This window comes from Legionella sp. 16cNR16C, from assembly GCF_021297775.1.
Classification (GTDB): Bacteria; Pseudomonadota; Gammaproteobacteria; order Legionellales; family Legionellaceae; genus Legionella_C; species Legionella_C quinlivanii_A.
Genome location: NZ_JAJTMX010000003.1, coordinates 1,036,978 through 1,094,231, shown reverse-complemented (window position 1 = coordinate 1,094,231; position 57,254 = coordinate 1,036,978). Strand labels below are relative to the sequence as shown.

The window sequence follows — 57,254 nt, the reverse complement described above, 5'->3', positions numbered from 1 at the left end:
TCCTCAAGCAGAATGGCCAGCAGTTGGGTATCGTCTGTCGTTTTCTCTTGCCAAAGGGGCGGAAATAAAAGTACAAATTCGCCTTTGCTGCGTCCAGACTCGCTCTGTAGCCAGGCAATAATCTGTTGTGCAGAACCCTGCTCAAAATGCTCATAGGTTTTAGTGAGTTCTTTTGCTAAAACCAGACGGTAATCAGAACCATAAACTTCAGCGATATCATGCAGACTATCGATTATACGATGAGTCGACTCATACACAACCAGCGTTTCAGAACGCATTTTCATCTCTTCCAGCCTGTCTTTCCTGGCTTTGCTTTTAGCGGGCAAAAAACCCAGAAAACTGAAGGTGTCGCAGGGTAATCCCGAAGCAGAAAGGGCAGTAATCAAGGCACAACAACCGGGAACGGGAACGACCGGAATCAGTTGTTCACGCAGCAGGCGTACCAGAACAAAACCGGGATCACTAATAAGAGGTGTTCCCGCATCGCTGATTAAGGCATAGGACTTGCCCGACTGAAGCCAGGCAAGCACCTGCTCTGCTTTTGAGCTTTCATTATGTTCATGCAGGGAAATCAGTGGTTTTTCAATGCCCAATGCATGACAGAGCTGGCCCGAATGCCGCGTATCTTCCGCCAGAATGCCATCGACTTGTTTAAGTGTTTCCACAGCGCGCAAACTAATATCCTGTAAATTGCCAATGGGTGTAGCGACAATATAAAGGGTACCGGGAACAGTTGCCGAAGAATTTGTCATGGTTTATCCTATGTGGTTCCAGCGTTGTGGACTCATTTTCATGCTCGTTAAATCTCGTTTAGCCAAATTATCGATATTGACTGCTTCAGTATTATTATTAAGCCACTGTACCAAGGCAGCGATCGAAAACCGCCCAATGGTTCACCAGTCCGAAGCTCCCTCTCCTTTCAGTATGCCTGCCGAAGCCTATCTGGCCATGGCAAATAATCAGTCAGGGGATGAGCGAAATGGTCTGCTCATTCTGGCCGCCGGCCGATATTTGAATGATGGCCAGTGGCGCGATGCTAATGACATCTTAACACAGTTAGAGGGGCTTAATGCAGCACAAACCAGTGAAAAGAATATCCTGCTGGCAAAAATTGATCTAATGCGTGATCAGCCCAAATCGGCTATTTCACGATTGGCTTCGATTCAAAAGTCGGATGAAATTCCCGCCTATTTTTTCAGCCAGTACCATGAGGTGTTAGCCAGTGCCTATGAAGCAGGCAATAATTCCGTTTACGCAATTAATGAACGAATTAAACTGGATAAACTTCTTGTTAATGGCAGCGCTGCCGACAATAATCGAAAATTACTCTGGCTGGATTTAACCCGGTTGCCGATTGCCGAATTAAATACTCTGGATATGGAGGCCAAAGAAGGTTCTGAACTGAAAGGCTGGCTAAACCTCGCTTTAATTTCAAGACAGCCCGACGGCGGATCAAATCTGGTCTACAGACTGGAAAAATGGCAGGAAGACTACAGTAATCATCCTGCTAACAACCTGCTTCCACCATCACTGGCGGCGATAAAATCCAACTTGCATGATGGACCCCGACAGGTCGCGTTGTTATTACCCCTGTCCGGAGCACTGGCAGGACCAGGAGGTGCCATAAAAGACGGGTTTATGTCTGCTCACAATTCAGATACCTCCGGAAAACAAATCAATGTTCAGCTTTATGACACAGCGTCCGCAGATGCGGTCAGTCTCTATCAGCAGGCGATAGAAAATGGTGCTGATTATGTGGTAGGCCCTTTAACTAAAGCGGATGTGGCGCGTGTAGCTGCCATAGAGCATCCTGTACCCACTGTTTTTCTGAATGATACTGATGTTGAGAGTAATCAGAATGCTTATCAATTCGGGCTTTCGCCTGGCAATGAGGCCCGTCAGGTCGCCGTTAAGGCCAGCAAGAAAGGCTTGCGGCGTGCGCTCATCATTGCTCCCGATGGCGCCTGGGGCAAAGAGATTGTCACGGCCTTTGATGCGCAATGGAAGAGCGCTGGGGGTATCGTTGTTGATCAATTGGTTTACGATAATCAGTCTGACCTGAATAAGGGCATTCGCGAGCTGTTGCAGGTTTCTGAAAAGAAAGCCAGCGAGAAGCAATTTAAACCAGGAACGGAAGAAGCCAGGCTTGCCGGGCCAATTCGCCGCCAGGACTTCGATATGATCTTTTTGCTTGCCTACCCTTCCAAGGCTCGCCAGATCATGCCATTACTTAAATATTATTTTGCCGGCGATGTTCCGGTATTCGCCACCTCTTCTGTATATGCCGGCACCCCGAATACGATGCGTGACCGGGATCTCGACGGGATTATTTTCTGCGACATGCCTTGGGTATTTAATCATCAGCTCGCCAGCAAGAACTGGCCGGAACAATATAACAGTTATAACCGCCTGTATGCTATTGGTGCAGATAGTTACACCCTGGGAACACGTTTGAACCAGCTGCAACTGTTTCCGGCAATGGGAATTAATGATAAAGACGGCGTTTTATACCTGAATCGGGCACAGCAGGTGGCCAGAGTGATGGCCTGGGGCCGTTTTAGCGGCGGTGTTGCCCGTTTGACCAGTGAAACCACCTAGATAACACTATGTCAATAGAATTTGGGAAGAAAACTGAAAGTCAGGCTATTCAGTTTCTAAAAAAGCAGGGATTGCAATTCATTGAATCGAATTTCAGATGTCGATGGGGTGAAGTGGATGTGATTATGCGTGATGCGTCCACGCTGGTTTTTGTGGAGGTTCGTGCGAGAAGTTCTTCCGACTACGGCGGTGCCATAGCCAGTATCACAGTTGCCAAGCAACGCAAGTTGATAAAAACAGCGAATTATTATTTATTAACCAAAAAACTGCATGACAAATGTGCAGCGCGCTTTGATGTAGTGCTTTTTGAAGGTAAACCTTTACAGATAGAGTGGATAAAAAATGCATTTGATAGTTATTACTAAACTCAAACAAGGAACGTTGTAGTTATGACGCAAATGGAAGAACGAGTAAGACAATTATTTGGTATCAGCATCGAAGCCAAATTGGCTGTGGCCGACAGTCTGTCCTCACTGATTGCAAAAGCCGGCCTGCGTTTGGTGAATTGCCTGTTAAGCGACAATAAGGTACTGATTTGCGGTAATGGCGGTTCAGCTGCTAATGGTCTGCATCTTTCAGCCGCCATGTTAAATCATTTTGATGTCGAGCGCCCCTCGCTGCCTTTTGTCTCCTTAAGCAGTGATGTGGCGGCTGTGACATCGATTGCAAACTACAGTCATTTCGATCAGGTTTTTGCACGGCAAATCTATGCTCTGGGCCAGGAGGGTGATGTATTGCTGGTTTTAACCACATCGGGGAATTCCAATAGTATTTTACAGGCTGTCAATGCTGCTAATGATCGAGGCATGGACACTATCGCCTTAAATGGCCGTGATGGAGGTCTCCTGGCTAATCATCTGGGGCCTGAAGATATTGAGATCCGGGTTGCCTCAGACAGTGCTGCACGAATAAGAGAAACACACTTGTTTATCCTGCACTGTTTTTGTGATTTAATTGACCAGTCGTTGTTTGGGCAGATGTTGAGGTAAACCATGAAGTTTCGTGCCTTGTGCTTTTTACTGATTAGCGCTTTATTAAGCGGCTGTGTCGCAGCGGTTGTTGCAGGAGCGGCTGCCGGGGCTATTGTCTATGATCGGCGCAGCCTGTCAATGCTTGAGAGTGATGCCCGGATATATCATCTGGTTCATAAGGAAATAGTAACCGATCCGCAGTTTGCTGATTCCCGGATTTCAGTGGTCAGTTTTAACCAGATAGTGTTGCTGGTGGGACAAACGCCAACTGCTTCACTGCGGGTGATGGCAGAAAAGATTGCTCAGAGAACCCCTCATGTGCGGCGGGTTTATGATGAAATCACGCTGGGACACCCATTATCCATGTCACAGCAAACCCGCGATAGCTGGATGACTAGCCAGGTACGAAGTCGTATGCTTACGCGAAAAAATCTTGAGTCTGGTTCAATTCGGGTTGTTACCGAGAATGCAGTAGTCTATCTGATGGGAATTGTTACTCAGGAGCAGGGTGATTTGGCAGTGGAAGTGGCCAGACAGGTTCCTGGAGTTCAAAAGGTAGTCAAAGTTTTTCAGTACATAACCTAGTATGAGACCAGGGATGGGGCACATAGTAATCATCTTGATGTCATTGCTGCTCGGCGGTTGCCTGGGCAGCGTATGGACTGGCGCTAACCTGATTTATGACCGGCATGATGTATATAAAAAGCTGGATGATTATCAGCTGGCCGCTAACGCCCACCATATCCTGTTTGATGACAGAATCCTGAAGCAACCCGGCTGTTCCCTGGACTTGGCTGTATTAAATGGCGACGTACTGTTAGCAGGTCATGTACCCAGCCAGCATCTGCGCGATGTTGCGGTTCGTCGTTTAAATAGTCTCAGTGGTTATCGCGAATTATTTGATCAGGTCGATGTAAGTCAGGATGCAGGCAGTGGCTTGCAGGATAGCTGGATAACCACAAAAATACGAAGTCAGATTTTTGCAGATGCCTCAATTGATCCCAATGCCTTTAAAATTATTACCTCTGATAGAATCGTATACATTATGGGGGATGTGCGGCCAAGACAGGCTGAGCGGGTTATTGAGATCGCCCGTAATACAAGTGATGTCATTCGCGTGGTGAAACTGATGCGCTACTATAATTTGAGCGAAACCCCCGCTCCAAATGGCTAGAAATCTGTGGTCTGCGCAAACACAGACCACAGTGTACCGACCCAAACCAGGAAGTGGCTAACCTGGAGGTTAGCATTAACTTTATCAATGGAATCGACCTTTATCCAGTCGTTTGCGAATTTTTCTTAATTTAAATGCACGCAACAATCCGGTTGACTCATTGTCATCGCTTTCGTCAAGTCCATTAAGAGCCTGCACAGGATGGGATTTGCAGTGTTTTCGATAGGTGAAGTGATTTTTGTTGTGCTTATGATGATGACCATCGTCATAGCGATGGAGCATTTTTTCCCGCATAGTGGCTGCGGTGCCTTGTTGCTTTTCAGACATAAGTAATTCCTTAACTTGTCAAATCAGTTCAGACAGGAATAAATGCTCCCCCAAAAGAAGGGCAGCACTCCTAATTAAAATATAGGCAAAGTGATTGAAATAAGCCATTTGGTGCGAGGGTGTTCATCAAACTGTGTCATTCCAGGTCGTCTTGAGCGCAGTGAGAGATCTCCGAAGGCTGGTACAAACCAGGATTTGGAGATCTCTCACTGCGTTCGAGATGACGGGTACCTGTGAATAATGACATATTTTATTTTAATGAATACACTCTTTAACACATAAAGACGGATCCTCGATACCGGGCTGGTAGATTTTACAACTCTCTCTCTAACTCTCTCGCCTGAGGGGCGAGAGGATTTATAAGGAAATGAATGATTGCGTTGCTTATCCAGGTTGATTCCATTATAATCCGCGCCTGGAAAGGTAGGTTATTTTGTGAAACTTGATAATAATGTAAACGGGGTAAAAAAACTTCAGGAAATTCAATTGTTATTGATCCTGATAATTGTTTTCACTACCTTGTTAATAAAAGGCAGAGAAGCGGGTATATCTGCTTTTCTGGGTGGAGTGATTGCATTACTTCCTTCATTATTATTTGCAAAACTGCTTTTTAAATATCGAGGGGCGAGAGCCGCGCGGCAAATAGTGAAAAATTTTTATCTAGGGGAATTTATAAAAATAGGCTCCTCTATATTCCTGTTTGTGCTGGTTTTTAGTACTTATAAAGTGCAACCCCTGGCGTTTTTTTTAACCTATATAGTAGTGGTAATATCGCACTGGTTTTCACCACTGCTTATTGATAATCAACGAAATAGGCCAGAAAGTGACTGAAATGGTATCAAGTACAGATTACATTAAACATCATTTAACATATTTGACCTTCAATGTTAAAGAGATGCAGTTCGGTTCGGGTGGTTTCTGGACCTTGAATTTAGACACACTGTTTTTTTCAATTACACTAGGCAGTCTGGTGCTTCTGATGATGTATTTCGGAGCTCGCCGCGTTACTACTGCTGTGCCTGGAAAACTGCAAAACTTTGCCGAACTGATGCTGGACTTTGCAGATAGTCAGGTGAAGGATTGTTTCCATGGCAAAAATAAATTGATCGGGCCTTTAGCTCTGACCATATTTGTCTGGGTATTTCTGATGAACTTCATGGATATCGTTCCAGTGGATGTTCTTCCTGAAGCAGCCAAGCTTATGGGGGTACACTATCTGAAAGTCGTACCGACCAATGATTTAAATCTGACCTTTGGCATGTCGCTGTCAGTATTTATTTTGATACTGTTTTACAGCATCAAAATTAAGGGAATAAAAGGTTTTACCAAAGAATTGGCATTACAGCCATTCAATAAATGGTACTTCATTCCTGTTAACCTGGTCCTTGAATTGGTTGGCTTAATTGCCAAACCTATTTCTCTGGCATTGCGGTTGTTTGGAAATCTGTATGCTGGCGAATTAATTTTTATTCTAATCGCCTTGCTTACATTAAACTCCATGTCATCTGTCGCCGGAACGGTAACGCTTGGCGCTGCCCAGTTCCTGTTATCATTGGGATGGTCTATTTTTCATATTTTGGTTATTACGTTACAGGCATTTATTTTCATGGTACTGACTATTGTTTATTTAAGTCTTGCCCATGAGGATCACTAGGTTTAACTTTAATCATCGTCCATAAAGGGGATTTTTATGCAAGCAGCAAATTTAATAGCACAAGTTCAGGGTATGACTGTTATTGCAGTAGCCTTGTTAATTGGTTTAGGTGCTCTGGGTACAGCAATTGGTTTCGGATTGCTGGGTGGCAAGTTCCTGGAAGGCTCTGCTCGTCAGCCAGAAATGGTTCCTATGCTTCAGGTTAAAATGTTTATCGTAGCTGGTCTGTTAGATGCGGTAACCATGATTGGTGTTGGTATTGCCCTGTTCTTCACTTTCGCTAATCCATTCTTAAGCAATCTGGGTTCTTGATAACACCGTCTAGGGGCGTGAATGCGCCCTGAACTGTTACAGGGGAGAAACTGCGTTGGAAATTAACTTAACACTGATAGTACAAATGCTCGTATTTGCTGCATTTGTATGGTTTACCATGAAATTCGTATGGCCGCCATTAGCGAAAGCAATGGAAGAGCGTCAGGAAAAAATTGCTGATGGTCTTGCAGCAGCCGAGCGTGGGCGCAAAGAGCTTGAATTGGCTCAGCACCGTGTCAAAGATGAGCTCAAGCAGGCTAAAGCGCATTCTGCTGAAATAATCGAAAAAGCGACCAAAAGAGCCAGTCAACTTATTGAAGAGGCTAAAGAAGAAGCCAAGCTTGAAGCGCAAAAGCAGGTTAAGTTGGCTCACGAACAGTTACAGCAGGAAATCAATCGCGCCAAAGATGACTTGCGCAAGCAAGTGGCTCAACTGGCTGTTGCCAGTGCGGAAAAAATTCTGCGGAAGACGATTGATGTTCAAGCAAACAGTGCCTTGTTAGATAACCTGATTGAAGAGATTTAACATGCCAGATACTGTAACCCTTGCAAGACCTTATGCCAAAGCCATTTTCGAGCATGCTCTGAATGAAAAGAAGCTGGCGGTGTGGTCTGAATATTTAAATCTATTGGCTTTGCTGGTTATGAATGAGCAAAGCGAACGCTTTATCAATAATCCAGCGACGACTTCTGCTCAGCATAGTCAGTTCCTATCGTCATTGCTTCCTTCCAATGCCGGAGCGGATGCCGATGCACTGAATAATCTTATCGCGCTTCTGTCAGAGAACAGACGATTAATGCTGTTACCAGATATTATGGTTCTGTTTGAAGCTGAGCGCGCCGAGCATGAGAAGACACTCGAAGTTGAAGTTTTCAGCTATTCCGAGTTATCGGATACTCAGCAGGATAAACTGATTAAGGCTTTGAGTGAGCGTCTGCAGCGTAAAGTCAAGTTGAATATTGTAATTGATAAGTCGCTGATTGGCGGCGCAATTATCAATGCCGGGGATTTGGTAATCGATGGTTCGGTTAGTGGTAGATTGACCACGCTTCGTACCAGCCTTGCCGCATAACAAGAGGAACTATTCATGTCACAAGTTGCACTAAACCCTTCTGAAATTAGTGAATTAATCAGAAAAAAAATTGAACATTTTAATGTGGCGTCCGAAGCCAGAAATGAAGGTACTATCGTTAGTCTGAAAGATGGTATTGTCCGCTTGCATGGCCTTGCTGATGTAATGCAGGGTGAAATGATTGAGTTTCCTGGCGGTGTCTATGGTCTGGCGCTTAACCTTGAGCGCGACTCAGTGGGTGCGGTAATCCTTGGTGATTACTCAAGCCTGTCAGAAGGCCAGAAAGGAAAATGTACTGGTCGAATTCTTGAAGTGCCTGTTGGCAGAAAGCTTTTGGGACGTGTTGTTGACGCCCTGGGTAATCCTATTGACGGCAAAGGTCCAATTGAAGCCGACAAAATGTCTCCTATCGAAAAAGTGGCTCCAGGCGTTATTGCTCGTCAGTCAGTTGATCAGCCTGTACAGACTGGTCTTAAAGCGATTGACGCGATGATCCCTGTTGGACGTGGTCAGCGTGAATTGATCATCGGTGACCGACAAACTGGAAAGTCAGCGATTGCCATTGATGCCATTATTAATCAGAAAGGCACTGGCGTTAAATGTATTTATGTCGCAATCGGTCAGAAGGCTTCTTCTGTGTCCGCTATTGTTCGCAAACTTGAAGAGCACGGTGCGCTGGAACACACTATTGTGGTTGTCGCCGGAGCCTCAGATTCTGCAGCGCTGCAGTTTATTGCGCCCTACTCTGGTTGTTCTATGGGTGAATACTTCATGGAGCGTGGCGAAGATGCACTGATTGTCTATGATGATTTAACCAAACAAGCCTGGGCATATCGTCAGATTTCTCTGCTGCTGCGTCGTCCACCTGGACGTGAAGCCTATCCTGGGGATATTTTCTATCTGCATTCACGTTTGCTGGAAAGAGCTGCGAGAATTAACGCCGCTGAAGTAGAAAAGTTAACGAACGGCGAAGTGAAAGGCAAAACCGGATCACTCACTGCACTGCCAATTATCGAAACGCAGGCAGGCGACGTATCCGCCTTCGTACCAACCAACGTTATTTCTATTACCGATGGTCAGATCTTCCTGGATGTTGATTTGTTTAACTCCGGCGTACGCCCTGCTATCAACTCCGGTCTGTCGGTTTCTCGGGTGGGTGGTGCTGCTCAAACCAAGATTATGAAGAAACTTGGCGGTGGTACGCGACTGGCTCTTGCCCAGTTCCGGGAGCTGGAAGCATTCTCGCAATTTGCTTCTGACCTGGATGATGCTACACGTAAACAGTTAGAGCGTGGCCAGCGGATCACTGAACTGATGAAGCAGAAACAATATGCGCCATTATCAGTAGCCGAAATGGGACTGTCTCTGTTTATCGTAGAGAAAGGTTATCTCGATGATGTGCCTGTTGTGGAAGTGAATGCCTTTGAAACGGCATTACGCAGCTTCATGCACGGCTCCTATGCCAGCCTGATGAGCAAAATTAATGAATCAGGTGCATACGATAATGACATTGAATCTCAACTGAAACATGCAGTAGAGGAATTCAAGCGTACAGGCAGCTGGTAACAGCATACTAGGAATAATTGATTACGCAGGATGGTTAAACCATCCTGATAATTAAAGGCGAAGCAAGATATGGCTGGAGCAAAAGAGATCCGCACAAAAATTGCGAGTGTGAAGAATACACAAAAGATCACTCGTGCTATGGAAATGGTGGCTGCAAGCAAAATGCGTAAAACCCAGGATGCAATGCGAGCCTCAAAACCCTATGCAAGCAAAATTTATAATGTCGTCAAACATATCGCCCGCGCAAACTCTGAGTATCGACATCCTTTTATGACGGTTCGCGACATCAAACGCATCGGCCTTATCGTGATAACTTCCGATCGTGGATTATGCGGTGGTTTGAATGCCAATCTGTTGCGTGAGACGATCAAAAACATGCGCCAATGGCAGCAGGAAGGTAAAGAGATCAGTCTCTGCGTGATAGGTCGTAAAGGTCAGGCATTTTTCCGACGCGTCGGCGGGCATGTTATAGCAAGTGCCGATCATTTGGGTGATAAACCCGGTGTCAGAGATATCATCGGTGTTGTAAAGATCATGCTGGATGCCTTTTACCAGGGTGAAATTGACGCTTTGCACGTGGTTTATAACGAGTTCGTTAATACCATGACCCAAAAGCCGGTTACCAGACAAATGCTGCCCCTGCCAACTGATGAAAAAGATAGCAGCCAACTGGCACACCATTGGGATTATATCTACGAACCGGATTCCAAAGAATTGCTGGATGCTTTATTAGAGCGCTACAGTGAACTTCAGGTTTATCAGGCAGTGGTAGAAAATATTGCCTGCGAACAGGCGGCTAAAATGATAGCAATGAAAAGTGCCACTGATAATGCTGGTGCTTTGATTAAAGAATTTCAATTGGCATATAACAAAGCTCGACAGGCGGCTATTACGCAGGAATTAGCCGAAATTGTCGGTGGCGCAAGCGCATTATAAGAGGGTTTGAATATGAGTTTAGGAAAGGTAGTTGAAGTAATCGGAGCGGTAGTCGATGTGGAGTTCCCACGTGACAGCGTTCCAAAAGTAAACGATGCACTGCACCTGGTTGAAGGTGATCTGGTGTTTGAAGTGCAGCAGCAGCTGGGCGACGGTGTTGTCCGTACTATCGCTATGGGTAGCACCGATGGCTTAAAGCGCGGCCTTGAAGCGAAAAATACTGGCGAGCCGATTCAGGTTCCTGTCGGTAAAAAAACATTGGGCCGAATTATGGACGTTCTGGGACGTCCTGTGGATGAAGCAGGTCCGATTGGTGCTGATGAGCACTGGGCGATTCATCGTAAAGCCCCTTCCTATGAAGAGCAGGCAGGCAGCCAGGAGCTGCTCGAAACCGGTATTAAAGTTATCGATCTGCTTTGTCCTTTCGCGAAGGGAGGAAAGGTTGGACTCTTCGGTGGTGCCGGTGTAGGTAAAACAGTAAATATGATGGAGTTAATCCGTAATATCGCGATTGAGCATAGCGGATACTCGGTATTCGCCGGGGTCGGTGAGCGTACCCGGGAAGGAAACGACTTCTATCATGAAATGAAAGACTCCAACGTACTGGATAAAGTGTCGCTGGTTTACGGACAGATGAATGAGCCGCCAGGAAACCGTCTGCGTGTTGCTCTGACAGGCCTGACAATGGCAGAGAAGTTCCGTGATGAAGGAAGAGACGTTCTTCTGTTTATCGATAACATTTATCGTTATACCTTGGCCGGGGTAGAAGTATCAGCCTTGCTGGGTCGTATGCCCTCTGCGGTAGGTTATCAGCCTACACTGGCAGAAGAAATGGGTATGCTGCAAGAGCGTATTACCTCAACCAAAACAGGTTCTATTACCTCTATTCAGGCAGTCTATGTTCCTGCGGACGACCTGACTGACCCATCACCAGCAACTACCTTTGCTCACCTTGATGCGACAGTTGTATTGTCCCGTCAGATTGCCGAGCTGGGAATTTACCCTGCGGTAGATCCTCTCGACTCTACCTCACGTCAGCTGGATCCATTAATTGTTGGACAAGAGCATTATGATACCGCTCGACGCGTACAACAAACGCTGCAGCGTTACAAAGAGCTGAAAGATATTATCGCGATTCTGGGGATGGATGAGTTATCTGAAGAAGATAAGCGCGTTGTATCCAGAGCCCGTAAGATTCAGCGTTTTCTGTCCCAGCCCTTCTTCGTAGCCGAGGTATTCACTGGTTCGCCCGGAAAATACGTGTCTCTCAAAGACACCATCAAAGGCTTCCAGGGTATTTTGGCTGGTGAGTATGATGATCTACCTGAGCAGGCGTTCTATATGGTGGGAAGCATTGAAGAGGCTGTCGCTAAAGCCAAGACACTATGAGGCAAGAAAAAATGGCTATTACAACCCATTTGGATATTGTCAGCGCTGAACGAGAAATTTTCTCGGGCGTTGTGGAGATGGTGGTCGCCACCGGCGAGCTGGGAGAAATCGGTATTACTCCCGGCCATGCTCCACTACTTACAGTGCTGAAACCAGGCGAAATTCGGATTACCCATATGGGCGGTACACAGGAAGTGTATTACGTATCGGGTGGCATGCTGGAGGTTCAGCCTTTCTATGTGACCGTACTCGCTGATGAAGTTGAGCGTGCTGAAAGCCTGGACGAAGCGGCGGCTCTTGCTGCTAAAACCAGAGCTGAAGAAGCGATTGCCAATAAAAATGCTGACATTGATTATTCTATGGCAGCTACTGAATTGGCGCGCGCGGTTGCGCAGATTCGTGCTATTCAAAAAGTCAGAAAGAACCTGAAGTAAATTTGAGATCCTCTTTGTATTAAATTGTCCTCCCCGCGTAGGCGGGGATCTATCTCTGAGCTAGCTATAATACCAATAGAGAAATGGATTCCCGTCTTCGCGGGAAGGACAAAACTCCTTCACTTATGGCAGTACCCCTCAATACCTCCCCACCATCTTCTACTTGAAGTGGAGTCAGCTATCAAGCGCAAGTTAAACCGGCTATAATAGGGGTCAATCATCATTTGTTCAAACAGTAACCAGAAACTTTAATTATGCTAGCAATTGATAACATCGAGCAAAAGCCGCTTACTGAGTTCACCGAGAAAGCTTATCTCGATTACTCAATGTATGTGATTCTTGATAGAGCACTGCCTCATCTGGCGGATGGGCTGAAGCCTGTTCAGCGTCGTATCGTCTATGCGATGTCTGAACTAGGCCTGAAAGCGACTGCCAAACATAAAAAATCAGCGCGGACGGTAGGGGATGTATTAGGTAAGTTCCATCCTCATGGCGACTCGGCCTGTTATGAAGCCATGGTGCTGATGGCGCAACCTTTTTCATATCGCTATCCTTTTGTTGACGGACAGGGAAACTGGGGTTCTCCTGATGATCCCAAGTCATTTGCTGCGATGCGTTATACCGAGGCCAGGCTTTCCAATTATGCGGAATTATTACTCTCGGAATTACAGCAGGGCACCGTAGATTGGGTCGATAATTTTGACGGCAGTTTGCAGGAGCCCGCTTTATTGCCGGCGCGCCTGCCCAATGTGCTGTTAAATGGAGCCACCGGGATTGCCGTGGGCATGTCTTCTGATGTTCTGCCGCATAATCTGATTGAAGTAGCCAATGCCTGTATTCATCTGCTGGAACACCCGCATGCAGAACTTTATGATGTTTTGCAGCATATCAAAGGCCCCGATTTCCCAACCCAGGCTGAAATTATTACCCCGCCTCAGCAAATAAGGTCTATGTATGAGTCGGGCCAGGGCTCAGTGAAAATGCGGGCTATTTACCATGTGGAAGCACATCAGATTGTTATTCATGCCTTACCTTATCAGGTATCAGGAGCGCGCGTCATTGAGCAGATAGCGGCTCAAATGCAGCAAAAGAAATTACCCATGGTTGAGGATTTGCGCGATGAGTCAGATCATGAGCATCCCACTCGCCTGGTTATTATACCCAAGTCGAATCGGGTGGACGTTGAGGGCCTGATGTCTCATTTATTTGCCACCACCGATTTGGAGCGCAGTTATCGGGTCAATTTCAATATGATTGGCCTGGATGGCAAACCCCGGGTTAAAGATCTCTTAAGTTTATTGAAGGAATGGCTGGTATTTCGTCTGGCAACAGTAACCCGGCGTTTGCAATATCGTCTGAATAAAATTCTTGAGCGCATTCATGTTCTTGAGGGTTTGATTATTGCCTATCTGAACCTTGATGAGGTTATTCGCATTATCCGCGAGGAAGATCAGCCTAAACTGGCGTTGATGAAGCGGTTTTCTTTAAGCGACAGGCAGGCTGAGGCGATATTGGAAATGAAGCTGCGCCATCTGGCCAAGCTTGAGGAAATCCGCTTGCAGGCTGAGCTCAAAGACTTATGTAAAGAGCGCGATCATATCCAGGCTTTATTAGCCGACGAAGGGAAATTGCGAAATCTGGTTAAAACTGAAATAGCAGCCGATCGCGACAGCTATGGCGACTTAAGACGTTCTCCTTTAATGGAGCGTCAGGATTCACAGGCTTTAAAAGAAGAAGATATCCTTCCGAATGAGCCAATCACCGTCATTTTATCGCAAAAAGGTTGGGTGCGAGCAGCCAAGGGCTATGATGTGAATGGCCAGGATTTGAGCTACAAGGCAGGTGATGGATTCAAGACGCAAACCAATGCGCGCAGTAATCAGCAGGTGGTGTTTTTTGATAGTGAAGGGAAGGTGTATACCTTGCCTGGACATGTGCTGCCTTCTGCCAGAGGTCAGGGTGAGCCGCTGACTGGCAAACTAAATCCCGCAGACGGTATGCTGTTCGAGGCAGTGACTTCCGGGGAAGCAGAAAACTACATCCTGCTCGCCAGCGATGCCGGTTATGGCTTTATCACTCAGCTTGGTGAACTGTATGTTAAAAACCGCAATGGTAAGGCTTGTCTCAAATTGCCTGAGAATAGCCGCATTTTATCGCCAAGACCAGTCAATAATATAGAGAATGATCTGATTGCCTGTGCAACCAATATTGGCCGTCTGCTTATTTTTTCAGCAAAAGAGTTGCCGCTTTTAACTAAGGGTAAAGGCAATAAAATGATTAGTATCCCCAGTGCAAAAGCCAGTGCGCGAGAAGAGTTCATCGTTGATTTTCAAGTGCTTTGTGAAGCAGATCAGTTAACTGTTCATGCAGGAAAAAGACATTTTACCCTTAAGCCGGTTGATCTGAACCATTATCGTGCTGAGCGCGGACGCCGCGGTAACCGCTTGCCGCGTGGATTGCAGGCAGTCACTTCTCTCGAAGTGATTCGGTCGAACGAGACCGCAGTATGAAACTTACTGCCCGAAAATTACGCTGGATTATGAATCTCTGGCCCCCCTTCTGGGGCGCTGGAATTCACGTTGATGAGATAAAATCCGATTATAGTTACATTCGGGTATCGCTTAAATTACGCTGGTATAATCAAAACTATGTAGGGGTTCATTTTGGCGGCAGCCTGTTTTCAATGACCGATCCCTTTTTTATGCTCATGCTCTTACAACGGCTGGGCAAAGATTTTATTGTCTGGGATCAGCAAGGTGAAATTCAGTATCTCAGCCCAGGAAAAGGCAGGGTATTTGCCGAGTTCAGACTTAGCGATGAAGAGATTGAGCAAATTCGCCAGGAAGCGCTGGCCAAAGGAAAAATAAACCCGGTTTTTACAGTCACGATTTATGATGAAGCTCAGCAGATGGTTGCTGCGGTAAAAAAAGTCCTATATGTGAAGAGCAAACAGTTTGCTAAATAAAACCATATACCTAGTTCTTCAATATTGCCCGCAAGTTTTTTTTCTTTTCTTCTGACAATGGCGCAAATGCCAGAGTAGCCAGGCCAGCCTGACGATATAATGATTCAATCACCGGATCGAGTATAGATTGCAGGTGCTGGCGTATCGTTTCTTCGTCGCCACGAGCGATTGGGCCAGTTAATGCATGAGGCAAATCCTTGGCACTGTGGACATTAGACAGGCTGTTTTGCATTAGAGAAACAATAATTTCCTTTGCCAGCTCGTTTTCAACCCCAGACTCACGCATACATTGGGTAGCCACATGGGCAAGTGTCACCAGATAATTCGAGGCAATTGCAGCAGCGCTGTGGTAAAGCATTTTTTGACTTGCCTCAATGCTGAATAATTTAGCGCCAAGATTTACAAACATAGGAGAAATAATCTCTACCGCTTTTGCATCTCCCTCAATACTGCAATAACAATCTTTAAAAATTTCTGCATTGAGCGCCTGATGAGGAAAAGGTTTTAATGGATGAATGCACGCGATATGACAGCCCAGAGCACGCAAGGGGGATAAAATGGCCGATGATAATACGCCGCTGCAATGGATAATGGTAGAGCCTTTGAGATTAGTTCCATAATGCTGTAGCTGTTGAACAATATCAGGGATTACTGAGTCGGGCGTGGTAATAAAATGCAGATTCGCCCGGGAAAGCGCCTGCAGTTCGCCTATCGCTTGCCCTTCGCCTAATAACCGGACGGAGTTCACGGCGGATTCATAGTGCTTATTATACACAGAGTGCAATTTACCTTGCCCTGAACAAATAAGGGCAAAAGCGAGTTGTTTTCCCAGACGGCCACAGCCAATAAGATTAAAATTCATAAATTTTTACAATAAATTATTCAAATAGTAACAATATTTACACTGTATTATCAGTATTTGTACTTAAATAAGAGTATAATCATAGTTTATTTATTACTTACGGCCAATAGCGATGCCTCCATATCTGATTAGAGGAACCTATAAAGAAGTATTCACCGCCTTCGGAAGCGATTTCGTACTTGGAGGTGGAACCAATATTTTAACACTCGAGCCCGATTTCGAGCGCTCTACTTTTATGGGTACCCTTGAGGAATGCCTGCTCCACCTTGAAACATGGAAGGATTCCGAAAAAAGCGATCATGAGTTTTATACCCAGGGTAACATGTTTGGCGCGGTATTAAAGATGCTGTTCGGTGCCAATGTGTATGAACATCCTTTGAAAAAGGCAGAGGAAGATCCTGAGAATTTTGCCAACAATAAGCTGGCATCGATAGACTTCGGTTTTGTTGATAAAGATGGGCAACTTGCTGCGTTCCATCTTGAATATCGGAAGGATGATCCTGGCCAATGGTTAGCCGGTATCATTAAAAACACCAATAAAAAACCTGAGGAACGAGAAGTCCTTTTTATGAGCAGCTTTGAACCTAAAGTAGTGAATTCAGCTGCCAATATCCATGTAAGCTCCGTTGAGGCCGGAGCGACCCCATTGATAGGGACTGAGGACGCACCCATTATTCACAATCCATTGGTACGTAATATCCTGCAGGCTATCTTTCTAAGAAATGGAAAAGTTCACCCTGATAGCGATATCATCGAACAGTTCACGCAATTGGCAAGTGATAGAGGGGGCTATGAGGAGAATAGAGAATTATTAGATAGTTTGCAGGCTAATGTCGATAAAGCACTTGCTAATCCGGGCTTGAAGGCAATTAAAGAGCTTGGCCTGGTCGGATATCGAAGCGTTGTCTCAATGCAAAAGTGCCTTAGGAAGGAAAATCCGTTTTATCAGCAACTGGCTGCGCTGACTAAATTAAGTAATAAGACTCTAGCGACCCAGCGAGGGGTTTTATTATTATTTTTAGACTCTGCCAATCTGTCTCATTTATATTCCGGTTACTCCACAGCTGCTTTTCTTCCGGCGCTGATTAGCTATATAAAAGAGAACATGCTGGGCAAGACTGCAGATGAGATCCGCGAAAATTGTAATCAGGTTAAAACACTTTGGTCTTCCCTGGATAAAAGCCTGAGTAGCTCAACTAAGGAAACCATAATCGCCGCATTTCTTCGTTCGAGTAAATCCCCGCTGATACAGAATTGTCTGCACAGTATTCGCAATGATAGTGAAGCAAAAGTGATTTTAAACCGTCTTCGTGATGGAGAAAATGATCTGCAGTTTTATCTCGATAAAATGCACGGCTGCTATTATTTGCCCTCAGTGCTGGCTAGTCAGCCCACGACAATGGAGCGAGATCAGTTTTATAGCATCGCAGACGATCAAGCGCTTCATCAGGCAATCCACCTCTTGCAAAAAAACGGAATTGAAACCTACACTGAATTACTGCTTGACCCTGCGCAGTTTGTGCGATTGAAACCCTTCATTAGCGAATTAAGCTCACCGGACCAGGACAAGATTGCCAAAGTGAGTATTATGCTATGGTTAAGTAACCAGGGACAGTTTGATCATTTCTATGCCAATCAGAACAATATTGACTATTTACGCCTGTTAAAACGCATGGTTGAAATCAATGCGCTGAAAGGAAAAGACTTAGCTGACCACCTGCAAAAAACCCAGGTATTTTTGGAAGAGATCAAGCCGAAGATTCTGGAAACCGGGCCCAGAAATGAAAAGGCAATGGCGTCACTTGCACAATGTTATCTTGTTTATCCCGGCGATAATCCGCTGGCTGTATTGCCGCGATTAAAGAATGAGTCGCAGATTCGTTTATTGCAGTTTCTTCTAAGGCATGAAACACAAGAAGCTAATCTCATTAGCTTAGTTGAACAATTGCAAGTCTATCCCCAATTGGCAGAGCAATTAATGCGGCTGTTCGACAAAGGGATAGGCGCAGCTGATATCATGGCCATCGGTATCGATCCAGAAAAGCATCAGTTGATGAGCCTATTTCAGGACCATAGCGTGCCCTATACTGCAAATGACATTCGCAATCTGCTTTTGCCTTTTTCCGCAGAGCTGCAAACTGCGGTTCAGGCAGAACCTAATGCTGAAATGCGCAAGTGTTTCCTGCAGGCCGTTGTGAATCTTGCCCGAAACAACTTATTGAGCCATGAGCTTTTGAAACCAGAGGCCCAGCTGCAGAGGCAGTTAATCGCAAATTTGCAGCGTGCTGTACCTGGAAATTTACGTTACTCAAGTCTGGCAGTGGGAAGCGATGTAAAATCTCATGACTTTAAAGTGCTGCTGAGGGAAATATTTTCTAATAAATTACCTCCTTCCGGCCAAAAACTGTTGATAGAAGAGGCATTTACAGCCATTACTGCGAGTACCCTGGATAATTTACAGCCGGACACTGATGCTAAAAAGAAATTAGCCAAGCCCCTCTCTCAGATGCATGTCCAAATGACCACACTAAAACATCTGGAAAGCTTGCAACTTGAGCAAAAAACACTGGATTTATTAAAAGGGCAAGATGCCACCAGTCAAAAGTTTTTCAGAATTGCAATGTTTATTGAAGAACAATGCGAGCAGATGCGCAAGCGTCTTGAAACGACCAATCCTCAAAAATACCAGAAGATGCTACCTCATGAAGCTGACTATCGAAAAGCGCTGTATGGCATTTTACATGACAGCCTGACCGGAGACGCCAGCCCAAGGACCAGGGAGGAGCTAAATAAGCGTCTGGAAAAAGCTGAAAAGCCATTGCTTGATGCTCTGGAAGGCGATAGCCGTAAAGCCTATCGTCAGGGAATGAGGATTATTGCAAACTTTTTTAGTATCTTGCTGATTGGCATACCAAACCTGATTCATCATAGACACACCGGAAACTGGACATTTTTCAGCACTCCGCGTTCAAGGGAAGCAGCACAAACGATAAGTAAAAAGGTAAGAGATGAAATTGAGTCATCTTCAGAGAATACTCAGAATAAAAGGTAACTCCCCCGATACGTCATCCTGAGCGTAGAAGGATCTCAGACTGCTTGGAACTGAGCCAGATTCAGGAGATCCTTCACTGTGTTCAGGATGACGTACCTGGGAGTTACTAATAAATTATGAAGGGAATGGATTTATTCTCATTTGTTGTAATGACACCTGCCGACACGAAATCCTTATTATTCATACAATTATTCCTGGGTTGAATAAATTTCAATCTTAGCTTGATCTTTTTTTGCACTCTGATTCTGGATCACCCTACATAAGGTTAATTAATAAGCAGTCCACTATTGAATTCTGGCAAGATTTCTGCTTAATATGAATATTCTGCATTGCACAGAAATTTTAAGGATGAGCCATGTCGCTGCCATTGAAGGCCTTTCAACACAATCAATTAACATTTACCACCTCTGGGACGCCCGTTCCAACTTCTGGTCATACGATAATCCGCGTTGAATTTCTGGACACTGATGGTTCAATCAAGAAAGGCTTTTTCAAGCCAGTTGATAATGAGCTTTATCCGGTCTTGCTGGCAAAATATTCTGTAGCGAGTAGCGTGTCTCTGCGCCTGTCGATGGGTGAGTTTATGGCTGAGGAGCGGCTAGTTTATCGCGACGGCCAGATTGTGGGTACGGTTTCTTTTGATCTTCCAAACTATAAGCCTCTGCTTAAAATAACGGATACTGTGCCGCCTGACGCCATCGAGGAAATGTGGGTCGATCCGTCAATGCAGACCTTGCTGGAGAAAAATGTCGCAAGACAAATTGCCGCCTGGCTGCGCATCGGGGATGAAGACAGACATCCGGACAATCTCAGTCTGTTTGGTGGTATTGATTTTGATATGTGCCATGACCGCTATAGTAAAATTATTCGCGGGCCAAGAGCTATCGATATGGTTACTAACCCGGACGTGGTTCGTGTTACCAGCGCGCAAATTGGTGATTTACCGGTTGTAGAGGGAAGAACGCATTGGCCAGCCAACAGTTATCCCGAAAATTTTAATTTATTAAAAAAATATCGCTCAACCACTGCTTTTCGTGATCTCGCAGGTAGTGAAAAATTTAAAGAACAGATGTTTGAGGCGTTTACCTATGAATTATTAACTTATGATCCTGATGTGTTGCGGTCTCGTCTCACCGAATACCTTGGCGATGAGCCATTGGATTATCGAAGTCTTTCCGGGAAAAAAATAGAAGATCTGGAAAAGGCAAATGATAAACTGTTTAATGCAACCACGGATAAAGAATCATTTGTTGATCATATGCTTGCGGTGACTCAGGAAGAATATGATGAATTATACCGTGCGGTAGTAGGGTATCCAGGGAGTGAAGCCAATAGAAGGCAGCTCAAGGTTCCCAGTTTTAATACATTCCTGGAGAAAAAGCCCAAGGTTGTCCAGCGTATCAAAGAATGGACTGCAGCTCAAAACAAGAAGACTGCAGAAGCTGTGGAAAACCATTCCCGGTTAATGCAGGAAATTCAGAAACGAAAGCTTACTGCGACGGATGAGCCTCTTGAAAAACTCAAAAAGATGGAGGCTATGTGTCCAGCATATTGCATGAGTGATCCCTGTAAATATGATAACGAGAAAATTTCCAAACGTTTCCATAAAATCTGGCGAGATTCATTTTTGCCTCATGTGAATCAAATTTTGCTGGGCCTGGATAATTTGGAAAGATCAATTATTACCCAGCTTAGCCAGCAAACATTGCCTTCCATTGACGATAATTTGCCGGGATTGGATAAGTCCACTGCAACAGAGTCCTGGCAACTGCTGTCAAAGGCTACTGACTTATCGAAGATCAGCGTCAATTGCAGACCAGATAATCCTGAATATCTTGCCTTACAGGAAATCAGGGCATTCCACAAAGAGCTTCACGACATAGCGGATACTTATTTTCGTACTGATCTTCTTGATTTAAGCGAAAGAACAAATGCGGTTTTTCTTGAGAGAATGCAAGACACCGTTAATAAGCATGAAAAGAGCATCCTGGATCATTTGGGAACTACAGGTAAAGCGACCGATTTTACAAATATACTGGATAAAATAGACCGATATAAACCGATCATGAAGTGGTCGAGATACATCAGTCGAGATGATTTGCCTTTGTACGGTAACAAAGAAACACAATCCAATATTAAATTAAAATCACATGTCGACCCGCAGGTCATGGATGCTTGCTTTAAGCAATTATTTGCCTGGGCGGATGAGCAGGATGAGATTAGCGGGAAGAATGGTGATTCGGCTTTAACTAATTTTATAGCGGAGATTATTGAGCGTAATTATACCCCTGGCACTTTCAGCTGGTTCACTAATCGTTACCGTGCAACCAGTGTATTGAATTATATCAAAACGACTCGCCTGAAAGGCTCTGAAAAACTGGCCTGGATTTTTAGCGAGGGCGGCCATGAGACTACTTCTCTGAATACCCATCTGGTCAATAATCTGATTAACAGCATGCTTGTCGATTTTCAGGACGAGGTGGGTTGCAATCTTGCCAGTGTCAGACATGCCATCAATACAAAAGTATTTAACAGTGCTGCATACACACAGCGAATTATGACCTACTCCAGAACCAATGAAAAATTTATTCACAGTCGAAGTGTAAGTGCTGTTTCTAATTTTCATAATGCCATGTACAAATGGGTAGACTCGTTTAAAACCGAAGAGGCTTTCCGAAAGTTTATTGATGATTGTGTCAAAAAGTATCTTGAACCGGCCAGTATTGGAGCACAGTTTGCGAGCTTTTTTGTAACAACGAAAGTAAGGGATCAGGAAGTACCCACGTATTTTGATAAGAAATTCGGCTATTCACGCAGCAATATTCTGGCGATGATTTTAACTAACGGTGCAATTAATGATGGTTCGCTCAATTCGATATTGGTAAAAGCAATTCTGGCAGATATGCAAAGCAAGTATGCCGTCCATGAACGGGCTGTAAAACATGGTAGCAATGCCAGCTCGACGGATTTTAAGATATCGGAGACTGATAACGAGTTAGAGACCTTTGGTGCTTATGATTCGGTTCGACCAATGAAAAGTGCAGATATTACTCACAAGTTTCTTGATGATTTACGTAAATTGTCTAAAGACAAAACAGTGGTGCAACCGCCTGTATCAAAAGCACCTCCTTCGCTGGGTAAAGCCCTTGGTGAAACTGAAAAAAATGGGGCGAAATCTGGCCAGAACCCAGTATCAGCACTCAGTTGTTCCTGACTCTTTCCTGCGAGAACTTAAAGCACGCCCTAAGTTTTAGGGCTGCTATTCGCAAGGCGGTGGTCCTGGATAAACTCATTTAACTCTTCCAGCAAGCTCTCCAATGCGTTTTGATCATAGTGCATCGCTTTCTGCCGGGATTTTAACCTGTTAGCGGTGTCGCTAAACTCTTCGAGAACAGCCTTTTCGTCTTCATCACCATAAGTGCTGACATAGCCAGCGATAACCGCCAGTGAGTCCTCGGCTTTAATGAGGCTTTCTTCATATTGTAACGGATTGACTTCCTGGGTTGCGCCAGGGTTAGGCGTTCTTGACTGATAACGATCATAGAGCAATTTAAGCAGTATAATTCCTAAAGGCAATAAAATAAGGATGCTAAAAAAAATAAGCGGATTGAAGGCTGCAACCTCCTGAGCTGTAGTTTCATTAGACCTGGCGGCGATTGAGGGCGGGCTATAAGCGGGCAGCGGCCGGCGAGTATCTGTGGCCGAAATAAATATCTGATTAAGAGGCTCTGGAGAGGATTTAAAAAATCGGGATCGTTCAGACCGTTTCGCGCTCGCCTTTTCTGTTACTGGTAAGCGATTTCTTCTTGCAGGCTCCTGTGTTTTGGTTTCGAGCAATTTATTTTTTTTCGGATAGGAGTTTGTAATTGGTGTCTGGAGCATTGGTTTTTCAGGCAGGCCGGCAAGGCGGTTTTGCTGATTAACCCAGGATTGCATAGAGTTCATCACTTGCCCCATGAGTTCTTTGGTTGAGCTGATGAGTTCCAACTGTTTTTCCTCGCTGGCGAACTGATGGAGGTGCGTTTTTATTTGATTCGTTTGTTCCATAATCTGCTTTTCAACCTGCTGCAGACTAACAGGGGTTACAGCAAAACGTGACAAATTATCCTGATTGTTAATAAAGCTATCAATTTTTTCGGGCTTATCCGAAACCCATTTTTCCCACCAGCGAATATCCTGTTTGTCTTGAATTGATTGATGATAGGCGGCGCTATTGGCCTCCAATACCTCCTTAACCGGGGCTTGCGAACGTTGTACGAACAGCTCAATTCCTTCAAAGAGATCAAGCATTTGCGAGCGAAACTGTGTGATGGTAAACACTTCCCCTGCCTGATCGAGCAGCTGTAAGAGTTGCTCAAGGATATTCTGAAATCTTAACACTTCCTGTAAATCACTAATTGCCTGGCCGTAAGCTTCATGAACGGTTGATGGCAGATTATCGATAAACTTAAAACCAGGACACTGCTTCAGATCCTCAGCAGTCAGACGAATGGATTCAGGTGCAGCGATAGTGCTGACGGACTCTGGGGCAAGCTCAGTTGTTTCACTGACTATTTGTGCACAATGTTTGGCAGCCAGGGTCGGAAACTCGCGCTGGGAGCCAATCGTTTGTGCGTCTTTGTACAGCTCCCAAAAGGGGTGTGGATTTGCATCGTAAGCGGTTACAGCAAAATGCATTCCTGTGTGTCGTTTCTGGGCCAGATTGGTCAGCTCATGATGAAGACGTTCGATTTTTATTTTAAACTGCCGGGATTGCAGTTTTTGCTGGATATCAAATTGAATGTCTTTTTCAATAGTACTTCGACAATCCGCTAAAAACAGGCGATCGCTGCCGGCCATAGGAGAAGTCATCACCTCGACTGCCCGCAAATATTGGGTAAATAACTGTAATTGTTCACTGACATATTCTGCATCATTGATGGCAGCCAGTTTTCGCAGAATCTGCATGCTGTCCAGTAACACATAATTAAATGGCTGGTTAAGATGTGCTTTGCTAAGTGCATCATTTCTAATCAGGAGGTAATCGCCAATCTGCCTCATCATCATACTCAAGCCCGTCCAGCTTACCCGCTGAGGAGGAAGGATTTCAGCATGAAAGTCGTCTAAGCTCAGTTCGTGGCGTGGCCGATATTGAACACTCAACAGCCATGAGCCCTCATTCACTGCAGCCAAGGCCTGGGTTTTATCTTCATTAAACCAGCTGTCTTCTGTACTAAGCAGCTGGGCATCGATTTTGCTCGCAGTTCGCAGATTAATCACGCGCTGTCGAAATTGTAATTCTTCTTCGGTGTAACAGAGTTCATCATAAAAGGGTCTCGCAGCAATGTTTAGCCGCGAATTGTCTTGCATCGAGCGATAGGGGATACGAGAATGTCCTTCCTTCATAAGTGGGCCCTCCGTGCTGGCTCATATTGATTAGTTTTTGATAAATCAACCTCTTCAAAGCAGAGAAATCTTCCTGATGTCCACATTTGAATACTTTTAAAGCCAACTATTAATTAGCCATAGAACAGCGCAATTGTAAATGCTTTGCGAAGCCCAGCTTCCAGTTCATAGTCATCAACCTATCCCCTACACCCATGACGCTAAGCTAAGTTCTGCAATACATGTAGGTTGGGCCCTTGGCCCAACAAAGGGGTTTCACCACTCCAGAACTCAATGTTGGGCCAAGGGCCCAACCTACAATAATCCTTAACTTAATGGCAGTGTTTCTCTATGAGTTCTCTGGAGGGACGTAGAAGCGAGAAGCAGACTTTGTTGCTGTGATGTGCAGATACCTATGCTCTCCAAGTCAGGTGACAGCGCCAGAGAATTCACTTATGATTAGGCTCAGTATTTTTTGCAGTAATTGTATGCTCATTGATTTTATTAAAACGTTTCCCCAGTATCTGTTGCCTAAGCAGGCTTTGACCGTGTTGGCTGGCCTGCTTGCTGATGTCAAATCTCCTGCGGTTAAAAATTTTATTATCCGGCAATTTATCGCCAAATACCGGGTTAATATGCAGGAAGCACTGGTGGAAGATCCGGCCATTTATAAGAGTTTTAATGAATTTTTTATCCGTAATCTCAAGCCCGAGAGCCGCCCTCTTGCCACAGCCGATATCATTTCCCCTGTGGATGGGGTTGTCAGCGAACTGGGTCGGATAAACGAAGGGCAATTGCTGCAGGCCAAAGGGCGCTATTACACCGTCAGTGATTTTCTGGCCAACGAGCCAGTCTCGGCAGAGTTTCAGGATGGCCATTTCATCACTTTATATTTGTCACCGAAAGATTATCATCGCGTGCATATGCCGCTGGATGGGATTCTTCGCAAAATGGTTTACATTCCAGGTCGTTTATTTTCAGTACAGCCTACCACAGCGCGGGTTATTCCCCAGTTATTTGCGCGTAATGAACGTCTGGTTATTTATTTTGAAACCCGCCTGGGCTTAATGGCGATGGTCATGGTGGGTGCTACAATTGTCGGAGCCATTGGCACCAGTTGGCACGGTGAATTGCGGCGTCAGAAAAAGGTTCAGGCATTTGAATATCAGCAGGCTGAAACCATGCTGAAACAAGGAAGCGAAGTAGGATTTTTTAAGTTAGGCTCAACAGTTGTTTTACTATTCACCAATGAGCATCCCTTGCAATGGACAAATACCTTGCAGGCCGGTTCCCCCGTTCGCTTCGGTCAAGAGCTGGCCTCTGTTGCATTATAGGAAGTCTCTGATAGCATCGAGGGCTGCCTGAGCACATTCCCCGTCCAGCTCAGGGTTGGCTCCGCTAACGCCTATTGAGCCAAGATGCTGTCCAGTTTTGCTTATAATTGGCAGGCCGCCCTCCAGAAAAACAATATCAGGAACTGAGGTGTATGGACTATTGGCATAGGCAGTATTTCGCTCAGCCAGTGTTTTAGTCGACACCGGAATGCTCGCCGAAGTCATTGCTTTGAGTTGAGCCATACGCACACTAACGAAGTTATTGCCATCCATACGCTTGAACAGTTTCAGATTGCCATGATTATCCATAATGGCAAACGCCAGAGTTAAGCCCTTTTCAACTGCAAAGGCCATAGCTGCTTCCGCCATTTTTTCCGCCAGGGCAAGTGACAACGCCTGTACTTGTAACAACATAGGCTCACTCCTTTGTAAAATAATTGTATTTTACAGAATGGGATAAAAACCACAAATCGCTGATCCGATTTAAGCGGGTGAATTAAAAGATAAAAGAGAATTGTAATAAGTTATGCTTTAAGTAGGGAATAAATTAGTTCGTAATACTTTTTCCTGAAAATTTTTGATAAAGAGATTCAACAAATTCGCATGCAGAAACTACATTCGCCTGTTTGATTACTAAATATACTTCATCTGCATTATCTGTTTCTTTATATGTCGTAGTTAAATTAACCGCTAAAGTGTCCTTATCTCTATAACCACTAAACACAGGTACTATGGCTATTTCTTGATCCGGGCCTTCATACTCATTTGGTTCTCCCAGGCTAATGACTCGCCCTACGTATACCTTTCTGTCAGAAAGTGTCATGAGCAAAAAGCGATTTTGTACATAAGACATATACAGCAATTTATCTAAAGGACTATCCTTTAAAAGCTTATACATCAACATGATCTTTGCCATTTGGCCATAAGAAATACCTTCGGCTCCTCTAAATTTATAGAATGTCCAAAGCCATAATCCCGCTCGTTCTATCAGGCAGTACAGTGTGCTAATAAAGATTGATAATAAAAAAAATATAAATAATAAATCTAAATGTTCAGCTGTGAGAAAACTACTGGATTGTTTAGCAGGTAGAGAACTGGCAACATAATCGATGACATCAAAATAGGAGTTGACTAAATAAGTTATAGCGGTAACAACCACTCCTAGAAAAGTTGCTTTTATATATAACAGTTGACCATCATATCGATGTAGCTTATAAAAATTTAAAGGTGAGAACCGTAATAGAATAAATGCATTTGCAATAACTGCTGCAACAAGAAAGGCTAGCACGTAAATTTCCTTTAAATATTTACTTATGCACGACGATTTTATCTGCTTTTTGGATTAAGTCTTTATATTTTTGACTATTTCTAACATCTTTTGCACTCATGACTAGGGTGCCACGGCCAACAACTCTCATAGATTGAGAACCATTATCTTTATTTTTCAGTGCCTTGATAATTTCTTTTTCTTCATCATAATAATTCATTTCGTCACCATAGGTATTCGTATAATACGAAGTCTGTAAAGTTTATTACATAATTTAAATATAGGACAGTTAAAACTAACTGGTAAATATTGGTCAGGGTTTAGTAAATATCAAGTGCAAGGCTTTTATAATGGCGACGGATAGTTGAGAAGGGTTTAAGAAAAAGTCTTTATTGATTTGAATGATTGTGAACTGTTACAAGTTTATTAATGGTACCGAGAAGAGGACTCGAACCTCCACGGGGTTGCCCCCACTAGCACCTGAAGCTAGCGTGTCTACCAATTCCACCACCTCGGCATTGCGGCTAAGGTACTCAAGAAATGTTCTGATGTCAATCTTTATTTGTTAGTTTATATAAAAAGCATTCATTAACAGCGTTATGAAAAGCTGCTACACTTTTTTTATTTAGTAAAGCCCAGAATGACTTTTCTTGAGTGTCTTGAAAAAAGTATAGACCGATATTTTGCCTGTGTGCCGCGTTTGCGGCCTGAGAACCAATTATTGCAAGAGGTTTATCTGATTGCCCATCGTGGAGCGCATAGCAAGAAGCTGCGGATTATGGAAAATACTTTACCGGCTTTTGATCGTGCCCTGGAATTGGGATGCTGGGGTATTGAGTTGGATATTCAAATGACCGCCGATCGAGTGCCTGTGGTTCATCATGATCCCGATTTGAATCGACTCTGGGGAAAAAATCAATGGGTGAATCAGCTGAGCTTTGCTGAGCTAAAAAAAGAAGTGCCAATGATCCCTTCGCTGGAGGAAGTCATTAATCTATATGGGAACTCGCTGCATTTCTTTATTGAGCTAAAGGCGCCATTTGCCGGTGAAGAGGCTTTATTTCAAGTTTTAAGTCCTCTGCAATCAGAAATCGATTATCATTTATTGAGCCTGGATGAACAAATATTTCGCGAACTGACCCTATTCTCAAGGCAATCCATGCTGCTGGTTGCCGGGCATAATAATATGGCTCGTTTTTGTCAGGATAGTTTGAAGCAGCAGTATGGCGGTGTTTTAGGTCATTATCTGCTTTTTTCCAGCAAAAAAATTGAATCACTAAAGCTTGCCGAGCAAAAGGTTGGGGTTGGTTTTGTGGATTCCAAAAATGTGCTCTACCGTGAAGTACACAGAGGGATGCGCTGGATTTTTAGTAATAACGTGGGGGCTATCAGCCGAATGCTGAATGAACCGCGGGATTGATCCCGCGGTATGCGATCTAACCGGCGTTGACCATTTCCTCAGGCTTCACATATTCCTTGAACTGTTCGGCGGTTAAGTAGCCCAGTTTAACTGCTGCTTCCTCCAGGGATGTGTTGTCATGATGCGCTGTTTTGGCGATTTTAGCTGCTTTATCATAACCAATGTGCTGATTAAGTGCGGTAACCAGCATCAGTGAGTGATGCAGATAATAGTCAATCTGTGTGTAGTTGGGCTCTAGACCCTCGGCACAGAATTCCCTGAATGAATGGCAGGTATCCGCCAGCAGATTTAATGAATGAAGCACATTAAAAATGATAACCGGCTTAAATACATTTAATTCAAAATTCCCCTGACTGGCAGCAATTCCAACTGTGGTGTCGTTCCCCAGAACCTGTGCGCAGACCATGGTCATTGCTTCACATTGAGTGGGATTAACTTTGCCGGGCATAATGGATGAACCGGGCTCATTTTCAGGCAAAATAAGCTCGCCAATTCCACAGCGAGGACCTGAACCAAGCCAGCGGACATCATTGGCAATTTTCATCAGTGCACAAGCTAATGCCTTGAAGCTGCTATGCGCCATGACCAGCGGTTCGTGAGAGGCCAGCGCTGCAAATTTGTTAGGTGCGGATACAAAAGGTAATCCGGTAATTTGAGCGATGTGGGCAGCCGCTTTTTCGGCAAATTGTGGATGGGTGTTCAACCCTGTACCAACGGCGGTGCCTCCGAGCGCCAGTTTATAAACATCTGGCAGGCATTGCTCAACATATTGCAGGCAGGCATCAAGTTGCGCGACATAACCGGAAAACTCTTGTCCCAGAGTTAAAGGAACTGCGTCCTGAAGATGAGTTCGACCAATCTTTACGATGTCCTTAAACGCATTCATCTTGGCAGCCAGAGTATCTCTTAATTCACGGACCGCAGGCAGCAGGCGCTTGTGAATGGCAATGGCGGTTGCGATATGCATAGCGGTGGGAAAGGTGTCATTGGAGGATTGTGACATGTTGACATGATCATTCGGATGAACCGGCGTTTTACTACCCTTTACTCCTCCGGCAAGTTCAATTGCCCGGTTTGAGATAACTTCATTGGCATTCATATTGGATTGGGTTCCGCTGCCAGTCTGCCAGACATGCAGAGGAAAATGTTCATCCAGCGCACCGGAGCTAACCTCGTCAGCCGCTTTAATAATCAGATCGGCCTTGTCCTGGGGTAGTTTTCCTAGTTCAAGATTGGTGAGAGCGGCGGCTTTTTTTAAAATGCCAAAGGCATGGGTAACTTCTCTTGGTATGATGTCATTGCCAATGTTAAAATGATGCAGCGAGCGCTCGGTCTGCGCCCCCCAATAGCGGCTGGTCTCAACTGGGATTTCACCCATACTGTCGGTTTCAATGCGTGTGGCGGTCATTATTTTCTCCAGAATAGAAAAGCTAGGGCGTGTTTTTAAAGTTTTATCAATAACTTTAAAAACACGCCCTAGAGATAGTAGCATAGTCATTGATAGAAATTAACGAGAGGATTTCTGTGCGTTTAATTCGTATTTACCAGCCAGGACAATATTCCCCTGGAGAAATTATTGAGCTGTCACCTGAGGCCGGCCAGCATGTAGGTGTGGTCTTAAGAAAACAGCCAGGCGACAGACTTTGCCTGTTTCCCGGCAATAACAAGGAATTCGATGCCGAAATAGTTCAGGCGCATAAAAAAAAGGTAACGGTTAAAATCATTTCCGCTCAGGAAAGGAATCGCGAATCGCCAATCAGACTTCATCTTGTGCAAGGCGTTTCAAAAGGTGAGCGTATGGAAATTGTCGTGCAAAAGGCGGCAGAGCTTGGGGTAGCCAGTATAACGCCGGTTCTTACTGACTATTGCGCCGTGAAGCTGGATGAGGAGAGGATGAGAAAAAAACAGGCGCAGTGGCAGCATATCGTCATTTCCGCCTGTGAGCAATGCGGAAGAAATACCGTACCGCCAGTACAGCCGATTATCACTTTTGCCGGCTTTTTGAAACAAATGCCAGCTGTCGCCAGCTTTGTGCTCTCGCCTGGAGCTGATAAACACTGGCGAGATTTTCAATGCAAAGACAAAGAAATGTATTTATTTATTGGTCCTGAAGGGGGATTCTCGGCTGAGGAGCTTGATCAATTAACAAAGAATCATTGCGCGCCGCTGTCTTTGGGACCAAGGGTCTTGCGCACAGAAACTGCTGCGATTGCCGCTCTGAGTATTTTGCAGGCCGTATGGGGCGATTTGTAGTCGTCTTCTGTTGTGTATATAATCAAGATCGTATTTTAAATTCTTAAATCCTTAGGGGATAACACATGAGTGAACATATTAAAACGGTAACTGATGCGAGCTTTTCGCAGGACGTATTGAATTCAACCAAGCCAGTATTGGTGGATTTTTGGGCCGAATGGTGTGGTCCATGCCGTGCGTTAACACCTATTCTGGAAGAAGTTGCCGCCAGTCATCACGAGCAGATTACTTTCGCCAAAGTAAATATTGATGAAAATCCACAAACCCCATCCAAGTATGGTGTTATGAGTATCCCTACTCTGATTATTTTCAAAAACGGCCAGGTGGCAGCAATGAAGATGGGTCTGCTGAGCAAATCACAACTGACTGCATTTGTTGAAAGCAACAGCTGATTTTGCAGCTTTCCGCAAGGTTCTAACCCTACTCCTACATCCCTCGGCTTGTCCGAGAATGTCACCAGAAGTCAATGTTGGGCCAAGGGCCCAACCTACACGTATTGCAGAGTTCTTAGCCTAATTGCAGTGGTTCCTGGTCTCAATAAATCAGATAACCTAATCCAGACGCATACCCACTTTAATCGGAGCCATGATTTTTTCCATAGCCTCATTCTTAGACAAACCGTCTCGAATCACTCTAAAATTGATGTGCCCCGGTTGACTGAATACATTAATAATTTCCTGAGTATTGGTACTATGATTCCTTTCCTTGGAATTATTTATTCTATCTTTGATTTGAATAATAGCCGCAGCAATTTCTTTATCATCTGAACAATCAATATCCTCCATTATATTGCGTATTTCCAGAATGATGTCAGGGATCTTCCCATCTTGTCCTTTCATTAGATCATCATCATGCAATACCGCGTTAACAGCGAAAATGTTTTCTTCTCGCTCGCTGGCAGGAATCTTAATAATATTGCTTCTAACTTTTAACTTATTGGGCAGAGCAGTGGCTACAGTCGGACTGATAATTTCAATTTGCTCAAGGCTATTAATTCCTTCCTCAATCTCATCTAAGTCGCGTGAAAGGTCTGGTAAGTCAACGAATTCTTCTCTTGCTACAATTTGTTCCAGGTTGTTAATTCCCTCTTCAATTTCGGCTAAATCCCGAGAGAGATCTGGCAGGTCAATTAATGTTTCTTCGCTTAATTTCTCAGGCGGCTCCATGTCTTTACAAATTTGGGCAATATCTAAAAATCTGGAATACACTTTGTGGGTATCAATTTTCAAAAATCTGTCCTCAGGCTTTCTGATTTCATCGTTATAGTCTTCAAATTCCTTAATAATCTGATCGATGACAAAAGGATTCTGATTAATGTAATGCCTGAATTCAGGAATGGCGATTAGTGTATTTTTTAAAAGGGCGGTTCTTTCAATTTTATGTGCAACAAGTTCTTTTCTTAAGGTTTCCGAATTAATAGTAGCTTTTGCTATTTCAGTGTAATTGTCGTCATCAATAAGAATGCGTTTCAGAAAGCTATAGTATTTCTGTGAAATAAAATCTTTATTATGAACTAATTTATCAACATCCAGTAATCGGGCGGGATATATATGGACAAAGCTATCCGGACTTGCATTTTTTAAGCTTGGGAAATTAATTATATCATCAGCAGTAATAATAAATTGATTTTGGGCAGAAAAGCCTTTTTGCTCGGCAATAACAGGATAGGTACTATCACCATGGTCTATTTTGACTGAAATTATTTCACCTTCCTTATTGCGTCCAAACCCGAAATTTTCTGCGTTTAAATCATTTTCTTCTTCGCAATAAGCAGCAACTAAAATTTGCGGAAACCTGAGTTTGATAAACTCCTCTGTACTTATCCCTGTCTTGTTATTCTGTCTATAAAAACTGTGAAAAGAGATGTATTTAGGTATAAGTTTTGAAATAACCCCAATGGTGGCATTTGACTCATCATGAACTCCCCTCACTTTTGCAGCATGCTCTCCGAGCAACATGCGATAACAGAGGCCATTAAAAGCCTCTATTTCACTCAATTCGGGACCGAGGCCTGCTTTTTTGTATACATAGGAACGATCAGGATGTGCGTTATCCTCTTTTCGCTTCACAAGAGATGCTTCAGAAGTAGATTCTTCTATCTGATCCGCTTCCTGTTTCTTTGTGAATAAATTTTCACTCTTGCTTTTATAAGGCCTCTTTTCATGTGTCATTTTATTCGCACTATCAGCTCTCCATATCTAATTATATTAGCTAATGTTCCCGGGAAAGGCTCATACACTCCAGGTCACTGAATAATCGCAATCCAGACGCGGTTCATGAACAACCTCATTCCGTTTGTCAGAGCAGGTGAATAAACTGCTGTGTACCTGCCAGCTTGAGACCGCTGCGCAATTTTTTTGCCAGACCATTTCAATTGAATCTCCCTCAGAACCAGACGAAGGACGTTTTATTGCTTCATGCGCAGGTTTAAAAACCAGACTGGCATAGGCGTGGGTATTATTTTGCCATTGACCGTTAGCTGTCCATTGGCTTTCCTTCTTCGTTTCACTGGTCCTATCCGGTAGTAAGGCCTCGCGGTTTCCCGGCGAAAAATAGGCGGTGACCCTTGAGCCCTCGTACAGGGAGGCGTCAAAGCCTTCTCCTTTGGGTAGTAATGGAGGACGTCCAGGAGAATTGATGCACTGTAATTCTTCATCTGAAACGTATTGTTTACTGCCTCCCAGAGTACCTACCAGATGCTGATGAACCACCCAGGGCTCATCATCGTGATGAGCCCGGACATGGAGTTCGCTGCAACTGTAATTATGAGAGTCAGCGGTTAGAATAGTCGCGATGCGATGGTTTCGGCAAAGCTGCATTAATCGCTGCCACTCCTGCCAGTGCGCACGATAATCCTCTCCTGGATCCTTGCCCATTACCAGCGGTAGCGGCGAAATAAGCACTTTATTACTGGCTTTGGAGTTGGCGAGCGACTGTTCCAGCCATTGCCATTGCTCTTCACCTAACAACCAGGCATCGGCATTCTTTGCACTGTTGGTATAGCGGTTATGCAGAAAGAAAAACTCGCTTTGGCCGACGCGCTTCTTATAATACGGGCCTGCTCTGCCAATGGGCCCGTCGGGATTATTTTCATCGCGAGGCTGAGATAAAAAGCCTGGCATAAGCAGCATTTCATGGAAAGCTTTCTCCATATTTTCTCTTCGGCGATATTCGCTTGGAGTTACAGGAGGTTTGGCCTTATTTTGCCCGGTATCATGATCATCGGCTACCGCGTAAACACCATAGGCGAGGTGCGCAAGACCATTGCTAGCCGGTTTGCCAAAATCACTGGCCAGATGCTGCCGAAACGCCTTCAATGAGTCGACCCCCACTTCAAAAACGCTTCTTCCTCGACGAAACAGATTACGCCAGGAGAAGAAAAACTCACCATTAAACAGGTCTCCGAGATGAATCATCATCTGATAGGGTTGGGACTCAATGTCATCTTCTGCACTGGCTTCAAAATTACCTTCATCCGCAATATGTTGATACAGCAACTGAGTATGCGACGCATTGTCGAGATCAAAACAGCGGCCTAGTGCGCCGAATTGCTCGTGCCGCTCCTGGTCGCCGCCCACGGCGATTTTGATAGGCTGGGGATCTTGCCGGGCCGGCGGTGTTCTGATGACAATTTCCCGGCGAGCCGCCGTTCCTGCGGTGCCATTAATCGCCAGAGGGGTTCCTTTATATAAAAGCTCATATCGATAGTTGGTTTTACAGGTTAGCTCATCAAGGTGAAAATGGAGAAATTTTCCTTTTTTCCTGTCCAGGGAAATACTATCGGCATTATGAGCGGAGAATACTTTCTCTGATTCTTCGGAGAAGGGATTAGTGGGAGTCAGTCGAATTTGAAAATCATCGCAAGGGTATTTTTTGTTCAGACGAATTGCAATGCTGCAGGAGACACGATCATCCTCAATTGCCGGTTCTTCTGGGCCCAGATCTATATACTCCAGTTCGCCAAATAAAAGATTTTTTATCTGCGGTACTCGCGGTTCTCCCATATCAGTCACACTTCAGGTTAAATAATATCTGAGAGAGATTATATTCCTGGTTGAAGTGGTTTCAATACATTAAGATTAATGGCGAGTGAGTTAATTTATTTGATAATTATTTTATTGCCCCCCTGCAGTTTGCCCTCCTGCAAGGCATGCGCCGCTTCAGTCAGCAGATTGACCGTGTTAAGATGAATTTTTGGATTGAAAAAGACTACTCCGATTGTTGCTGTGGTTCGCACTCGCCCCACACGAGTCAGATGCTGCTCGCTGGCAATATTTTTGCGGATGCGGTTGGCAACCGCGAGTACATCCGGTTGTTCTTCACAGGGAAGCACAATAACAAATTCCTTGCCGCCCCAATACCCAATCGAGTCTTCGCAGCCGCATGAGTTAATCAGCGTCTGGGTAATTGCCTTCAGTAAATCATTGCCAGCTTCATGCCCGTATTCCGTGACAAAGGCCTGCAGACTATCCACCGATAGCTGAATAAGCCCAAATTCACTTTTATTGAATTTGCTTAATTTCCTTTGATATTCGATTACCTGGGTTATACCTGTTTTATTCCAAAGACGTGTAAGGGGATCCAGTAGTTCTTTTCTTTTTTCTGCGTTTAATTCATGAAGTTTTTTTTCTGGCGGATGAATATGCTGGTGATTTCTTATCTCTGTATCTACTAATGAGGCAATGTCTTTAAGGATTATTTTATCGTGGGAAGAAATTTGTCTAGGACGAGTATCAATAATACATAATGCGCCAATTCGATGCTCATTGACGGTGTGAATGGGACAACCGGCATAAAAGCGAATCGACGGCGACTCGGTCACCAGAGGATTGTCTGAAAAGCGCGGATCTAATTGGGCATCATCAACCACCAGAACATCATCTTTAAGAATGGTATGTCCACAAAAAGAGATATCCCTTGGGGTACTATTGGCATCCAGGCCGATTACCGATTTAAACCACTGAGTTTCCTTGTCAATAAGGCTTATTGCGACAATAGGAACATCAAAAATTTTTTTCGTAAGCCGAGTGATTCGCTCGAAGCCCTGTTCAATGGGAGTATGGAATAAATGGCTGTCGTAAAGGGATTTTAGCCGTTCCGGTTCGTTTTCCGGCATGCCAGGCACTATCATATATCCTCCATTACTATACTTTAATTTTAGAGAACAAAGCCTGATAAAGCAAAATACACACTTAGAAAAAACTGGATTTACACCCGACCCTGTGTTAGTCTCATGTGAACGAGGTCTGTTGACATTTGTTTTGACTTCGATTGCTTCGTGTTTTATTTGAAACAAATGTCAACAATCCTCGGCTTAAGTTATATTCAGTAGGCCTATTTACCATTTATGTCAGACAGGATGAGATATTCTTCACAAATGGTATTAAAATAAGTAAACTGATAATATAGCCTGAGTGGCAACAGCTTTCTCAAGCTGACCTTCCGTTTAAATAACCCCGGACATCCAATTCTTTTAACCAATACATCAAGTGAGAAGTATGAATCTTAGAGAACTCAAGCAATTGCCCATTGCCGACCTTGTCAATATCGCTCAAAAAAAGGGAGTCGAAAACGTTTCCAGCAAACGCAAACAGGATATTTTATTCGCTATTTTAAAAGCGCATGCCGGTGAGGGTGAAGATATTCTGGGCGGCGGTGTCCTTGAAGTGTTACCTGATGGTTTCGGTTTCTTGCGTTCTGAAGATGACTCTTACCTGGCGGGGCCGGACGATACCTATGTTTCCCCAAGCCAGATTCGCCGTTTTGGCCTGCGTACAGGCGATACCGTGTATGGAAAAATACGTCCGCCGAAAGATAACGAGCGTTATTTTGCCTTACTGAAAGTAGATCAGATTAACTTTGACGCTCCCGACAGCGCCAAGCGAAAAATTCTGTTTGAAAACCTTACTCCTCTGTTTGCGACCGAACGTCTGGTTATGGAGCAAGGGAATGGTAGTACTGAAGATCTCACGGCTCGTGTTGTCGACCTCTGTGCTCCTTTCGGGCGTGGCCAGCGGGGTCTTATCGTTTCTCCACCCAAAGCTGGAAAAACACTGATGTTACAGAACATCGCCCATTCAATAGCAAAAAGCTATCCAGAATGTTACCTCATTGTATTATTAATCGACGAGCGTCCTGAAGAAGTAACCGAAATGCAGCGCTCTGTTAAGGGTGAAGTGGTTGCCAGTACCTTTGACGAACCAGCTAACCGCCATGTTCAGGTTGCTGAAATGGTCATCGAGAAGGCCAAACGTCTGGTTGAACACAAGCGCGACGTGGTTATTCTGCTGGACTCTATTACCCGTCTTGCCCGTGCGTATAACACCGTGGTTCCTTCATCAGGCAAAGTACTTACCGGAGGAGTTGATGCCAACGCGCTTCAACGTCCAAAACGTCTCTACGGTGCTGCGCGTAACATCGAAGAAGGCGGCAGCCTGACGATCATCGCCACTGCACTGGTCGACACAGGTTCCAAGATGGATGAAGTCATTTACGAAGAGTTCAAGGGAACCGGTAATATGGAAATTCATCTTAGCCGAAGCATTGCCGAGCGCCGAACCTTCCCGGCGATTAATATCAACCGCTCTGGTACTCGTCGTGAAGATCTGCTGCTGTCTCCTGAAGATCTGCATCGTACCTGGATTCTGCGTAAAATATTACAATCAATGGATGAATGCGATGCGATTGAGTTTCTGATCGAGCGCATGAAAAATCATAAGACGAACGCGGAATTCTTTGATGCGATGAAGCGTCAGGAATAAAAATTGCCAGAGTGCCCTGTGCCTGGGGCACGCTGCTAACCTGCCGTCTTTGCGAACGAAGTGAAGCAATCCAGATCGAAAGTAAGGAACTGGATTGCTTCGCTAACGCTCGTAAAGACAGTTTTTGGTGCACCTAACACCGCGCAGGAATGACAAAATTTCCAACCACTACTTCCTGTTAATCGCCTGCGCAATTGCCATAATATTCTCAAGCTGCATTGCAATCTGCTTTGTATTCAACTGTTGTTTAATATCTTCCCAGACAGTATCCGAGCGAATATATTCCAAAAGATCATATCCAGCCCAGGTGAGCCGTAATAAATGAAAGCCGTGTGGAGAACCCCCCGGTGTTTTATGAATTTTTCCCTGCAATAGACCTGCCTCTTGCAATATTTCGAGGTGACAGGAAATTTCACTCTGCTTATCTGCATCGAAACTGTCCAGAGTCAGTAAAGCATTCGGGGCAAGTTGTTCGATTTTCAGGAGAATCTCCCGAATCATATCCCAATCTCGTTTCATCCAATTATCCCGCCTGTTGTTTATAGTCTTGAGTATAAGCGGAATTTAATAAATATCTATAACAATAAACCTATAGCGGTTTAGTTAGCAGTTCTTCGTTCGTATTGCCAATAGGATACTGCATGATTGAGCAGCACTGTGAAAACTGCCACAACAAATGGAACGCCGAATAAATAGCGCCAGGGTATGATAAACGATAAACCCAGTATATTGTTCGCCACGTAGAAATTGATAGCAATGGCGGTGCACACCGCTAAAAGGCCCGCATAAAAACCGGTAAAAAAGGCTTCGCTGCTTTTGATCCATAGCAGCTGCTTTCTACGCATCCCCAGGGTTTTCAAAAGCCAGGTCTCCTGCTTTTTGCTCCCGCTTTGGGATAACATGGCCAGCGCCGTTATAATCAGTCCTGTTAATAAACCAAAAAACGAGATAAGACTTATCGCCTTGCCGACATTATCAAAAATGGATCGTACCCGTTCAAGAGTAGTTGCGATGTCAATTACCGTAATATTCGGAAACTGTTTCACCAGGCTCATTAAAAACTCACGATTTTCCGGGGGTAAATAAAGGCTGGTAATATAGGTTTTGGGGAAGCTGTCAAGAACCCCGGGTTTAAAGAGAATAAAGAAATTGGGCTTAAAACTGGACCAGTTAAGACGGCGAATGCTGCTTATTTTCCCGCTTATGATTTGATCAGCTATCCTGAAACCGAGTTGGTCGCCAATCTGAACACCTAAGCGATTAGCCAGATCTTCTTCAATGGATATCCCGCTATTCCACTGGCCCGCAATCAGTCGATTCTCATCAGGAAGGGCCTCGGTCCAGGAAAGGTTAAGTTCTCTTTGTAAGGCATTAATTTCCTGAGTTTTGTCTCCCAGCACCTGTCCTACCGGCTGCTCATTAATCTGAATCAGGCGGCCGCGAACCATGGGATAAATCGCGGCGCTTTTGATTGAGTGCTGCTTTAAAAGCTGCTGTAAGGGTGGAATTTGCTGCGCTTCAATGTTGATGAGAAAATAATTGGCCGCATCAGCCGGTAATTGACGCTGCCAGTCAGAAAGCAATTGCGTTCTAAGCAGAAAGAGACTCAAGAGTGCGGTAAGCGCTAATCCCATACCAATAATCTGCAGCGCACTATTCCCTAAATTACGTGAAATACTGATAAAACCAAAGCGCCAGTTTAAATGAATTTGTTTGGCGCTGGCTAACAGGCCAAACCCAACATAGAGAGTAAAGATTACCAGTAGAATAAAAAAGAGACAGCACAGGACAACTACCAGGGTAACCGTCCATGAGCGAGTGTAAAGATAAGCGAGGCCGGCAGAAAGAATAAATGCCAGAATATAACCCTCCAGCATACTGCCCTGTGCCTGGGTGCTTTGTCTTCGGAAGATACTGGCAGGACTCACGTTTTTTAATTTGAGCAAATGGGTAAGACTAAACGCGCCTAGAATCAGGATGCCGGTAGCAAAGCTTAGAAAGGCAGGCCTGAAGCTGAAAGGAGCCTGCATTTCCGGAGTGATTCCGCGCAGCCAGCTGACTAACAGCGGCTGCAGAGCATAGCCCAGGATTATGCCCAAAATACTGGCGAGACTGCCCAGAAAAAGAATGCTTAAAAAATACCAGGTAAGAATATGCTTTTGCGACGCCCCAAAACATCGAAGAACGGCCACGTGCTGCTGGTGGCGCTGACTGAAGCGCAGGCTGGCCATACTGATGGCAACGCCTGCAAGAACCAGGCTCATTAAGGTGCCGAGGTTAAGATAAGCCAGGGTCCGGCTGGTGTTTCTTTCCACCGCCCGATTGCCCGACTTGCTGTCAAACCATTGCTGTTGCTCATTTAAATGCGGCCTGAGATACTCATATAACTGTTCCAGAAGAATTGGCTCGCCACTGATAAGCCACTGATAACGGATATTGCTGCCGGTCTGTATCACTGCGGTTTTGTCTATGTCGCTCTGATTCATCAGAATATGAGGGGAAATATTGAACCAGTCACCCACCTGACCGGGCTCCTCAAGAATAATTCCATCGACTACAAATTCAGCGGCCCCAATCTGTACTGTATCCCCTATTTGCACTGCTAAAGTGCTAAAAAGACGCCAGCCCATCCAGATATGGCCGGCTGAGGGTGCGCTATTACTGGTAAATACCTGCGAGTTATCAATGGATTTACTAATCGTCAGGTGGCCATTTAATGGATAGGGGGTCTGTATTGCCTTGACTTGAGCAAGCTGTAAATTCTCGCCATGACTGACCATTGACAGAAAGCTTTGCGCCTCGCTTTGTCTGAGACCCAATGAAGAGGCTTTGGTGAACCATTCTTTTTTCAGTACCATAGCACTGCTAAGCTGGCGATCCGCGCCCAGCAACTGGGCGGCTTGACGATCCAGCTGATAATTAATCAGCTCACCCAGATTATTTAAAGCGCTGACACAGGCCATTGAAAAAAATAAGGCAAAAGCCAGAAGGCTCAACTCCCCGCTTTTCCATTCTCGTATAAAGCTTCGGAAAAATGCAGGCAGGGCTAGCATTTCAACTGTCCTTCTGCAAGCGGCCAATGCGTATGGCAGCGTGCCGCAAGAGACTCATCATGAGTTACAATCACCAGCGTACTTCGATGCGCTGAATTCAGCTCGAAAAGTAAGTCAATGATGTGCTGCCCCGTTTTTTTATCCAGATTACCAGTTGGCTCATCAGCAAACAGAATCGAAGGGGTGATTGCAAATGCCCGAGCGATGGCAATACGCTGCTGTTCTCCCCCGGAAAGCTGGGAAGGAAAATGATGGGCGCGCCTGGCTAATCCGACCTGATCCAGCCATTGCAGAGCAATGGCCAGTGCATTTTTTCGATTAGTAATTTCCAGTGGTAACATAATATTTTCGAGAGCAGAAAAATTCGGTAATAATTGAAAGGATTGAAAAATAAAGCCAATGCGTTCAGCTCTCAAACTGGCCCGACTATCCTCGTCTAATTGGGTGATATCGGTTTCATTATAATAAACCTGCCCAGAGGTGGGTAATTCGAGGCCGGCCATGATATTTAAAAGCGAGGTCTTACCCGAACCTGACACCCCGGTGATAGCAATTGTCATTCCGGAATTGATTCGCAGGTTAATATCCCTGAGAATAAGCAATTGCTCATTTCCACTTTGAACCTGATAATTCAGGTGATGTAAACTAATCGATTGAATAGGAGATACCATGCCAGGGAAAGTCCTCGCTCTTATATTTTCACTTTTTATGATAGCACCTTTACGAGCCGGTACAGTGTTAATTTTAGGTGACAGCCTCAGTGCCGGTTATGGTATTGCCGATCAGAAAAACTGGGTGGCGCTGCTTGATCAGAAATTGCGTCAATATCCTGGTAATTGGCAAACGGTTAATCTTAGTACCAGTGGGGATACGACCAGCAACGGACTGGCCAAACTGCCGGCTGCATTAAAAAAATATAAACCCGAGATTGTTGTGATTGAACTAGGGGCGAATGATGGTTTGCGCGGCTTGTCTCTTCTGCAAATGAGCAAAAACCTTGAAACGATGATCAATATGTCACGGCAAAGCAATGCCCGCGTGGTGTTATTAGCGACTAAACTGCCGCCCAATTATGGCCAGCAATTCCTGACTCGCTTTGACAAGGCCTATGAGGATCTGGCGCAAAAATATCAGCTCGTTTTTGTCGCGATGTTTTTAGAAGGTGTTGCCGGTCATCGCGAATACATGCAAAATGATAATATTCATCCTAATATGGCGGCGCAGAGTAAAATTCTCGATAATGTCTGGCCGGTTATTGAACCGCTAATTAAAAATAATAATTAGCCGTTGTGAGGTATTAATTTAAGGCATGGTTCCTGCTTAATACAAAACCATGAAACTCGGGCTTATCGACAGGTGAGCCAGAATCCTATACAAGGGGAAACACATGAAAAAAGTTGGATTAAAAGCACTGGCCTGTCTGTTGGGCGCCATGACCTCGATGTCTTATGCGAATCAGCAGTCCTGGAATAGCTGGGTTGCTGGTGTAAGGCAGGAAGCATTATCACAGGGCATTCCGGCTTCCTTGTTTGATCAGGCCTTTGCAGATATTCATGAACCCAGCAGGCAGGTTAAAAGTCTGGCTCGCTCACAACCTGAGCATCGCCTGACCTTCACTAAGTATTTAAATACCCGTGCGGATGCCTATCGTATTGCCATGGGTAAAAAGAATTATCAGCGAAATAAAGAACTGCTGGATCAGGTAGGCCAAAGTTTTGGTGTCGATCCCTGTTTTATTGTCTCATTCTGGGGAATGGAAACCAGTTATGGTACTTACATGGGCGACTTCCCGGTTATCAAATCCTTAGCGACCTTGGCCTATGATTCAAATCGTCAGGACTTTTTCCGTAAGCAATTGATGCTGGCCTTGCACATTGTAAATGATGGCCATGTGAATCTGAAGGATTTTAAGGGGGAATGGGCGGGTGCTTCAGGGCAGCCGCAATTCCTGCCTTCAAGCTGGGTTGAGTACGCGGTGGATTATGATGGAGATGGCCGAAAAGATATCTGGAAGGCCAAGGCGGATGTCTTTGCCTCTATAGCCAATTACATGAAAAAAAATGGCTGGCAAACTGGCGAGCCCTGGGCTATCCATGTACGCCTGCCTGCCAATTTTGACAAAAATCTGGAAGGTAAAACGACTGTGAAGTCGGTCAGCGAATGGAACGCGATGGGCGTTCGCACCACAGACGGTAAACCGCTGCCCTATCAAAATCTCGAGGCCAGTATTGTACAGCCGAATGGCGGTCCGGTATTTCTCGCCTTCCCTAACTATAAGATGATTTTGCGCTACAATAATTCTATCTACTATGCAGGCGCTATTGGTTACATGGCTGATAAAATTTGTGGCAGAGTGAAATAACTGCCAAGCCAGGAAAAGTCGCATTTTGACTTGCCTTCCACGCGAGTGGAAGGTCCCTGACGATAGCCTGGGTTATCACTTGGTTCAATCTTCCCAGCCAGACCATTTCGCCGCTTTTCCAAGGTGAATCATGGACCATTATCTAGATAAAACAGCAAGTCTTACTCCGCAGAGCCGACGGATTATTTGCGATAAAGCCACCGAATATCCGCACACCGGGCAATATGTCAAACCGATAAAACAAGGGACTTATCTTTGTCGCCGCTGTGGTTTGGCTCTGTTTCGCGGCTCAAGTCAGTTTCATTCCGGCTGTGGCTGGCCAAGTTTTGACGACAATATCATTCAGGCAGTTAAACAGGTTGCGGATGCAGATGGTCAGCGGACTGAAATACTTTGTGAACGTTGTGATGCTCATCTTGGGCATGTATTTACTGGCGAACACTTCACGCATAAAAATCTGCGTCATTGCGTGAATTCGGCATCGATTGATTTTGTAGAAAGCGATACGGTGCTTGATACAGAAGAAGCGATTGTAGCGGGTGGATGTTTCTGGGGAGTGGATCATTTTCTCAAGTTACTTCCCGGCGTGCTCAAGGTTGAGGTCGGGTATAGCGGAGGTCATGTGGCAAATCCCGGTTATGAACAGGTTTGTCATGGCAATACCGGGCATTATGAGGCGGCAAGAGTCATTTATGATCGGAATCAAATTGATTATTACTCGGTTATCAAGCGCTTTTTTGAAATTCATGATCCTACCCAGCGAAGCGGACAAGGTCCGGATATTGGGCCGCAATATCAAAGTGCTGTTTTTTATTATGATGATGAACAGCTGGAAACGGTGCAAAAGCTGATTCAATTATTGCAGGCTAAAGGCCATCAGGTCGCTACAAAAGTATTGGAAGCGCAGGTTTTTTGGCCAGCAGAAGGCTATCATCAGGATTATTATCAGAAGCACCACAAGGCGCCTTATTGTCATCGCCCGGTATCGAGGTTTGATTAATATCTCTGTTCGCGGACTGAGGAACCCCCTCACTTTTTCATTCAAAAAATGGTGTCATTTCCGCGTAGGCGGAAATCCATCTAGCAAACAAAGTTAGGAATTATCTTGAGAAATAGATTCCCGCCTTCGCGGGAACGACACGATAATAGAGCTGTTTGAGCAATGTTAAGTCATCCGCTGACTATATAAAAAATGAGGGGATTCCTCAGCTCGCGGTAATTGTGTTATTTTTGCTGGCAACCTGGATTATTCTTTTTCGCGCTGATACACAGAATCGGCTTCCTTGGCCTTGCGTTCATTTTCTTTTAATTGCTGTTCGTTCATTTGCTGCTGCCAGAATTGAGACGCCTGATCACGAAAGCGATTGAACTGGCGAAACAGCTTTCCAAGATGTTCCGCTAACATAGGCAATTTTCCAGGGCCAAACACAATGACCGCGACAATGGCAATGACCAGTAACTCCGCGCTGTTCATGAGTTCTTGCCGTCTTTGTCATCTGGTTTGTCTTCATCATTCATGGCTTTACGAAAGCTTTTAATAGCGCTGCCCAGGTCACTGCCTATATTTTTGAGTTTGTTAGTGCCAAACAAGGCTAGGATGATGAATAAAATGAGTAGTAATGACAAAGGACTGACGCCGCTTAAGCCCATATTAGCTCCTGTTTGTTCGATGAATTAAAGTAATTAAAGCCCCTCCGCAGGCAACCAGAAAGCTTGATAGCCCTAATTGTCGTGGATCCAGTAAACTAAAATAACTTAAAATGCCGATGGCTGCCAGACTTATAAAAATGCCTGTTCCCAACCCCCTGAACCAGAAACTTCTTTTTTGCGGCAGAGATAAATGACTAATCTGATACAGTGAGCGCATTTTTTCTTCTTTGCTAAGCATTAACACCTCGTGCATGAGACGAGGCAGCTGCGGAAGTTGTTCCGCATAGAAAGGGAGATTATCTCTTAGTTGCTGCAGAAAGGCCCGCGGGCCCATTTGCTGCTTGATCCACTTTTCCAGAAAAGGTTTGGCTGTTGCCCAGAGATCCAGCTCAGGGTAGAGTTGGCGTCCTAATCCCTCAATTGCCAGTAATGTTTTTTGTAACAATACCAGTTGCGGCTGAACTTCCATTTGAAAACGCCGGGCCACCTGAAACAAACGAAGAACGACCTGGGCGAAGGAGATGTCCTTAAGCGGTTTTTCAAAAATAGGCTCGCAAACAGTTCGAACGGCACTTTCAAATTCCTCGACCCGTGTATCTCTGGCTACCCATCCCGACTCCACATGCAACTGCGCAACCCGGCGATAATCTCGATTAAAAAAGGCGACCAGATTTTCAGCAAGATAGCGTTTGTCATTTTCATTCAGAGTGCCGATAATGCCAAAATCAATGCAGATGTACTGTGGATCATGCGGATGCTCATAGGAGACAAAAATATTGCCTGGATGCATATCGGCGTGAAAGAAACAATCTCTGAACACCTGGGTAAAGAAAATTTCAACCCCGCGTTCGGCCAGTTTTTTAATATCAACCTGGCTGGCTTGCAGAGTGGCGATATCAGCTACCGGTATACCGTGGATGCGTTCCATCACCATGATATTTTCACGGGTATAATCCCAGAATACTTCTGGAATATAGAGTAAGGGTGAGTTTTGAAAATTGCGCCGAAGTTGGCCGGCGTTGGCGGCTTCGCGCTGCAGATCGAGCTCATCAATAAGATTGTGTTCAAATTCCTGAACAATTTCCCGCGGTTTCAAGCGCTTGCTATCCGCCCAGTAACGCTCGGCCAGATTGGCGATGGTATACATGATGCTCAAATCCTGCTGAATAATTTTCAGCATATTGGGTCTTAATATTTTAACAACGACTTCTTCGCCGGTTTTTAAACGGGCGGCATGGACTTGCGCCATTGAGGCGGATGCCAGCACATTGGTATCGAATTCGGCAAATACTTCAAAGGCGGAGCGCCCATAGGCGGCTTCGATTATCGATAATGCGGTTTTGCTGTCAAAAGGAGGCACATTGTCCTGCAGCTTGCAAAGCTCCAGCGCGATATCCGCTGGTAAAATATCCGGACGAGTTGAAAGCGCCTGACCAAATTTAATAAATATTGGCCCCAACTCCTCAAGGGTTTTGCGAATAGCCTCTCCACGGCTCAGTTTTTCCCTGCGAAACCAGTTCCAGGGGTTTAAATAGACAATAAAGCGGAATGGAGAAAAGAGACGAATGGAGACTATCACACTGTCCAAACCATTGCGCGCCAGGATCGTATTGATATACAGAAGTCTAATCAGTTGCTTAACGGGTTTCATACGCTTTTTTTAATAAATTGAGTTTGGCTTGCAGCCGTTCGACATCCAGATTTAACTGATCAATATCGTGAAAAAAATCATCAATTTCTTCCCGAGGCGGAAACAGACGGGCCTCCTCATGAAGATAATCATTTAAGTTACTGCGCAAAGAGTCTTCTACCCTATTTTTCAAATCCATTCCCTGACGAAGAAAAGACCCTAACTGGTAAGCAATCACATCCCCGGTAAAGCGGGCCAGATGCCCCTCCCAATCAATATCCAGTTCATCAAACAGTTTTTTTACTTTCTCGCCCAGTTCAATGTCGCCTGAAATGTGAATTTTGTCATTGAAAAGTGAGCGTGCCCTGGAGGCAGGAAGAAGGCTTAAACGGATCAGCCCCAGGGGCGAGCTGTGGATTAAAGTATCCGGCTTTTCATCACAATGATCCAATAGCTTAAGACGCCCCTCCTTAAATTCTATAAAAAATTTAATTCCCAGAGTATCTATGGAAATTTCAATGATTTTGCCATTGAGTTCAGCAATTTTACCTGACATGGTATCATCAAGAGACAGAGCCAGGTTGATGGCTTTTTGTAACACTTTTAATGAATATTTCTTAATCATAAAATGCTCTCAATATTTATGGGCAATGTGCAAAGCAACAATACCTCCGCTCAAATTATGATAATGACAGTCTTCAAAACCGGCTTTTTCAATCTGTGTTTTCAATTCTTCCTGGTTGGGATGCATGCGGATTGATTCCGCAAGATAGCGGTAACTGCTGCTATCTTTGGCAAATAACTGGCCCAATTGCGGTAGAACATTGAAAGAATACCAATCATAAATGGGTTTTAATCCCGGTAATACAGGCGTTGAAAATTCCAGTACCATTAATTTGCCCCCGGGCTTGCAAACTCGAAACATCGATCGCAATGCCTCATCTTTATCGGTTACGTTTCTCAAGCCAAAGCCAATACAGATACAGTGAAAACTGTTATCAACAAAGGGAAGCAGCTGTGCATTGGCCTGTGCATACTGTACGTTATGCAGCAATCCTTCGTTAATTAAACGTTTACGGCCTACTTCAAGCATAGCTGAATTAATATCAGCCAGGATGACCAAACCTTTGTCGCCTACCTTCTGGCTTAGTAATCGGGTTAAATCGCCGCTTCCGCCCGCTAAGTCCAATACCGTTTGTCCAGGCCGGACCTGACTGAGCTCGACAGTAAACCGTTTCCACAAGTGATGAATACCAAAGGACATAAGATTGTTCATGAGATCGTAATTTTCAGCGACTGACTGAAAAACTTCCCTGACTTTTTTTTCTTTGTCTTCCCAGGCAACGGATTCAAAGCCGAAATGCGTTTTTTGATGCTTGCTCATGGTTTGTACGATAAAAAAGAATGTACTATGTTAACCGATTCTGTATATAAATGAGTAGCTTTTTCGCTTTTGCCAAAACTTAAAAACACCCTCTATAAATAAGGATTTAATTCAATGGGCGGTTAGCTGCACAAGGCCAATAGGAAGATTATCTGGCACGATAGAAGAAAAAGTTAGTTTTTTAGTGTAATCTCTTGATTGAAAAATCTAAATCTTTTTGTGTATCTTTATTTATCTATGGAAAATTTTAATACGGTCAATGCGGTATATATTGGCAAGGCTGAACGCTTGGCAGAGTTAAATAATGAGCTTGGCGGCGAGACCAGAATCATTGAAAATGTCGTGCTATCACCTCGTGCTATTAAGGCTTGTTTCGCTCTCGATACCTGGTTCAAACCGCAGATCCATCAGTTCACATCCATCAGCGAGGCGGTCAAATTATTAAAACAGGCAGGAAAATACTGGTACCTGCAACCTGCAAGCCATATCCGGCGCTCTCACTTGATTGCCGACCAATTGCGAAAGCTCCCTCCTTTACTGCGTTCCTTCCCTCTACAGGAGGAGGTTCCATCAATCGGAGGCTTTTGTCTGCTTGATCAAAATACGCTCCTCTATAGCGTGGATCGTTTAAAGCCCTGGCCCGCGGGTCACTGTTATTTCATAGAAGATAAGGTCAACCCTCCAAATCGTGCCTATTTGAAACTATGGGAAGCTTTAAGCCTGTTAGACCGATATCCAAGATTAGGAGAAAGTGCTCTTGATTTGGGTGCATCACCTGGAGGCTGGACCTATGTCATGCAATCCCTGGGAACGCAAGTGACGGCTGTAGATAAAGCTCCCCTTGAACCGCGAATTGCTGCCCTGCCAGGTGTCAGCTGCCTGAAGCAGAGTGCGTTTGCGCTTGAGCCTTCAAAACTGGAGAAGACCTACGACTGGGTATTGTCGGATATTGCCTGTTATCCAGACAGAGCATTGACGCTTATCAGAAAGTGGCTGGAGTCTGGTAAAGCGGGTCAAATGATTTTCACAATCAAATTGCAGGGTGAAACGGACTGGGCCACGCTTAAAGAATTGCGCGAGATTGAGGGCTCCTCGCTTATTAATTTGTTTTATAATAAGCATGAGGTGACTTTCTTCTACCCTGGGTTTAATTAAATAGCCCTCTGGCTCACCTCAGACGTTTAAGCGAAAGCAGGTAATGCTCCTCAATATCCTGTGGGGGCATGCCGCGCTGGGCTTGCCACAATGTTTCAGCTAAACATTCCATCATCAGGTGTTCTACCTGTAACTCATCCTGATGCCTGGTCATCAGTTGCTGATAAATAACCAGAATACCGGCTGGGCGATTAGTTGTAACCTGATCACGAATTGCCAGATGCATACCCAGATGCAGGAAAGGATTGCTTTGTCCCATTTCCGGAGTATAAGGTCTGGCCAGATTAGCCTGCGGGTCATCAAGAATGGCATGATATTCAGGATGCGAAAGAATGACATTCACTACTTGCTGCTCTAAAGCAGTCAATGCCTCTTGCTGACAGTATTTTCTCCAGCACTCAAAAAAAACTTGTCGCGTATCCTGAACATTATCCCCATAGAACATGGCATGCCTGCTTTAAGTCAAAATCGCGAGTCTACTGCACATTAGCAATCGGGTCTACGAATAGTGTAAATTACTGTACAGAAATGTTGACAATAGCACATTTGCTGTGAGATATTCCGTTTGCGAGGTTGGACTTGCTATGTGTCATTCCACTGGGTCAATTGGCGACACACTGATTGGCCCTTTCTAAATCAAAATTCCCCCCCCTTGAATAACAAATTTTTGATTATCTGTTGTAATTTTCCGCAATTTGAAATAAAAAAGAAGCTCGACTTGTTTTCAATGGATGGAGATTTATATGTCAGGCTATTCTTTTATCAGCTCTTTCTTTTCTCAGACAGCGCCACAAGCAACGCCAGCTGAGGGGAAATCGGCTGCGAGCAACTCTGAAATGGTTCCTAGCTGTTTTACAAAGCCAGATCACGCATTCTCAGCTTCTTCAGAAGCAGATCGCAAAATATTAACTGACCTCACTGACAAATTTAAAAAGAGACTCCAGGAATATCACTCAGCCAATGTTCTGGGAGTTATTTTACTATCGGCAACCGTTGGGCTTTACATTTCCTCGTATGTATTCATTCCTGTATTTCTTTCCCTGTTTGCGGGTATTGGTGCCGGTTATGAGTTTAAATCAATAGGAGAAAGAGAGAGATTATATAAGCAGGCGCGTGCCGATCTCATTGATGCTTACCAATGGTCCATGGGCGAAGATACCGGTGATCATTGCAATAAGATGAATTGTGATGAAGTAAGAACTCTTATTTATACATTGGGTAATTATGTCCCTTCAGCAACCATTATCACCTGGAAGAATGCCGAGCCTCGCGGAACAGGCTTAGGCGCAATAGCAGCTGCTGTTTCAGCAGTTACATCGATATTTACCACTACGGCTGAGCCTGATGAACAGCAGAAAAAGCTACAAGACTTTTTGGTCTACCTTGCACAGAATCGCCATGTGGATACCTTGGCCTATCAGGTTTATGGAGTGGATGCGAAGGGGATTGGGAAACTGGCCTGGGAAGCCATACAACCGGAACTTCAACGCAGAAAAGATAGCGCTCTCAATTATGCGCAGTCGGTATTTACGCCTAGTTGAATTATAAGTTAAGGCATATTGGGCCCTGGTCCAACAAAGAGGTTGAACCACTTCAGAACTCCAATGTTGGGCCAAGGGCCAACCTGCATGTAAATGCAGCTTCCTGAGTGCTAATCTATGAAGTAACTAACTTCAAACCTATCACAATCATTAGAATGCCGCTGCCAAATTCAATCCGCCGCCATACTTTGGCGCGTGAGAGCACTTCAGAAAAGTAAAAGGTAGTAAAGGTTAATGAGCTGAACCAGATAAAGCTGGCGCTAAGAACCCCGCAGAGGAATAGCAGTTTATGTTCGGGGAATTGGGCACTGCCGCCACCGATAATGACCAGGCTGTCGATTATGGCATGCGGGTTCAACAGACTGAAACCTAGTGCGAGCAGTAAAATCTGCAGGCGGTTACTGACCTGGCTAATCTCCTGCTTAGCCGTCGGAGCCGTCTTAAGCGCTTTTCTTACTGAAGTCAGTCCATAGTAAAACAGAAAAAGAGCGCCAAACCAGGTTACCCATATTCTTAAAGTGGGGTGGAGTTCAAGCGCCTGATTCAAACCAGCAATACTGGCACAAATGAGAATAACGTCACAGAAGAAACAAATGGCTGCCGACAGGACGGCGTGATGGCGCATGGCGCCCTGGCGAATTAAAAAAATGTTCTGTGGGCCAAGGGCAGTAATCAGTGATAAGCCTAATAATAATCCATTGAGATAAATGGGCATAGTATTGGTTAAAAATTAAGGAGGGTTAATTATCGCTAATTTTGCACTATTATTAAACTGTTTTTTTGTGTTTTTCTTCGCTGCATCTTTCCCGAAGCTTTTCTGCTAATTTCAGTTGGCCGAACCGGTTTCTACATAATTTAACCAACTTGATCAATCATTATTTAATGGGCGATAGGCTTTGCTCAGATATCGCATTTTAGTGGCATATTTGCTGCGAAACACGATTGCAAGTTATAGTAGGAGAAGTATAAAATGCAAAACTAATTTTTCCTGCCTGAATGAACCCCGGTTAAGTGATTTAAGGAGGGAGCGTGCGCTCTTTGTTGAAGAATAATGCAAAAATAATAAGCTTTATATTGACCGCTGCAGTTTACAGCCCATGGGGTAATGCCGCTGACGTGCAAGCTGCGGCACAGGTGGCCATTCAGGCTGATAAGCCTGCTGCTCAACAAACCAATTCAGTACCGCAGGAATCTCAACACAAGCAGATTCCAGAGATATTTATTGAAGGCTATTATCCGGAATATCCTCAAACCAAGGCAGCTGAAGGAGTACAGGCGGAATTAATCAAGCGCGGCGAATATCTTGCCAAAATGGGTGACTGCATCGCCTGCCATACCGATGTTAAAGGCAAAACTCCTGCTTTTGCCGGTGGTTTGGAAATTGATACGCCCTTCGGTAAGTTTTACAGCCCTAATATTACGCCGGATAAAGAGACCGGAATTGGAAACTGGACTGAAGCCGATTTTATTCGAGCTCTGAAGGATGGCCGCGATCCACAAGGGCGCAATTACTTCCCAGTATTTCCCTATATTTATTTCTCAAAGATTACCGATGACGATGCCAGGGCTCTTTATGCCTATTTCATGAGCATTCCAGCGGTCAATCAAAAAAATAAATCCCTGCCTTTCCCCTTTAACGTGCCGGGTGCACGCTTCAGCCTCTGGGGATGGAACCTGCTATTTTTCTTCCCTGAAGAAAATGAAATTCCTTATGATCCTGAAAAATCGCCTGCCTGGAATCGCGGACGTTATATCGTTGATGGTCTGGGGCATTGCAGTATGTGCCATACGCCGCTTAATGTCCTTGGCGCGCCTAAAAACCGCTATTATCTTACCGGTGGATTTGTCGATGGTTATTGGGCGCCCAACATCACCCGGCTTGGCCTGCGTTCAGCAAGTCATTATGAAGTCGCTGATGTCTTTAAGTCTGGCGAACTGATTAACAAAGCCGGACCTGTAGCGGGTCCTATGGCTGAGGTTAACCATAATAGTCTCGGTTATCTGAACGAAGAGGATACTCTGGCTATTGCGACCTATCTGAAAACAGTTGAAAGTGCTGAAACACTGGGAGTAGCTCCCTCTGATGCCCAGCCATCACTGAAACGAGGCAAACAGGTTTATATTAACTCCTGTATCGTTTGTCATCAGGACGGCAAAATGGGTGCTCCTCTTAATGGCGATGGTAATAACTGGTATCAGCGCCTGAAAAGCAGCGGACTAACCGGGCTATATCGCCATGCTATTCATGGCTACAATAGCATGCCGGTGAAAGGCGCCTGCGTAACCTGCTCTGATAATGATATTATCTCAGCGACAGATTATATCCTCAATCAATCACTTTCCCGTTCACAATGGCAGGATTTAACCAACAGTGGCGGTGCCAAATATCCTTCCAACGGCAAAGATGTATACAATGAGAACTGCAGCGTATGCCATAAAGACGGTATTCAGGGCGCTCCAAAAATCGGGGACAAAGCCCTTTGGAAACCCATCATTCAAAAGAATATGGATGTGTTAATTGCGGAAATCCTCCATGGTGATGCGCATCCGAAGAATGGCGGCTGCAAACAGTGTACTACTGATGAAATTATTGAGGCGATTAAGTACATGGTTAGTCAATCCAAAACAGAGGGTAACTACTCGCTCTGGTAGAGATGAGAGAATTTCAGCGGTGAAGTATATATAATCTTCACCGATCCAATTTTATGAATCGTTCATGACCCGGTGTCATGGCTATTAGCTGATGTGAGGAAAGGGGATGCAAAACAGGTTTCTGAATGTGAAACAAATCATTGCTCTGGCTGCAGGTCTTGGAATTGGCAGTAATGCCCTGGCCGCTGCGGATACCTGGCAGCTGAATATGTATAAGGGGGTTACCCCATTAAGCAAGGACATGTACTACCTGCATACCATTGCCATGGTGGTCTGTGCAATCATTGGTGTTGTAGTGTTCGGAGCGATGATTTATTCGCTGGTGCATCACCGTAAATCAAAGGGATATACCCCGGCTTCTTTTCATGACAATACCCGTCTGGAAATTCTATGGTCGATTATTCCCTTTCTAATTCTTGTCGGCCTGGCTATTCCAGCCACCAAAATTCTGATTGATCTGGAAGACTCCAGCGATTCGGATGTCACCATTAAAGTCGTCGGCTATCAGTGGAAATGGCAATATCAGTATCTGGATCAGGGAATCAGCTATTTCAGTAACATCGCCACGCCCTATCAGCAAATCCAGAACCAGGAGAAGAAAGGACAATGGTATTTGCTGGAAGTAGACAAGCCGCTGGTTATTCCAGTCCATAAGAAAGTTCGCTTTCTGGTAACAGCCAATGACGTAATTCATTCCTGGTGGGTTCCTGAATTGGGAATCAAGCGCGATGCCATACCTGGTTTTATGCATGAAGCCTGGGCGCGGGTTGAAAAACCTGGTATTTATCGCGGCCAATGTACGGAGCTTTGTGGAATTAACCATGCCTACATGCCGATCGTAGTGAAGGCAGTCACCGATGAAGAATTTGCCAAATGGGTAGAAGAGCAACCCAAGGTCGTTGATGAATACGCCGAGGGAGCTGGTGCTGCTGTCGAGCAAAAACCAATGACCCGCAAGGAATTGATGGATCTTGGAAAAACCAAATATGAGCAAATCTGTGCCGCTTGCCACAAGTCTGACGGTAAAGGTATGCCACCCATGTTCCCAGCCCTGAAGGGCAGTTCCGTTGCGGTTGGAAAACCTATTTCACGGCACATCGGAATAGTGTTGAACGGTGTACCCGGCACTGCAATGCAGGCTTATAAAGACCAGTTAAGCGATGCCGAAATCGCTGCTGTGGTTACTTATGAGCGTAATGCCTGGGAAAATAATACGGATGACGATGTTCAGCCGGCTGATGTAAACAAGGTTCGACATGGCGAAGATCAGGAACCGACCAAGGTCAATAAAGCTCAAGCTGGAGGTTTACAATGAGTGAAGTAACAACACATCAGAATACACATGATGCTCATCTCCATGATCATGAGCACGATCATGGCCCCGAACAGGGCAAGGGCGTTATGGGTTTTATCAAGCGTTGGGTATTTACAACCAACCATAAAGACATTGGAACGCTTTACCTGTTTCTGGCATTGATCAGTTTCTTTGTTGCTGGCGGTATGGCGTTGGTGATTCGGGCGGAGCTTTTTCAGCCAGGCCATCGTTTTGTTGATCCCAACTTCTTCAATCAGATGACTACCCTCCATGGGTTAATCATGCTTTTTGGGGTGGTAATGCCTGCGTTTACCGGTATGGCTAACTGGCAAATTCCGATGATGATTGGAGCACCGGATATGGCTTTACCCCGTTTGAACAACTGGAGTTTCTGGATATTGCCATTTGCCTTCGCATTATTGGGATCCACCATGTTTCATGCAGGCGGAGGTCCTAACTTTGGCTGGACCATGTATGCCCCATTATCCACCAAGTTTGCTCCACCAAGCACGGATTTCATGATTTTCGCAATTCATATGATGGGGCTTTCCTCTATTATGGGTTCAATTAACATCATTGCGACCATCTTCAACATGCGTGCTCCTGGCATGACTCTGATGAAAATGCCTATGTTCGTATGGACCTGGTTAATTACCGCTTTTCTACTAATTGCCATTATGCCGGTACTGGCAGGCGCGGTTACCATGATGCTCGCGGACCGCCATTTTGGCACCAGCTTTTTTGAGGCGGCTGGTGGCGGCGATCCGATTCTGTTCCAGCATGTATTCTGGTTCTTTGGCCATCCGGAAGTGTATGTATTGATTCTTCCTGCCTTTGGGGTTATTTCCGAAATCATTCCAACATTTAGTCGTAAGCCATTGTTTGGTTATCATTTTATGGTTTATGCAACGGTGAGTATTGCTCTCTTGTCATTCATCGTTTGGGTGCATCACATGTTCACTACCGGAGTTCCTCTGGGTGCTGAGCTGTTTTTCATGTATACCACGATGCTTATTTCAGTCCCCACTGGAATTAAAGTGTTTAACTGGGTGAGCACCATGTTCAAAGGAGCCATGACCTTTGAAACCCCGATGCTTTTTGCCATTGCCTTCGTCTTTTTATTCACGATTGGCGGCTTTACCGGGTTAATGTTGTCTCTGGTTCCTGCGGATTACCAATATCAGGATACTTATTTCGTAGTCGGTCACTTTCATTACGTACTGGTTCCAGGTGCCATTTTCTCATTAATGGCGGCTACTTATTATTGGATACCCAAGTGGACAGGTCACATGTATAACGAAACTTTGGGCAAATGGCATTTCTGGCTCTCGGCTATTTCAGTGAATATTGCCTTTTTCCCGATGCATTTCCTGGGCTTGGCTGGTATGCCGCGCCGGATTCCTGACTACGCCTTGCAGTTCACCAATTTTAATATGATTTCAACGATTGGCGCCTTTATTTTTGGTTTCTCGCAATTGCTATTCTTATACAATGTGATCGCGACCGTCAGAGGCGGTAAAAAAGTGGATGCCAAAGTATGGGAGGGGGCTCATGGTCTGGAGTGGACCTTGCCTTCACCGCCGCCCTATCATAGCTTCTCTGTTCCGCCAACTATTAGCTAAGCGAATCAGCTGCAGAAGCAGCTGATATGCCGAACGACAACCATGAGGTATTAAATTTGGTTAAAAGTCATTTCAGGCTGGTGATACTGTTAACAGCGGTAGTTTTGTCCATGTTTGCATTCGGTTTTGCCTTGGTACCAATCTATAACAGCTTATGTAAAACTTTGGGAATTAATGGAAAAATCACCGGGCCTTCGGCGCGAGTTGAACCTTCCGAGCTAAAAGTTTCCAGGGAAAGAACGATAACTGTGGAATTTGTAGCCACGAATAATGGCAACTTGCGTTGGAAATTTTATCCGAAAACTACAAAAATCAAGATTCATCCGGGAGAAATTGCAAAGCTGGCATTCTATGCTGAAAACCAGACCAACCATCGAATGACTGTGCAGGCAATACCCAGTATAACACCAGGAATAGCAGCTAAATACCTAAAAAAAACGGAATGTTTTTGTTTTGCTCAGCAAACCCTGAATGGACATGAGGCGATGGATATGCCCCTTTTATTCCATCTGGATCCGGAGCTGCCGGAGAATGTCAAAACAATCACCCTGGCTTATACATTGTTTGATGTATCAAACCGGGTTATAAATTAGAAAAAGAATTACGTAGAAATTACTAACAGGAGATAAAGAAATATGGGAGCGCACGGCACCTATTACGTCCCCCAACCAAGCCACTGGCCGCTTGTGGGTTCGATTGGCTTAACGACTACACTGGTGGGCGCTGCATCCTGGCTTCATCATGACTGGTATGGCCCTTATTTGTTTACTCTCGGTTTAATCATCATGATCACCATGATGGTTGGCTGGTTTGGTCAGGTAATCTATGAAAACCAGAAAGGATTGTATGATCTGCAAGTGGATCGTTCATTTCGCTGGGGTATGTGCTGGTTTATTTTTTCCGAGGTTTGCTTTTTCGGGGCATTTTTCGGAGCGTTGTTTTTTACCCGTTTCTGGTCTGTTCCACTGCTTGGCGGTGAAATACATCCGATAACCCATTACACTTTGTGGGCAGATTTCAAAGCGACCTGGCCTTTGCTGCAGAACCCTAATAATCAGATATTTGCTGGTGCTCATGAAGCGATGGGAGCCTGGGGTTTGGCTGCGCTCAATACCCTCATCCTCTTAACTTCCGGGGTAACCATTACCTGGGCGCATTGGGCTTTAAAACTGAATAAG

At 44.8% G+C, this 57,254-nt stretch carries 54 protein-coding genes and 1 tRNA gene (2 of these 55 only partly in view); 33 read left to right on the top strand and 22 right to left on the bottom strand.

All coding sequences use genetic code 11. The features are described 5' to 3' along the window. A protein-coding gene (gene rsmI / locus LXA66_RS15000; RefSeq protein WP_233013789.1) for a 16S rRNA (cytidine(1402)-2'-O)-methyltransferase crosses the window boundary here: on the bottom strand, nt 1–752 show its 5' portion. The gene continues 91 nt to the left of window position 1, outside the view; 752 of the gene's 843 nt are visible here — the first part of the coding sequence; its start codon is at nt 750–752; its stop codon lies beyond the left edge, outside the window. A gap of 40 nt (nt 753–792) precedes the next feature. Between rsmI and LXA66_RS14995 the strand changes: the two genes are divergently transcribed. The 5 genes from LXA66_RS14995 to LXA66_RS14975 are packed head-to-tail and all read left to right on the top strand — an operon-like array spanning nt 793 to nt 4,743. Continuing rightward, the gene (locus LXA66_RS14995; RefSeq protein WP_233013788.1) at nt 793–2,598 is read left to right on the top strand and encodes a penicillin-binding protein activator; all 1,806 of its coding nucleotides are present in this window, start codon (nt 793–795) and stop codon (nt 2,596–2,598) included. An 8-nt stretch (nt 2,599–2,606) separates the two neighbouring features. Next, the gene (locus tag LXA66_RS14990) at nt 2,607–2,963 is read left to right on the top strand and encodes a YraN family protein (RefSeq protein ID WP_233013787.1); all 357 of its coding nucleotides are present in this window, start codon (nt 2,607–2,609) and stop codon (nt 2,961–2,963) included. A gap of 24 nt (nt 2,964–2,987) precedes the next feature. After that, entirely contained in the window at nt 2,988–3,587 is a 600-nt protein-coding gene (locus tag LXA66_RS14985) for an SIS domain-containing protein (RefSeq protein WP_112218781.1), read from the top strand. A 3-nt stretch (nt 3,588–3,590) separates the two neighbouring features. Further along, entirely contained in the window at nt 3,591–4,154 is a 564-nt protein-coding gene (locus LXA66_RS14980; RefSeq protein ID WP_233013786.1) for a BON domain-containing protein, read from the top strand. A 13-nt stretch (nt 4,155–4,167) separates the two neighbouring features. After that, nucleotides 4,168–4,743, top strand: coding sequence for a BON domain-containing protein (locus tag LXA66_RS14975; protein WP_233013785.1), 576 nt, complete (start codon nt 4,168–4,170; stop codon nt 4,741–4,743). A gap of 84 nt (nt 4,744–4,827) precedes the next feature. Here the strand turns inward: LXA66_RS14975 and LXA66_RS14970 are convergent, their stop codons facing one another. Beyond that, the gene (locus LXA66_RS14970; RefSeq protein ID WP_112218778.1) at nt 4,828–5,070 is read right to left on the bottom strand and encodes a hypothetical protein; all 243 of its coding nucleotides are present in this window, start codon (nt 5,068–5,070) and stop codon (nt 4,828–4,830) included. A 435-nt stretch (nt 5,071–5,505) separates the two neighbouring features. On the opposite strand from LXA66_RS14970, the gene LXA66_RS14965 reads away from it, so the two are divergent. The 11 genes from LXA66_RS14965 to LXA66_RS14915 all read left to right on the top strand — a co-directional run bounded on the left by LXA66_RS14965 (nt 5,506) and on the right by LXA66_RS14915 (nt 15,399). Next, nucleotides 5,506–5,901, top strand: coding sequence for an ATP synthase subunit I (locus tag LXA66_RS14965; RefSeq protein WP_233013784.1), 396 nt, complete (start codon nt 5,506–5,508; stop codon nt 5,899–5,901). Nucleotide 5,902: 1 nt separating this feature from the next. Next, nucleotides 5,903–6,724 carry a F0F1 ATP synthase subunit A gene (gene atpB / locus LXA66_RS14960; protein WP_112218776.1) on the top strand — a complete coding sequence of 274 codons (822 nt, stop codon included), beginning with the start codon at nt 5,903–5,905 and terminating at the stop codon, nt 6,722–6,724. Nucleotides 6,725–6,760: 36 nt separating this feature from the next. Beyond that, a complete protein-coding gene (gene atpE, locus LXA66_RS14955) occupies nt 6,761–7,036 on the top strand; it encodes a F0F1 ATP synthase subunit C (protein ID WP_028385819.1) in 276 nt (91 codons plus the stop codon). A gap of 55 nt (nt 7,037–7,091) precedes the next feature. Further along, the gene (locus LXA66_RS14950; protein ID WP_058506940.1) at nt 7,092–7,562 is read left to right on the top strand and encodes a F0F1 ATP synthase subunit B; all 471 of its coding nucleotides are present in this window, start codon (nt 7,092–7,094) and stop codon (nt 7,560–7,562) included. A 1-nt stretch (nt 7,563) separates the two neighbouring features. Next, nucleotides 7,564–8,109 carry a F0F1 ATP synthase subunit delta gene (locus tag LXA66_RS14945; protein ID WP_233013783.1) on the top strand — a complete coding sequence of 182 codons (546 nt, stop codon included), beginning with the start codon at nt 7,564–7,566 and terminating at the stop codon, nt 8,107–8,109. A 15-nt stretch (nt 8,110–8,124) separates the two neighbouring features. After that, entirely contained in the window at nt 8,125–9,675 is a 1,551-nt protein-coding gene (atpA, locus tag LXA66_RS14940; protein ID WP_112218774.1) for a F0F1 ATP synthase subunit alpha, read from the top strand. Nucleotides 9,676–9,744: 69 nt separating this feature from the next. Beyond that, complete coding sequence (atpG, locus tag LXA66_RS14935; protein WP_112218773.1) at nt 9,745–10,611, top strand: F0F1 ATP synthase subunit gamma; 867 nt, start codon at nt 9,745–9,747, stop codon at nt 10,609–10,611. A 12-nt stretch (nt 10,612–10,623) separates the two neighbouring features. Further along, entirely contained in the window at nt 10,624–12,000 is a 1,377-nt protein-coding gene (atpD, locus tag LXA66_RS14930) for a F0F1 ATP synthase subunit beta (RefSeq protein ID WP_058506944.1), read from the top strand. Nucleotides 12,001–12,011: 11 nt separating this feature from the next. Then, complete coding sequence (locus LXA66_RS14925; protein ID WP_058507309.1) at nt 12,012–12,434, top strand: F0F1 ATP synthase subunit epsilon; 423 nt, start codon at nt 12,012–12,014, stop codon at nt 12,432–12,434. A 254-nt stretch (nt 12,435–12,688) separates the two neighbouring features. Further along, nucleotides 12,689–14,944: a DNA topoisomerase IV subunit A gene (gene parC, locus LXA66_RS14920; protein WP_233013782.1), complete on the top strand. Its 2,256-nt coding sequence runs from the start codon at nt 12,689–12,691 to the stop codon at nt 14,942–14,944. Next, a complete protein-coding gene (locus tag LXA66_RS14915) occupies nt 14,941–15,399 on the top strand; it encodes a DUF4442 domain-containing protein (RefSeq protein ID WP_233013781.1) in 459 nt (152 codons plus the stop codon). Before parC ends, LXA66_RS14915 begins: the two co-directional genes overlap by 4 nt. Before the next feature lie 10 nt (nt 15,400–15,409). Here the strand turns inward: LXA66_RS14915 and LXA66_RS14910 are convergent, their stop codons facing one another. Continuing rightward, complete coding sequence (locus tag LXA66_RS14910) at nt 15,410–16,261, bottom strand: Rossmann-like and DUF2520 domain-containing protein (RefSeq protein WP_233013780.1); 852 nt, start codon at nt 16,259–16,261, stop codon at nt 15,410–15,412. A gap of 112 nt (nt 16,262–16,373) precedes the next feature. Between LXA66_RS14910 and LXA66_RS14905 the strand changes: the two genes are divergently transcribed. Next, nucleotides 16,374–19,313 carry a hypothetical protein gene (locus tag LXA66_RS14905; RefSeq protein WP_233013779.1) on the top strand — a complete coding sequence of 980 codons (2,940 nt, stop codon included), beginning with the start codon at nt 16,374–16,376 and terminating at the stop codon, nt 19,311–19,313. Between the two features lie 355 nt (nt 19,314–19,668). After that, nucleotides 19,669–22,527: a phosphatidylinositol 4-kinase gene (locus LXA66_RS14900; RefSeq protein ID WP_233013778.1), complete on the top strand. Its 2,859-nt coding sequence runs from the start codon at nt 19,669–19,671 to the stop codon at nt 22,525–22,527. Nucleotides 22,528–22,556: 29 nt separating this feature from the next. Here the strand turns inward: LXA66_RS14900 and LXA66_RS14895 are convergent, their stop codons facing one another. After that, nucleotides 22,557–24,698 carry a hypothetical protein gene (locus LXA66_RS14895; RefSeq protein WP_233013777.1) on the bottom strand — a complete coding sequence of 714 codons (2,142 nt, stop codon included), beginning with the start codon at nt 24,696–24,698 and terminating at the stop codon, nt 22,557–22,559. Nucleotides 24,699–25,165: 467 nt separating this feature from the next. Here LXA66_RS14895 and asd point away from each other — a divergent pair, with 467 nt between their 5' ends. Further along, entirely contained in the window at nt 25,166–26,011 is an 846-nt protein-coding gene (asd, locus tag LXA66_RS14890) for an archaetidylserine decarboxylase (RefSeq protein WP_233013776.1), read from the top strand. Here the strand turns inward: asd and LXA66_RS14885 are convergent. From LXA66_RS14885 to LXA66_RS14870, 4 genes are all read right to left on the bottom strand, one after another. Continuing rightward, on the bottom strand, nt 26,006–26,425 hold the full coding sequence (locus LXA66_RS14885; RefSeq protein WP_233013775.1) for a heme-binding protein: 420 nt from the start codon (nt 26,423–26,425) through the stop codon (nt 26,006–26,008). The two genes, asd and LXA66_RS14885, sit on opposite strands and share 6 nt — an antisense overlap. 133 nt (nt 26,426–26,558) lie before the next feature. Beyond that, the gene (locus tag LXA66_RS14880; protein ID WP_233013774.1) at nt 26,559–27,299 is read right to left on the bottom strand and encodes a hypothetical protein; all 741 of its coding nucleotides are present in this window, start codon (nt 27,297–27,299) and stop codon (nt 26,559–26,561) included. A gap of 19 nt (nt 27,300–27,318) precedes the next feature. Further along, nucleotides 27,319–27,498 carry a hypothetical protein gene (locus tag LXA66_RS14875; protein ID WP_233013773.1) on the bottom strand — a complete coding sequence of 60 codons (180 nt, stop codon included), beginning with the start codon at nt 27,496–27,498 and terminating at the stop codon, nt 27,319–27,321. A gap of 210 nt (nt 27,499–27,708) precedes the next feature. Then, nucleotides 27,709–27,795 (bottom strand) — tRNA-Leu (locus LXA66_RS14870). 123 nt (nt 27,796–27,918) lie between these two features. Between LXA66_RS14870 and LXA66_RS14865 the strand changes: the two genes are divergently transcribed. Next, nucleotides 27,919–28,698, top strand: a complete 780-nt coding sequence (locus LXA66_RS14865; protein WP_233013772.1) for a glycerophosphodiester phosphodiesterase family protein — start codon at nt 27,919–27,921, stop codon at nt 28,696–28,698. Between the two features lie 16 nt (nt 28,699–28,714). Here LXA66_RS14865 and fumC read toward each other — a convergent pair whose 3' ends face one another. Continuing rightward, nucleotides 28,715–30,106 (bottom strand): class II fumarate hydratase, encoded by a 1,392-nt coding sequence (gene fumC, locus LXA66_RS14860; protein ID WP_233013771.1) that lies wholly within the window; start codon nt 30,104–30,106, stop codon nt 28,715–28,717. A gap of 116 nt (nt 30,107–30,222) precedes the next feature. On the opposite strand from fumC, the gene LXA66_RS14855 reads away from it, so the two are divergent. Next, nucleotides 30,223–30,951: a 16S rRNA (uracil(1498)-N(3))-methyltransferase gene (locus LXA66_RS14855; RefSeq protein ID WP_370637281.1), complete on the top strand. Its 729-nt coding sequence runs from the start codon at nt 30,223–30,225 to the stop codon at nt 30,949–30,951. A 65-nt stretch (nt 30,952–31,016) separates the two neighbouring features. Beyond that, a complete protein-coding gene (gene trxA, locus LXA66_RS14850; protein WP_058506956.1) occupies nt 31,017–31,343 on the top strand; it encodes a thioredoxin in 327 nt (108 codons plus the stop codon). A gap of 159 nt (nt 31,344–31,502) precedes the next feature. Here the strand turns inward: trxA and LXA66_RS14845 are convergent, their stop codons facing one another. The 3 genes from LXA66_RS14845 to LXA66_RS14835 form a co-directional block, all read right to left on the bottom strand. Next, entirely contained in the window at nt 31,503–33,122 is a 1,620-nt protein-coding gene (locus LXA66_RS14845; RefSeq protein WP_233013770.1) for a hypothetical protein, read from the bottom strand. 60 nt (nt 33,123–33,182) lie between these two features. Then, nucleotides 33,183–34,955: an alkaline phosphatase D family protein gene (locus LXA66_RS14840; RefSeq protein WP_233013769.1), complete on the bottom strand. Its 1,773-nt coding sequence runs from the start codon at nt 34,953–34,955 to the stop codon at nt 33,183–33,185. 95 nt (nt 34,956–35,050) lie between these two features. Beyond that, nucleotides 35,051–36,082, bottom strand: coding sequence for a sensor domain-containing diguanylate cyclase (locus LXA66_RS14835; protein WP_233013768.1), 1,032 nt, complete (start codon nt 36,080–36,082; stop codon nt 35,051–35,053). Between the two features lie 367 nt (nt 36,083–36,449). On the opposite strand from LXA66_RS14835, the gene rho reads away from it, so the two are divergent. Further along, nucleotides 36,450–37,712 (top strand): transcription termination factor Rho, encoded by a 1,263-nt coding sequence (gene rho, locus LXA66_RS14830; protein ID WP_058506960.1) that lies wholly within the window; start codon nt 36,450–36,452, stop codon nt 37,710–37,712. Nucleotides 37,713–37,880: 168 nt separating this feature from the next. Here rho and LXA66_RS14825 read toward each other — a convergent pair whose 3' ends face one another. The 3 genes from LXA66_RS14825 to LXA66_RS14815 all read right to left on the bottom strand — a co-directional run bounded on the left by LXA66_RS14825 (nt 37,881) and on the right by LXA66_RS14815 (nt 41,436). After that, nucleotides 37,881–38,231: a DUF2513 domain-containing protein gene (locus LXA66_RS14825; RefSeq protein ID WP_233013767.1), complete on the bottom strand. Its 351-nt coding sequence runs from the start codon at nt 38,229–38,231 to the stop codon at nt 37,881–37,883. 80 nt (nt 38,232–38,311) lie between these two features. Further along, nucleotides 38,312–40,765, bottom strand: coding sequence for an ABC transporter permease (locus LXA66_RS14820; RefSeq protein ID WP_233013766.1), 2,454 nt, complete (start codon nt 40,763–40,765; stop codon nt 38,312–38,314). Beyond that, the gene (locus LXA66_RS14815) at nt 40,759–41,436 is read right to left on the bottom strand and encodes an ABC transporter ATP-binding protein (RefSeq protein ID WP_233013765.1); all 678 of its coding nucleotides are present in this window, start codon (nt 41,434–41,436) and stop codon (nt 40,759–40,761) included. Before LXA66_RS14815 ends, LXA66_RS14820 begins: the two co-directional genes overlap by 7 nt. Here LXA66_RS14815 and LXA66_RS14810 point away from each other — a divergent pair. The 3 genes from LXA66_RS14810 (at nt 41,435) to LXA66_RS14800 (ending at nt 44,127) form a co-directional block, all read left to right on the top strand. Next, nucleotides 41,435–42,049 carry an arylesterase gene (locus LXA66_RS14810; RefSeq protein ID WP_233013764.1) on the top strand — a complete coding sequence of 205 codons (615 nt, stop codon included), beginning with the start codon at nt 41,435–41,437 and terminating at the stop codon, nt 42,047–42,049. The two genes, LXA66_RS14815 and LXA66_RS14810, sit on opposite strands and share 2 nt — an antisense overlap. Nucleotides 42,050–42,152: 103 nt before the next feature. After that, nucleotides 42,153–43,127: a lytic transglycosylase domain-containing protein gene (locus LXA66_RS14805; RefSeq protein ID WP_233013763.1), complete on the top strand. Its 975-nt coding sequence runs from the start codon at nt 42,153–42,155 to the stop codon at nt 43,125–43,127. 130 nt (nt 43,128–43,257) lie between these two features. Continuing rightward, nucleotides 43,258–44,127, top strand: coding sequence for a bifunctional methionine sulfoxide reductase B/A protein (locus tag LXA66_RS14800; protein WP_233013762.1), 870 nt, complete (start codon nt 43,258–43,260; stop codon nt 44,125–44,127). Nucleotides 44,128–44,373: 246 nt separating this feature from the next. Here the strand turns inward: LXA66_RS14800 and LXA66_RS14795 are convergent, their stop codons facing one another. The 5 genes from LXA66_RS14795 to ubiE are packed head-to-tail and all read right to left on the bottom strand — an operon-like array spanning nt 44,374 to nt 47,791. Beyond that, a complete protein-coding gene (locus LXA66_RS14795; RefSeq protein ID WP_058506967.1) occupies nt 44,374–44,601 on the bottom strand; it encodes a twin-arginine translocase TatA/TatE family subunit in 228 nt (75 codons plus the stop codon). Then, nucleotides 44,598–44,777, bottom strand: coding sequence for a twin-arginine translocase TatA/TatE family subunit (gene tatA, locus LXA66_RS14790; RefSeq protein ID WP_233013761.1), 180 nt, complete (start codon nt 44,775–44,777; stop codon nt 44,598–44,600). Before tatA ends, LXA66_RS14795 begins: the two co-directional genes overlap by 4 nt. A gap of 1 nt (nt 44,778) precedes the next feature. Then, nucleotides 44,779–46,428, bottom strand: coding sequence for a ubiquinone biosynthesis regulatory protein kinase UbiB (gene ubiB, locus LXA66_RS14785; protein WP_233013760.1), 1,650 nt, complete (start codon nt 46,426–46,428; stop codon nt 44,779–44,781). Further along, nucleotides 46,415–47,032, bottom strand: coding sequence for an SCP2 domain-containing protein (locus LXA66_RS14780; RefSeq protein ID WP_233013759.1), 618 nt, complete (start codon nt 47,030–47,032; stop codon nt 46,415–46,417). Before LXA66_RS14780 ends, ubiB begins: the two co-directional genes overlap by 14 nt. 9 nt (nt 47,033–47,041) lie before the next feature. Then, nucleotides 47,042–47,791 carry a bifunctional demethylmenaquinone methyltransferase/2-methoxy-6-polyprenyl-1,4-benzoquinol methylase UbiE gene (gene ubiE, locus LXA66_RS14775; protein ID WP_233013758.1) on the bottom strand — a complete coding sequence of 250 codons (750 nt, stop codon included), beginning with the start codon at nt 47,789–47,791 and terminating at the stop codon, nt 47,042–47,044. Nucleotides 47,792–48,028: 237 nt separating this feature from the next. Between ubiE and LXA66_RS14770 the strand changes: the two genes are divergently transcribed. After that, entirely contained in the window at nt 48,029–48,946 is a 918-nt protein-coding gene (locus LXA66_RS14770; RefSeq protein ID WP_233013757.1) for an SAM-dependent methyltransferase, read from the top strand. Between the two features lie 13 nt (nt 48,947–48,959). On the opposite strand, the gene LXA66_RS14765 is transcribed toward LXA66_RS14770, so the two are convergent. Then, on the bottom strand, nt 48,960–49,391 hold the full coding sequence (locus LXA66_RS14765; RefSeq protein ID WP_233013756.1) for a DUF1841 family protein: 432 nt from the start codon (nt 49,389–49,391) through the stop codon (nt 48,960–48,962). Between the two features lie 298 nt (nt 49,392–49,689). Between LXA66_RS14765 and LXA66_RS14760 the strand changes: the two genes are divergently transcribed. Beyond that, nucleotides 49,690–50,487 carry a hypothetical protein gene (locus LXA66_RS14760; protein ID WP_233013755.1) on the top strand — a complete coding sequence of 266 codons (798 nt, stop codon included), beginning with the start codon at nt 49,690–49,692 and terminating at the stop codon, nt 50,485–50,487. 115 nt (nt 50,488–50,602) lie between these two features. Here the strand turns inward: LXA66_RS14760 and LXA66_RS14755 are convergent, their stop codons facing one another. Continuing rightward, a complete protein-coding gene (locus LXA66_RS14755; RefSeq protein ID WP_233013754.1) occupies nt 50,603–51,202 on the bottom strand; it encodes a LysE/ArgO family amino acid transporter in 600 nt (199 codons plus the stop codon). 491 nt (nt 51,203–51,693) lie between these two features. Between LXA66_RS14755 and LXA66_RS14750 the strand changes: the two genes are divergently transcribed. The 5 genes from LXA66_RS14750 to LXA66_RS14730 all read left to right on the top strand — a co-directional run. After that, the gene (locus LXA66_RS14750) at nt 51,694–53,139 is read left to right on the top strand and encodes a c-type cytochrome (RefSeq protein WP_233013961.1); all 1,446 of its coding nucleotides are present in this window, start codon (nt 51,694–51,696) and stop codon (nt 53,137–53,139) included. Nucleotides 53,140–53,245: 106 nt separating this feature from the next. Beyond that, nucleotides 53,246–54,454 carry a cytochrome c oxidase subunit II gene (gene coxB / locus LXA66_RS14745; RefSeq protein ID WP_233013753.1) on the top strand — a complete coding sequence of 403 codons (1,209 nt, stop codon included), beginning with the start codon at nt 53,246–53,248 and terminating at the stop codon, nt 54,452–54,454. Further along, a complete protein-coding gene (gene ctaD / locus LXA66_RS14740) occupies nt 54,451–56,076 on the top strand; it encodes a cytochrome c oxidase subunit I (protein ID WP_112218742.1) in 1,626 nt (541 codons plus the stop codon). Before coxB ends, ctaD begins: the two co-directional genes overlap by 4 nt. Before the next feature lie 26 nt (nt 56,077–56,102). Then, a complete protein-coding gene (locus LXA66_RS14735) occupies nt 56,103–56,669 on the top strand; it encodes a cytochrome c oxidase assembly protein (RefSeq protein ID WP_112218741.1) in 567 nt (188 codons plus the stop codon). A gap of 42 nt (nt 56,670–56,711) precedes the next feature. Continuing rightward, a protein-coding gene (locus LXA66_RS14730) for a cytochrome c oxidase subunit 3 (RefSeq protein ID WP_112218740.1) crosses the window boundary here: on the top strand, nt 56,712–57,254 show its 5' portion. 327 nt of this gene lie beyond the right edge of the window; the window shows 543 of its 870 coding nt (coding positions 1–543); it begins with the start codon at nt 56,712–56,714; its stop codon lies beyond the right edge, outside the window.

What these genes read in the sequence shown, in the direction of transcription:
- LXA66_RS14995 (WP_233013788.1), top strand. Translation starts at nt 793, where the DNA reads ATGCTCGTTAAATCTCGTTTAGCCAAATTATCGATATTGACTGCTTCA.
- LXA66_RS14990 (WP_233013787.1), top strand. Translation starts at nt 2,607, where the DNA reads ATGTCAATAGAATTTGGGAAGAAAACTGAAAGTCAGGCTATTCAGTTT.
- LXA66_RS14985 (WP_112218781.1), top strand. Translation starts at nt 2,988, where the DNA reads ATGACGCAAATGGAAGAACGAGTAAGACAATTATTTGGTATCAGCATC.
- LXA66_RS14980 (WP_233013786.1), top strand. Translation starts at nt 3,591, where the DNA reads ATGAAGTTTCGTGCCTTGTGCTTTTTACTGATTAGCGCTTTATTAAGC.
- LXA66_RS14975 (WP_233013785.1), top strand. Translation starts at nt 4,168, where the DNA reads ATGGGGCACATAGTAATCATCTTGATGTCATTGCTGCTCGGCGGTTGC.
- LXA66_RS14970 (WP_112218778.1), bottom strand. Translation starts at nt 5,070, where the DNA reads ATGTCTGAAAAGCAACAAGGCACCGCAGCCACTATGCGGGAAAAAATG.
- atpB (WP_112218776.1), top strand. Translation starts at nt 5,903, where the DNA reads ATGGTATCAAGTACAGATTACATTAAACATCATTTAACATATTTGACC.
- atpE (WP_028385819.1), top strand. Translation starts at nt 6,761, where the DNA reads ATGCAAGCAGCAAATTTAATAGCACAAGTTCAGGGTATGACTGTTATT.
- LXA66_RS14945 (WP_233013783.1), top strand. Translation starts at nt 7,564, where the DNA reads ATGCCAGATACTGTAACCCTTGCAAGACCTTATGCCAAAGCCATTTTC.
- atpA (WP_112218774.1), top strand. Translation starts at nt 8,125, where the DNA reads ATGTCACAAGTTGCACTAAACCCTTCTGAAATTAGTGAATTAATCAGA.
- atpG (WP_112218773.1), top strand. Translation starts at nt 9,745, where the DNA reads ATGGCTGGAGCAAAAGAGATCCGCACAAAAATTGCGAGTGTGAAGAAT.
- atpD (WP_058506944.1), top strand. Translation starts at nt 10,624, where the DNA reads ATGAGTTTAGGAAAGGTAGTTGAAGTAATCGGAGCGGTAGTCGATGTG.
- LXA66_RS14925 (WP_058507309.1), top strand. Translation starts at nt 12,012, where the DNA reads ATGGCTATTACAACCCATTTGGATATTGTCAGCGCTGAACGAGAAATT.
- parC (WP_233013782.1), top strand. Translation starts at nt 12,689, where the DNA reads ATGCTAGCAATTGATAACATCGAGCAAAAGCCGCTTACTGAGTTCACC.
- LXA66_RS14915 (WP_233013781.1), top strand. Translation starts at nt 14,941, where the DNA reads ATGAAACTTACTGCCCGAAAATTACGCTGGATTATGAATCTCTGGCCC.
- LXA66_RS14910 (WP_233013780.1), bottom strand. Translation starts at nt 16,261, where the DNA reads ATGAATTTTAATCTTATTGGCTGTGGCCGTCTGGGAAAACAACTCGCT.
- LXA66_RS14905 (WP_233013779.1), top strand. Translation starts at nt 16,374, where the DNA reads ATGCCTCCATATCTGATTAGAGGAACCTATAAAGAAGTATTCACCGCC.
- LXA66_RS14900 (WP_233013778.1), top strand. Translation starts at nt 19,669, where the DNA reads ATGTCGCTGCCATTGAAGGCCTTTCAACACAATCAATTAACATTTACC.
- LXA66_RS14895 (WP_233013777.1), bottom strand. Translation starts at nt 24,698, where the DNA reads ATGAAGGAAGGACATTCTCGTATCCCCTATCGCTCGATGCAAGACAAT.
- asd (WP_233013776.1), top strand. Translation starts at nt 25,166, where the DNA reads ATGCTCATTGATTTTATTAAAACGTTTCCCCAGTATCTGTTGCCTAAG.
- LXA66_RS14885 (WP_233013775.1), bottom strand. Translation starts at nt 26,425, where the DNA reads ATGTTGTTACAAGTACAGGCGTTGTCACTTGCCCTGGCGGAAAAAATG.
- LXA66_RS14875 (WP_233013773.1), bottom strand. Translation starts at nt 27,498, where the DNA reads ATGAATTATTATGATGAAGAAAAAGAAATTATCAAGGCACTGAAAAAT.
- LXA66_RS14865 (WP_233013772.1), top strand. Translation starts at nt 27,919, where the DNA reads ATGACTTTTCTTGAGTGTCTTGAAAAAAGTATAGACCGATATTTTGCC.
- fumC (WP_233013771.1), bottom strand. Translation starts at nt 30,106, where the DNA reads ATGACCGCCACACGCATTGAAACCGACAGTATGGGTGAAATCCCAGTT.
- trxA (WP_058506956.1), top strand. Translation starts at nt 31,017, where the DNA reads ATGAGTGAACATATTAAAACGGTAACTGATGCGAGCTTTTCGCAGGAC.
- LXA66_RS14845 (WP_233013770.1), bottom strand. Translation starts at nt 33,122, where the DNA reads ATGACACATGAAAAGAGGCCTTATAAAAGCAAGAGTGAAAATTTATTC.
- LXA66_RS14840 (WP_233013769.1), bottom strand. Translation starts at nt 34,955, where the DNA reads ATGGGAGAACCGCGAGTACCGCAGATAAAAAATCTTTTATTTGGCGAA.
- LXA66_RS14835 (WP_233013768.1), bottom strand. Translation starts at nt 36,082, where the DNA reads ATGATAGTGCCTGGCATGCCGGAAAACGAACCGGAACGGCTAAAATCC.
- rho (WP_058506960.1), top strand. Translation starts at nt 36,450, where the DNA reads ATGAATCTTAGAGAACTCAAGCAATTGCCCATTGCCGACCTTGTCAAT.
- LXA66_RS14825 (WP_233013767.1), bottom strand. Translation starts at nt 38,231, where the DNA reads ATGAAACGAGATTGGGATATGATTCGGGAGATTCTCCTGAAAATCGAA.
- LXA66_RS14820 (WP_233013766.1), bottom strand. Translation starts at nt 40,765, where the DNA reads ATGCTAGCCCTGCCTGCATTTTTCCGAAGCTTTATACGAGAATGGAAA.
- LXA66_RS14810 (WP_233013764.1), top strand. Translation starts at nt 41,435, where the DNA reads ATGCCAGGGAAAGTCCTCGCTCTTATATTTTCACTTTTTATGATAGCA.
- LXA66_RS14815 (WP_233013765.1), bottom strand. Translation starts at nt 41,436, where the DNA reads ATGGTATCTCCTATTCAATCGATTAGTTTACATCACCTGAATTATCAG.
- LXA66_RS14805 (WP_233013763.1), top strand. Translation starts at nt 42,153, where the DNA reads ATGAAAAAAGTTGGATTAAAAGCACTGGCCTGTCTGTTGGGCGCCATG.
- LXA66_RS14800 (WP_233013762.1), top strand. Translation starts at nt 43,258, where the DNA reads ATGGACCATTATCTAGATAAAACAGCAAGTCTTACTCCGCAGAGCCGA.
- LXA66_RS14795 (WP_058506967.1), bottom strand. Translation starts at nt 44,601, where the DNA reads ATGAACAGCGCGGAGTTACTGGTCATTGCCATTGTCGCGGTCATTGTG.
- tatA (WP_233013761.1), bottom strand. Translation starts at nt 44,777, where the DNA reads ATGGGCTTAAGCGGCGTCAGTCCTTTGTCATTACTACTCATTTTATTC.
- ubiB (WP_233013760.1), bottom strand. Translation starts at nt 46,428, where the DNA reads ATGAAACCCGTTAAGCAACTGATTAGACTTCTGTATATCAATACGATC.
- LXA66_RS14780 (WP_233013759.1), bottom strand. Translation starts at nt 47,032, where the DNA reads ATGATTAAGAAATATTCATTAAAAGTGTTACAAAAAGCCATCAACCTG.
- ubiE (WP_233013758.1), bottom strand. Translation starts at nt 47,791, where the DNA reads ATGAGCAAGCATCAAAAAACGCATTTCGGCTTTGAATCCGTTGCCTGG.
- LXA66_RS14770 (WP_233013757.1), top strand. Translation starts at nt 48,029, where the DNA reads ATGGAAAATTTTAATACGGTCAATGCGGTATATATTGGCAAGGCTGAA.
- LXA66_RS14765 (WP_233013756.1), bottom strand. Translation starts at nt 49,391, where the DNA reads ATGTTCTATGGGGATAATGTTCAGGATACGCGACAAGTTTTTTTTGAG.
- LXA66_RS14760 (WP_233013755.1), top strand. Translation starts at nt 49,690, where the DNA reads ATGTCAGGCTATTCTTTTATCAGCTCTTTCTTTTCTCAGACAGCGCCA.
- LXA66_RS14755 (WP_233013754.1), bottom strand. Translation starts at nt 51,202, where the DNA reads ATGCCCATTTATCTCAATGGATTATTATTAGGCTTATCACTGATTACT.
- coxB (WP_233013753.1), top strand. Translation starts at nt 53,246, where the DNA reads ATGCAAAACAGGTTTCTGAATGTGAAACAAATCATTGCTCTGGCTGCA.
- ctaD (WP_112218742.1), top strand. Translation starts at nt 54,451, where the DNA reads ATGAGTGAAGTAACAACACATCAGAATACACATGATGCTCATCTCCAT.
- LXA66_RS14735 (WP_112218741.1), top strand. Translation starts at nt 56,103, where the DNA reads ATGCCGAACGACAACCATGAGGTATTAAATTTGGTTAAAAGTCATTTC.